Genomic DNA, 56,835 nt, shown 5'->3' with positions numbered 1-56,835 from the left:
CCTGAAGGGTCCGGGCTGGCGCCGGCGCGCCGCGAACCTCATCATCAGCGAACTCGACCGCATCTTCCCCGGCCACGGCATCCGGCCCGGCGATCTCGTCGGCGACCTGACCCTGGGGCGGCGGCAGATGGTGGAAATCGCCTCCACCTTCGCGGTTTCCTCCGGCCATCTCGATCTCATCATTCTCGACGAGCCGACCTCTTCCCTCGATCAGGTCGTCGCCCGCCAGCTTCTCGATCATGTCCGCCGCGCCACCGCCGGCGGGTGCAGCGTGATCCTGATCTCGCACATCCTCGGGGAGATCCTCTCCACCGCCGACCGCATGGTGGTGATGAAGGACGGCGGCGTGGTGGAGGCGAAGCCGGCGAGCGCCTACACGCGCGACTCGCTCGTGGCCGCGATGGGCACCATCGCCCACGACACCAGCCATCGCGCCGGCGATGCCCACGCGCCCGCCCCGGCCGCGGCCGGCAAGGCGGAGCGCAGCGGACCCGTCGTCGTCGAGGCTCGCCCGCCCCGCCAGCGCGGCGACCGCAAGCTCGTCGCCCGCAAGGGCGAGATCATCGGCCTCGGCGGCCTCGCCGGCCATGGCCAGACTTCGATGCTCGTTCTGGTGCACGATGCCGCCGGCCGCAGCGGCCGGGTCGCGACCGTCACCGGCAAGGTCGCCTTCGTGGCCGGCGACCGCCAGACCGACGGCGTGTTCCCGCTGTGGTCCATCGGCCGCAACGTCACCATCCGCTCGCTCGGCGCCATGCGCCGCTTCGGCCTGATCGATCCGCGCAAGGAACGCGAGATGGAGCAGCGCTGGAAGGACCGCATGGCGATCCGCACGCCGGACATGGACAACGGCATCCTCACGCTTTCCGGCGGCAACCAGCAGAAGGCGCTGTTCGCCCGCGCGCTCGCCTCCGACGCCGACATCATCCTGATGGACGATCCGATGCGCGGCGTCGACATCGGCACCAAGGAAGAAGTCTACCGCACCATCAAGGAGGAGGCGGCGCGCGGCCGCACCTTCCTCTGGTACACGACCGAATTCGAGGAACTGGAACACTGCGACCACGTCTACGTGTTCCGTACCGGCACCCTGGTCGCCGACCTGCCGCGCAGCGAGCTCAGCGAGGAACGGGTGCTGCAATCGTCGTTCGAGGAGGACGCGGCATGAGCACGCAGACCGGCGGGCACATCTCTTCCCCGGCCATCCGCATGCCGGCGCCCCGCGCGCTGCTGCCGATCGCCTCTCTCCTGATCCTGATCGCCGCCATCGCCTTCGTGCAGCCGAACGCCATCAGCTATTTCGGCTTCAACCTGATGCTGAACCTGGCGCTGCCGATCGCGTTCGCGACCATCGCGCAGCTCTGCGTCATCACGGTCAACGATCTCGATCTGTCCATCGGCAGCTTCGTCAGCTTCGTCGCCTGCATCGCGGCCACGGTGCTGAAGGACGAGCCGGCCCTCGGCGTCCTGATCCTCGCCGGCTGCATCGCCGTCTATGCGGCGGTCGGCGCGCTGGTGCACCTGCGCAACCTGCCCTCCATCGTCGTCACGCTGGGCATGTCGTTCGTGTGGCTAGGCGCTTCCGTGATGGTGCTGCCGATGCCCGGCGGCAGCGCGCCGGACTGGCTGCGCTTCATCATGAAGCTCAAGACCCCGGTGGTGCCGTTCGCCATCATCGCCGGCATCGTGCTCGCCCTCGTCGTGCATGTGGTGCTGATGCGCTCGGCCGCCGGCGCGGTGCTGCGCGGCACCGGCGGCAATCCGGCCGCCATCGCCCGGGCCGGCTGGTCGCTGCTGAAGGCCAAGATGACCATGTTCGCGCTCGCCGGCTTCTTCGGCGTGCTGAGCGGGCTGTCGCTGGTCGGCCTCACAACCTCGGCCGACGCCAACATCGCCCTGCGCTACACCCTGCTTTCCATCGCCGGCGTCATCCTCGGCGGCGGCGAGTTCGTCGGCGGCCGCGTCTCGCCCATCGGTGCCGTGATCGGCGCGATGACGCTGACGCTCGCCGGTTCGCTGCTTTCGTTCCTTCGCATCTCCCCGGACTGGCAGATCGGCGCCCAGGGCGCGATCCTGATCGTGGTACTGGCGCTGCGCGCCGTCGCCAACCGGCTCGAAGGAGCGCGCTGATGACGACCCATCCCACCGAAGCCCGGCAGACCGGCCTCCGGCCGGCGGGCTTCGCTCGCCAGGCCCCGGACCTGCCCCCCGACATGCGCACCCGTCTCGCCGCTTTCGCCCAACGCTCGCCGTGGGCGCTGTCGTTCGTCGCCGCGTTCCTGATCTTCGTGGCGACGACCACCTTCACCGCCGGCGTCGGTGCCGGCCAGATCGCGGCCACCGCCGCGACCTTCGCCGCCTTCTACGTGATCGCCGGCATCGGCCAGATGTTCGTGATCACGATGGGGCCGGGCAATGTCGATCTGTCGATCCCCTCGACCATCGCGCTCGCCGGCGCGGTCGCCATGAAGGTGATGGCGGGTTCCGACGCCATGATCCCGGTCGGCCTCGCCGCGGCGCTCGGAACCGGCATCGCGGTCGGCTGCTTCAACTACGCGCTGATACGCCTGCTCTCGATCCCGCCGATCATCGCCACGCTCTCCGGCAGCTTCATCGTCCAGTCGACGGCGATCTCCTACGGCCGCGGGCTCAACATCAAGCCGCCCCCGGCGTTCGCGAACTTCGCCACCGGCAACATCGCCGGCGTGCCGCTCATCGCCATCGCCACCGTTCTCGTCTGCCTCGTGATGACCGTGGTGCTGCATCGCACGGTGTTCGGCCGCTCGGTCACGGCCATCGGCCAGAACACCCGCGCCGCCAAGCTCGCGGGAATCCGGGTCGATTTCGTGCGCTTCGCGACCTACGTGCTCTCGGCGACACTCGCCGCGCTGTGCGGCGCCCTGCTCGCGGGCTTCTCCGGCGGCGCGTCGCTCAATATGGGCGAGGAATATCTGCTCGCCTCCATCGCGGTGGTGGTGATCGGCGGCACCTCGGTCTCCGGCGGGTTCTCGAACGTCGCCGGCCTGTGGGGCGCCGCGCTGTTCCTCTACCTGCTGGTGACGATGCTGAACACGTTCGGCGTCGGGTCTGGGCCGCGCCTGATCCTCACCGGCCTCATCATCATCGCCGCCATCACCCTCGCCGGAAATCGCAAAGCCGGCCGCGGCTGATCGCCGGCCGCGCATCCTCCGGCGGGACAGCCGCCGCGCAACCGCGCGGCCGGCACCGCTGCGTCCCCTCCCCGCGCCAGACACGAAGTGCCGCCATGCAAGCGTCCCCCATGCAAGCGTTTCCGTCTTCCACGCCCGCCCTGAAGGATCCGTTCGAGGTCATCGACCCGCGCTTCAGGCCGCTCACGCTGCTGCACACCCATCTCGACCTGCTGCACACCGGATGCCGGTGGGCCGAGGGGCCGGTGTGGTTCGGCGACCACAACTGCCTCGTCTGGAGCGACATTCCCGAGAACCGGATGCTGCGCTGGCATCCTGAAACCGGCGTCAGCGTGTTCCGCGCCGATTCCAACCACTCGAACGGCAACACCCGCGACCGGCAGGGCCGGCTCGTGACCTGCGAGCATGGCAAGCGCCGCGTCACCCGCACCGAACACGACGGCAGCATCACCGTCATCGCCGATTCCTATGGCGGGCGGCCGCTGAACGCCCCGAACGACGTCATCGTCCATTCCGACGGCGGCATCTGGTTCTCTGATCCGACCTACGGGATCATGGGCCACTACGAGGGCTTCCCGGCCGCGCAGGAACAGCCGACCCGCAACGTCTACCGCGTCGATCCGGCGACCGGCGAGATCGCGATCGTGGTCGACGATTTCACCCAGCCGAACGGGCTCGCCTTCTCCCCCGACGAGCGCACGCTCTATGTCGCGGATTCGAGCCGCAGCCACGATCCCGATGCCGGCCACCACATCCGCGCCTTCGACGTGGTCGACGGTCGCCGGCTCACCAACGGCCGCGTGTTCGCCGCCATCGAGCCTGGCCAGCCGGACGGAATGCGCGTCGACGTCGAGGGCAATGTCTGGACGAGCGCGCTCGACGGCGTTCACGTCTACGCGCCCGACGGAACGCTCCTCGGCAAGGTGCGCGTGCCGGAGACGGTCGCGAACCTCACCTTCGGCGGCCGCAAGCGCAACCGCCTGTTCATCGCCGCGACCACGTCGCTCTACGCCGTCTATGTTGGGACGCAGGGCGCCGTCTGACCGGCTGCCCACCGTCCACGCGGTCTCTCCGCGCCCGCCCTGCGGCGGGCCTTCGCGAGAGGTGAGGCCTGTTGCGAAAAAAAAGCAACAGAGATGGGAACCGGGCCGCTGGCCGCGCGTTTTGGCGTGTTGGCGGATGTGGGGAACGCACGCGATTCCAGCGGTCGAATGCGGCCGGCGGTGCCTGAGGCAGCGCCGCCGTTCCCGACACTCGCCTTTGAGTTGGCTGGCTGGCGCGGGGCGAGATGCACGACAACGCGAACGAGAGTAGAGAGTTCGCCCTCTACGTGGTTTTGATCGCCCTGACGGGCGCGATCTTCGTCGTCGATCTTCTGGTGCCGTTCGGAACGGCGGTTTGGATCGTCTATCTGCTGCCGCCGGTGCTCGCCTATCTGGCGTGGCGGCCGATCGTGCCGCCGCTGGCGGCCCTGGTGTCGACCATCGCGATCGCCATCGGCTTCCTCGCCGACCTGCCCTCGATCAGCAATGTCGGCATGGCGCAGATCAACCGGGCGATGGGCGTCTCGACGGTCTGGATTCTGGCGCTCATCGGCTATCACTTCGTGCGCAACAAGGTCGCGGTGCGCCGGGAGGAGTGGCTCCAGACTGCCCAGTCGGATCTTGCCCGCCGCATGATGGGCGACGTGCCGCCGGAAGTCCTGGCGGAGCGCATCTGCGCCTTTCTCGCGGAGCGGCTGGGTGCCCAGGCCGTGGCGTTCTTCGCCCGCGAGGACGACAGCTTCGTGCGGATCGCCGGCTACGGCATCCCCTCGGCGGCCCCCGTCCCGGTGCAGATCCGCCGTGGCGACGGCCTGATCGGCCAGGCCGCGATCGACAACCGCATCCTCACGCTCAGGAATGTGCCGGACAACTATCTCTATTTCGGCTCCTCGTTCGGCTTCGCCAAACCCGCCTCGCTGCTGATCGCGCCGACGCGCAAGGACAACGAGGCGAACGCCGTGATCGAACTCGGCTTCCCGAGACCCGTGTCGAAGGACGCGGCCGAGTTGCTGGAGCGGGTCGCCGGCAAGATGGGCATCGCGCTGCGCTCGGCGCAATACCGAACCCGCCTCGAAGACCTGCTGGAGGAGACCCGGCGGCAGTCGGAAGAGCTGCGCCGGCACGGCGAGGAACTCGCCGCCACCAACGAGGAACTGCAGGAGCAGAGCCGCGCGCTTCAGGATTCGCAGCAGCGGCTGGAGCGGCAGCAGGCCGAACTCGAGGAAGTGAACGCGCATCTGGAAGAGCAGACCCAGTTGCTCGAAGCCCAGCGCGACGACCTGACCCGCGCCCAGACCGCCCTTCGCGAGCACGCCCGGGACCTCGCGTCGGCAAGCCGGTACAAGTCCGAATTCCTCGCCAACATGTCCCACGAACTCAGGACCCCGCTCAACGCCCTCCTGATCATGGCGCGGCTTCTGGCGGAGAACCGCGGTGGCAACCTCAACGACGAACAGGTCGGTTACGCCCAGTTGATCGAGTCTTCAGGCAACGACCTGCTGACGCTGATCAACGATATCCTCGACCTGTCGAAGATCGAGGCGGGCAAGCTCGATCTCCAGCCGGGCGACGTCGCGCTGGGGCCGCTCGCCGAGAAGCTCGTCAGGGCGTTCCAGCCGCTCGGCGACGAGAAGGGGGTCGCCGTCAGGCTTGAACTCGCGCCGGACCTGCCGCCGACGCTCGAAAGCGACGGGCAGCGGCTCGAACAGGTGCTGAAGAACTTCCTGTCTAACGCGGTGAAGTTCACCGAGCGCGGCGAGGTGGTGCTGCGCATCGGCCAGGAGAACGACGGCCGCATCGCCTTCGCCGTCGAGGATTCCGGCATCGGCATCGCCGAGGAGGAACAGGCGGCGATCTTCGACGCCTTCCATCAGGCCGACGGCACCATCGACCGTCGTTATGGCGGCACCGGCCTCGGCCTGTCGATTTCCCGCGAACTCGCCAACCTGCTCGGAGGCGAGATCCGTCTGCGCAGCGCGCCGGGCGAAGGCAGCACCTTCACGATCGTGCTGCCGCGCCGGTTCGCCGGCCAGTCCGGCGGCGGCGGGCAGAGCACCGTCGTGGTGCAACCCCGCCCCGCCCGGACGCGCGAGGGCGGCGACCGGGGCGTCCCGGCCGGCGATCTGGCGGCCCAGCCGCCGCGGCCCGGCGTCGAGGACGACCGCCTGCAGCTCACCGCCGGCCGCCGCGTCATTCTCGTGGTGGAAGACGATCTCGCCTTCGCGCGCATCCTGCTCGACCTCGCCCACGAACTCGGTTTCCAGTGCATCGTCACCTCGACGGCCGATGACGGCGTGCTGGCCGCGCGGCAATATCTGCCGGATGCCGTCATCCTGGACATGGCGCTGCCCGACCACAGCGGTATGACCGTGCTGGAGCGGATGAAGCGCGACCTGCGCACGCGCCACATCCCGGTCCACGTCGTCTCCGTCGACGATTATACCGATACCGCCATGTCGCTCGGCGCGGTCGGCTACATGCTGAAGCCGGTCAAGCGGGAGGAACTGGCGCAGGCGCTTGAGCGGCTCGAAAGCCGGCTGACGCAGCCGTTGCGGCGCGTGCTGATCGTGGAGGACGACCCGGCGCAGCGGCAGGGCCTCGGCGAACTCCTGGCCGCCAAGGACGTCGAGACCATCGGCTCGGCGACCGCCGCCGAGGCGCTGGACCGGCTGCGGCGCGAGACCTTCGACTGCATGGTGCTCGACATGACGCTGCCCGATGCATCGGGCTTCGACCTGCTGGACCGGCTGAACGAGGACGAGGAAGCCGCCTTCCCGCCGGTGATCGTCTACACCGCCCGCGAGCTTTCGCCGGACGAGGAGCTGCGGCTGCGCCGCTATTCGAAATCGATCATCATCAAGGGCGCAAAGTCGCCCGAGCGGCTGATCGACGAGGTCACGCTGTTCCTGCACCAGGTCGTCGCCGACCTGCCGGAGCGCCAGCGGCGGATGCTGGCGACCTCCCTCAACCGCGACGCCCTGCTCGACGGCCGCCGCATCCTCGTGGTGGAGGACGACGTGCGCAACGTCTTCGCGATCACCAGCATCTTCGAGCCCCACGGCGCCAGGGTGCAGATCGCGCGCAACGGCCGCGAGGCGCTGGAGGCGCTGGACCGCGCCGGCAGCGGCGTCGCGCCGGCCATCGACCTCGTGCTGATGGACGTGATGATGCCGGAGATGGACGGGCTGACCGCCGTGCGGGAGATCCGCGCGCGCCCGGCGTGGAAGTCGCTTCCCGTGATCATGCTCACCGCCAAGGCCATGGCCGACGATCACGAGCGGTGCCTCGCGGCGGGCGCGAACGACTATCTCGCCAAGCCGCTCGACGTCGACAAGCTGCTGTCGCTCACCCGCGTGTGGATGCCGCGATGACCGTCCCCCTGCCGATGTCCTCCCCCAGGCCGAACGCCCCCGACCCGGTCGAAGCCATCGAACTCGACCTGCTGCTGGAGGCGATCCACCGGCGTTATCATTATGATTTCCGCTCCTATTCCCGCCCGTCCTTGCGCCGCCGTGCCGACCTGCTGCGGCGCAGGCTCGATTGCGCGACCCTGTCGGACGTGCAGTCGCGGCTCTTGCGCGAGCCCGAGCTGCTGCCGGTCATGACCGATTGCATGACCGTGCAGGTGAGCGAGATGTTCCGCGATCCCCGCTATTTCCGTACCCTGCGGGAGAAGGTCATCCCGCATCTGCGCACCTTTCCGTCCCTGAAGGTCTGGGTCGCCGGGTGCAGCGCCGGAGAGGAACTCTATTCGCTGGCGATCCTGTTCCGCGAGGAGGGCCTGGAGTCCCGCACCCTGTTCTACGCGACCGAGATCAACCCGTCGGCGCTCGCCCGCGCCGAAGCCGGCATCTTCGACCTCGACCGCATTCCCCTGTTCACGTCCAACCACCAGAAGTCCGGCGGGCGCTCCTCCCTCTCCGACTATTACACCGCCGCCTACGGCGCCGCCGTGTTCGACAAGTCGCTCAGGGCGCGCACCGTGTTCGCCGAGCACAGCCTTGCCTGCGACGCGGTGTTCTCCGAGGTGCACCTCGTCTCCTGCCGCAACGTGCTGATCTATTTCGACCAGCCGCTTCAGGATCGCGCCGTCGCGCTGTTCAGGGAATCGCTCGCCCACGGCGGTTTCCTCGGGCTCGGCATGAACGAGAGCCTGCGCTTCTCCGGTCATGCCGATGCCTTCACCCCCTTCGCCAGCGAGGATCGCATCTATCGCCGCTCAGCGATGGTGCCGAACCGGGAGGCCCGCCATGTCGCCGCCTGACCCCATCAAGTTCCTGCTGGTCGACGACATCGAGGAAAATCTCCGCGCCCTCGAAGCCCTGCTGCGGCGCGACGGCCTCATCCTCATCAAGGCGCGTTCGGGCATGGAAGCCCTTGAGCTGCTGCTCGAGCACGAGTTCGCGCTGGCGCTGCTCGACGTGCAGATGCCGGGGATGGACGGCTTCGAACTCGCCGAGCTGATGCGCGGCACGGAGCGCACGCGGGGCGTGCCGATCATCTTCGTCACCGCCGCGGCGACCGACGAGGGCCGGCGTTTCCGCGGCTACGAGGCGGGCGCGGTCGATTTCATCTACAAGCCGATCGATCCGCTGATCCTCAAGACGAAGGCGCAGGTTTTCTTCGACATCGCCCGCCAGCATCGCCTGCTGGCGCGGCAGAAGGAGGAGATCGCCCGAGGCGCGGCTGAGTTGCGCACGGCGCTCGACCGCCTTCAGGCCCACACCGACAATTCCCCCCTCGCCATCGTGGAATTCGACGACGGGCTGCGCCTGACGGCGTGGTCCAAGGGCGCGGAGCGGATGTTCGGTTGGACATCGGCGAACATGATCGGGCACCGGCTCGACGAACTGGGCTGGGTGCCCGAAGCCTGCGTCGGCCGGCTGACGGAGATGTTCCGCGCCACCTTGGCCGATGCCTCGCACAGCCGTGGCCACGACGAGGTCCGCTGCCGCACCCGCGACGGCGCGATGCTGGACTGCGAGTGGTACAGCTCCGTGCTGCGCCGTCCGGACGGTTCGGCGATCTCGCTCAGCGTGCAGATCCTCGACGTCACCGCCCGCCACAAGGCGGAGGCGACGCAGAAGCTGCTGATCGGCGAACTGAACCACCGCGTGAAGAACACGCTCGCCAACGTTCAGGCCATCGCGACGCAGACGCTGCGCTACACCCGCAGCCCGGAGCAGTTCTCGGCCACCTTCACCGGCCGCATCCAGGCGCTGTCGCGCGTGCACTCCATGTTGAGCAGCACCACGTGGCAGGGCGCCAGCCTGGCCGAACTCGTGCACGACCAGCTCGACCTCGGCGTCATCGATGCCGACCGGCTCTCGGTCTCCGGGCCGGAGGTCAAGCTCTCGCCGCAGACGGCGCTGCGGCTGGCGCTCATCCTGCACGAGCTGTTCACCAACGCCGTCAAGTACGGCGCGTTCTCCACCGCCGCCGGCAATGTCGCGCTCCTCTGGACGGTGGAGGGCGACAGGCTCGCGCTGCGCTGGCAGGAGACCGGGGGGCCGCGTGTGCAGGCGCCGACCAAGCGGGGCTTCGGCTCCACCCTGATCGAGAACAGCCTGAAGTCGGACGGCGGCGCGGCCACGGCGAGCTATCGCGGCGACGGCGTGGTCTGGGATCTCACCATGCCGCTCGATTCCCCGGAGGCCATCAACATGCGTGACCCTGACAATGCCTCCGACAGCACCCGCCACGGAGCGCCCGCCCAGACGGCGGCGACGGGCATCGAGGGCCGCTCCTTTCTCGTGGTGGAGGACGAGCCCCTGGTCGCGCTCGACCTCGTCTGCGTCCTGGAGGATGCCGGCGCTTCCGTCTGCGGCCCGGCCGGCACGGTCGCCGAGGCGCTGGAGCTGATCGAGAGCGCGACCTTCGATGCCGCCTTCCTCGACGGCAACCTGCACGGCGCGGCGGTCGACGAGGTGGCCGCGGCGCTGACGCGGCGCGGCATCCGCTTCGCCTTCGTCAGCGGCTACGGCCGGCAGAACCTGCCCCAGGCGTTCGCCAGCGCCCCGGTGGTCGGCAAGCCGTTTACGCCGCGGCAGATCATGGAGGAAGCCGCGCGGCTGACCGCGGCGCCGGGCAACGTGGTGCGGCTGCGCGCGGGCGAGCAGGGCTGAGGAACTTCTCGCCCCTCCCCTTCCCTTGCCCCTCCCCTTGCCCCTCCCCGTCCGCCGCGCGGGATCAGCCCGGCCGGCCGACGAAGCGCCGGATCGCCGCGAAGGCCTCCTCGCCTTCGGGCAGGAGCCGGGGGAAGAAATAGAAGCCGTGCGGCATGCGCGGGCCGACCGTCAGGTGCACCTCGCGCCCCGCCGCGGCCAGTTTGTCGGCGAAGGCCCTGTTGTCGTCGATGACGGGATCGACCTCGCCGGCGACGATCAGCGTGCGCGGATAGGCGCCGAGGTCGCCGAGCGCGGGACTCACGTGCGGATGCGACCACAGGGCGTGGCGCACCACATAGGCGCCGCGGATGTACCCGACGAACGCGGTGTCGTAGACGATGCCGAGCGGCGCCAGCCGTTCGAACGAGGCGTAGCGCTCGACGTTGAAATCCGTGATCGGGCACAGCAGGATCACGCCTTCCGGCGGTGCCGCGCCTTCGTCCCGGGCCTTGTGCGGCAGGGCCGCGGCGAGATTGGCGCCTGCGGAATCGCCCCCTGCCAGGATGCGGGATGCATCGCCGCCGATCTCGTTTGCGTTGGCCCGAAGCCACGAGAATACGGCGAAGACATCCTCCAGCCCGCTCGGGAACGGCCATTCCGGTGCCAGCCGGTAATTGACGCTGACGACGATAAGGCCGGTCTCGTCGGCGATGCGGCTGGTGATGTAGGCCGTGTCCTCCGAGGCACCGACCGTGAAGCCGCCGCCGTGCAGATAGACCAGCACCGGCCGGTCGCGGCGTGGGCCGGGCGCGGCGAACAGCTGGCAGCGGATGGGGCCGGCCGGCGACGGCACCACCAGCGGCTCGACGGCGACATGCGGGTAAAGCTCCGCCGCGCCGGGCGGCGGCAGGTCCGGATCGAGCGGCTCGCCCTGACCGATATAGCCGCTGCGGACCGAGCCGATCATCAGCTGGCGCAAGGTCAGCGGCGAGCGCAGGTGCGACAGCAGGCGGAAATAGGGCGCCGCCGGGTCGGCGCCGTCGATGGTCGAGAGGCCCGGTCCGCCGGGCAGCTGGTCGACGAAGGGCACGTCGGCAGTCGGTTCGTCGGTCAAGGCGTCTCTCCCCGTGAGATTTTTCCGCCATCGAACGCCGCCAAAGCAGGGTCCGGGCGCCTTTGCTCGTGCGCCGCCGACCGCCCCCGGCCGGGAAAATCAGTTCAGCATGAAGCTGATGGTGATGGCGTTGGCGATGTCGATGAAGAAGGCCGATACCAGCGGCAGAATGATGAACGCCGTCGGCGCCGGCCCGTTGGCCTTCGTCACGGCGGTCATGTTGGCGATGGCGGTCGGCGTCGCGCCGAGGCTGATGCCGGTGAAGCCGGCCGAGAGCACGGCGGCCTGATAATTGCGACCCATCAGCGGGAACACCACCAGCAGGATGAAGGCGACCGCCCCCACCGTCTGGATCGCCAGCACCGCGACGAGCGCGGGGCCGAGGCCGCCCAGCGTCCAGAGCTGCATGCTCATCAGCGACATCGCCAGGAACACGTTCAGCGACAGGTCCGAGATCAGCGCCAGCGCGCGGGTCCGCGTCGGCCAGGCGAGGCGCGGAAAGATCCGCGGCAGGGTGTTGGTGAGCACGATCGCCACCAGCAGGCAGACCACGAACAGCGGCAGCTTGATGCTGGTCTCCGCGAGCACCAGCGTGTCGAGCGCGTAGCCGATCAGGATCGCGACATTGAGCACGAGCACCGTGCTGAGAATGTCGACGTGGGTGACCTTGTCGTTGCGCGACGTGCCGTCCTGCGCGTCGAGGCCGATGACGGGTTCCGGGTCAGTGGCAGGCCCGGTCAGCCTGAAGCGCTTCAGCAGGAAGCCGGCGATGGGGCCGCCGGCAAGGCTCGCCAGCACGAGGCCCAGGGTGGCGGAGGCGATGCCGATCTCCAGCGCATTGGGCAGGCCGAAGCGCTCGGCGATCAGCGGCGCCCAGGCGATGGTGGTGCCGTGGCCGCCGACGAGCGACACCGAGCCGAGCAGCGGCGCCACGCCCTCCGGCAGGCCGAGCAGCGCCGAGGAGCCGATCGCGATGACGTTCTGCAGCACGAGATAGACCAGCGTCAGCAGCAGCAGCGTCACCAGCGGCCACCCTCCCGCGACGAGATCGCCGAGCCGCGCATTGAGGCCGATGCCGGTGAAGAAATAGAGCAGCAGCACGTCGCGGGCGCCGAGGTCGAACGACACTGCGCGGCCGAACGCCTCATAGATCACAAGCGTCGCGACCGCGGCGATCAGGCCGCCGGTCACCGCCTCGGGAATGTTCCAGCGCCGCAGTGGCGCGAAGGCGCGGTTGAGGCCGGAGCCCAGAAAGAACACCACGATCGAGATGGTGAAGGTGAGAAAGCCCGGAACGGCGAGGGCGGCCGGTATCATGCGCGTCTTTCTTCAAGGCAGGGAACCCGGCGCCAGCATGACGGCACACGGCTGCGGTCGCAAGGCCGCGCGCCGTGCGTCCGCTCCCCGTCGCGAAGAGGCGGTCAGAAAGCAGCCGGCAGCGACACGCCCCAGGTCCGGATCCGCTCATACACGTCGTTGTAGCGCCGTGCCGACTGAAGCCAGTTGATCTGCCTGCTCATGGCGTTGCGCCGCATCGCGAGCAGCGTCTTCTTGACCGAGAAGCTGTCGAAGGCGCGCGACACCGCCTCCATCAGGCCGCTGCAGGACAGCTCGGAAAACAGGAACCCGGTCACGCCGTCCTCGATGGTGTCCACGAGCCCGCCGGTGCGATAGGCGATGGGAAGCGAGCCGTAGCGCTGCGCGAACATCTGGCTGAGACCGCAGGGTTCGAAGCGCGACGGCATCAGCAGGAAGTCGCTGCCGGCGAACAGCCGCCGCGCCTCCGCCTCGTCGAAGCCGATCCTGACGCCGACCTGCCCGGGATGGCGCTCGGCGAGCCGCCTGAGCGCGTCTTCCAGCAACGGCTCTCCCTGCCCGGTCACGGCGATCTGGCCGCCCTGCTCGACGATCTTCTCGGCGGCCTCGATCGCGAGATCGATGCCCTTCTGCTGCACGAGCCGGGAGATGATCGCGAACAGGGGCCCCTGGGACACGCCGAGGCGGAAGGCCTCGCGGGTTTCCACCGCATTGAGCCTCCTGCCCTGGAGGTTGCGGCGGTCGAAATGCCCGGCGAGCGAGGGATCCCGGCTGGCATCCCAGCTCTCGTCGACGCCGTTGAGGATGCCGCTCAGGCGGTTCTGGCTTTCCCGCACGCGCAACAGACCCTCGAAGCCGCAGCCGAACTCGGGCGTGGTGATCTCCCGGGCATAGGTCGCGCTGACGGTGGTGACGTGCGAGGCATAGTAGATGCCGGCCTTGAGGAACGACATCTTGCCGTAGAACTCGATGCCCTCCATCCGGAAGGCCTGTTCCGGCACGCCGATGGAGGCCATGCGCGCGGCGTCGAACAGCCCCTGATAGGCCAGATTGTGGACGGTGAACACGGTCGGCACCGGCGTCCGGTGCCATGCGAGGTAGCCCGCGGTGAGGCCCGCCGGCCAGTCGTTCAGGTGCAGAACGTCCGGCCGCCAGCCGATATCGGCCACACCGCGGGCGATCTCGGCCGCCGCCAGACTGAGCCGTGCGAAGCGGATGTGGTTGTCGTCCCAGTCGGTGCCCCGGCCGTCGCCGTAGGGCGTTCCGTCCCGCTCGAAGAGTTCCGAGCACAGCACGACATAGACCACCAGGCCGTCCGCCATGTCCATCCGGCCGATCGTGCAGCCGGGCAGATCCCAGGCCGGCGGGAGGCGTGCGACCTCGGTGATCCGGCGTCCGGCGACGACCTGGCGATAGCCGGGGATGAGGACGCGGATGTCGTTGGTCTGGCGCAGTGCGCGGGGAAGCGCCGTCGAGACCTCGCCGAGGCCCCCGACCTTCACGAAGTCCGCCATCTCGGGCGTGACGAAAAGGAGCTTCGGAACGCGCTCCTCGAGATCGATGCGGCGCGCGCTCGCGGCGGGAACGGCGGTCGACTTCCAGTAATGCGGGCGCGAGGCGCCCGCGTCCGCGACTTGGGACGGCAAAGCCTGGGGCTGCAGAGCCTGTGGGCGCAAGGCCTGGTGCCGCAAGGCTTGGGGCTGCAAGGCCTCAGATTGCAAGGCTTGGGGCTGCAAGGCATGGGGGCGCAAGTGCAACACGGGATCCGCGAGCCTCCGGACGATCGATGCGAGGATACGACTTGCGTTCCGCAAGCTGCCGGAACCGGCCCGCTGCGCGAGATGCGTGTGGCCGAAGGTTCATGCGGCTGAGGATGCTGCGCCCTACCAACAAGGCGGGGCATCCCAGGTTCCCCGTTCGTCTTCCGTCGACCGAATTCGTCCTCGCTCCGGCGACGGGGTGAGCGCGCAACGGCCGCGCCTGATCTCGTCCCGAGACTACCGCCCGTTGAAGGCAGCATTCGGACCGTCGCGGAACAATCGCAGCAAAGCGCCCGTTCGTCGGTCGGGTCCCCGATCCGCCGTCAGCAGACGGTTCTGACCATCACAACGGCACGTCCGTCGCGACACGTCGGCCGGCGTCTGCCGCATGGGAGGTTTTGATGTTCTACACCGACGGAAAACTGCAATATCCGGTCCGCGTCGACAAGCCGAACGCCGTCTTTGCCCGGGCCCTGCAACAGGCGATCGGTGGCGTCGAGGGTGAAATTCGCGTCGCCATGCAATACATGTTTCAGGCATTCGGCGCGCGCGGGCCGGCAAAATACCGCGACATGCTGCTGAATACCGCGACGGAAGAGCTCGGCCACATCGAAATGCTGGCCACGGCCGTCGCGCTCAATCTGGAGACCGCGCCGCTGTCCCTGCAGGAGGAGGTCGCCGCCGATCCCATGGGCGGCGCCGTGCTGAACGGCATGGACTTCCGCCACCTGCTGTCGACCGGCCTCGCAGCGCTTCCCGCCGATGCGAACGGCGTGCCGTTCAACGCCTCTCATGTCTATGCGTCGGGCAACATCGCCGCCGACATGTATGCCAACGTCACGGCGGAAGCGTCCGGCCGCGTTCTTGCGGTGCGGCTCTACAACATGACGGACGATCCCGGCATGAAGGACATGCTGTCGTTCCTGATCGCTCGCGATACCATGCACCAGCAGCAATGGCTTGCGGCCATCGAGGAACTCGGCGGTTCGGCGGCGCTGCCGATCCCGGACAGTTTTCCGCAGGAGAAGGAGAACGGCGAGTTCTCCTATGTCTATCTCGGCCACATGGCCGATGGATCGATCCCTGAGGGCCGCTGGTCGTCGGGCTCCACCATCGACGGCCGCGCGGAGTTCACGAGCGAGGTCTCGAAGCCCCTCGGCGGCAAGCCCGACCTCGCGCCGCCCCGGCCGGACAGCGGCGCCCAGTCCGACCAGATCGCCAAGGGCTGACGAGATCGCGAAGGGCTGACCAGATCGTCAGGAACTGACGGAACCGGCAGGATCCGCGTGGAACGTAAAGCGTCGAGGCCCGGGCTCCGGCCCGGGCCTCTTTTTTTAAGTCCCGTCGGAAGATCATCAGCCGCAATCTGGCTTGGCGGCCTCTTCATTCGTGAGCCTGTCGGTTCTATGCGTTTAGTTCTGGGCGCGCCGGCTTATCTTTCCGCACGCCGTCTTGACAGTTTCGATGACATCGCCCCGACTTTGTATTTAAAGTAATTACAATATATTCTGATTGACAGTCTTTTTAATCGCGCCCAATCATCCTGAATTGAAGAGATGGGGCTCTTTTACAGAGATTAATGTATGTCCAGCAATGATTATTCGCCTTCCTCCGGCGGAACGGCCTCCGTGCGTCTGACCCGCCGGTCCGCCCTGATGGCCTATCTCGCCATCATGGGACCGGGCCTCGTGGTCATGCTCGCCGACACCGACGCCGGCAGCCTGATCACGGCGGCGCAGAGCGGCGCGCAGTGGGGCTACACGCTGCTGTCGGCGCAGGTTATCCTGATTCCGATCGTCTTCATGGTGCAGGAGCTGACGATCCGGCTCGGCGTCGTCACCGGCAAGGGCCACGGCGAACTCATCGAATCCCATTTCGGCCGCGGCTGGGCGTGGCTGTCGGTCTCGACGCTGGTCGTCGCGTGCGCCGGCGCCATCGTCTGCGAGATGAGCGGCATCGCCGGGGTCGGGTTGATGTGGGGCATCCCGATGTGGGCCTCGACCGGGGCCGTCACGCTGTTTCTCGTCATCATGGTGCTGACGGGGTCCTATCTCCGCGTGGAGCGCATCGCCATCGGCGTCGGGCTGTTCGAGCTCGTGTTCCTCGTCACCATGTTCATGTCGAGCCCGGATCCGAGCCAGGTGATGGCGGGGCTGAAGAACTTCCCCGTGTCGGATTCCAACTATCTTTTCCTGGTCGCCGCCAATATCGGCGCGGTCGTCATGCCCTGGATGATCTTCTACCAGCAGTCGGCGGTGGTGGACAAAGGTCTCACGGTCGAACATCTGCGCCACTCCCGCATCGATACCGCGGTGGGCTCCGTCATCACCCAGCTCGTGATGATCGCGATGCTGGTCACCACCGCGGCCACGCTCTGGGCGAACCAGGAGGGTGGCGTCGACCTCAACACCGTCGAGCAGATCAGCGACGCCATCACGCCCCATCTCGGCTACGATGCCGGGCGCATCCTGTTCTCGCTCGGTATCGTCGGGGCGTCGCTGGTCGCCGCCATCGTCGTCAGCCTGACCGCCGCGTGGGGCATGGGCGAGATCACCGGCTACCGCCGCAGCCTCGGCGACGGGGTGAAGCAGGCGCCCTGGTTCTACGTGGTCTATGCCGTGGTGCTGGTGATCGGCGTCTCGGTCGTGCTGTCCGGCGCCAACCTGATCGACGTCAACATCTTCGTCCAGGTGCTGAATGCGCTGCTGCTGCCGGTGGTGCTCGGCTTCCTCGTGCTGCTGTCGCAGCGCGCGCTGCCGGAGCCCTATCGCCTGAAGGGACGCTATGCGGTCGTCGTCTGGAGCGTGACGGGCGTGATGTGCGCGCTCGGCGTCTATTCCGGCATCGCCGGCCTGTTCCAGTCCTGAACGGCATCCGCCTGAATCCGGCGTAAAGGCAATGGCGGGGAGCGGTCCCCGCCGTTTCCAGCGGATCGGAACGCTCTATCGCACGAGGGCGTCCGGACCCGTGAGCACGCGCTCGACCCAGGCCGGAACCGCCTCGGTCGCGGCGCCGTAATAGCGCTCGTCGAACAGGCCGGCATTGTCCGAGGGCTCCAGGTTGATCTCGCAGGTGCGGATGCCCATGTGGCGCGCCTGCCCCACGAAGCCCGCCGCCGGATAGACCGAGCCCGACGTTCCGATGGCGACGAACAGGTCCGCCTCCTCGAGCGCGTCCTGGATTTCGGCCATGTAGAGCGGCATCTCGCCGAACCAGACGATGTGCGGGCGCAGGCCGCCGGTCTCCCCGCAGGCGGGGCATGTGTCGTTCCGGCCGAGATCGTCGTCCCACGCCGTCACCGCGCCGCAGGCGAGGCAGCGCGCCTTGCGCAGCTCGCCATGCATGTGGGCGACGCTCCGCGACCCCGCGCGCTCGTGGAGGTCGTCGATGTTCTGGGTGCAGAGAAACAGCGCGCCGCCGCGGGCCGCGAGCTCGGCCTCCAGCCGCGCCAGTGCCCTGTGCGCCTCGTTCGGCATGGCCGTCAGCAGGTTGCCGCGGCGGGCATTGTAGAACGCGTGCACCAGATCGGGATCGTCTGCGAACCCCTCCGGCGTCGCGAGCTTCATCGGGTCGAACCGCGCCCATGCGCCTTCCTTGTCGCGGAAGGTGCCGAGCCCGCTTTCGGCCGAGCAGCCGGCGCCCGTCAGAACGAACAGTTTCATCGCGTCGTGCCCTTTCGCGGCGAGGTCCGGTCCGCGCCCAATGAACCACGCCCGCCCGCGCCGTTCCACCCGCCGCCCGGCGTTCGTCCGCGCCGTCATCCCGCTCTCCCCATCGAAAATTCTTGACGTGGGAATTTTTCCCACGCTATGTAGAAGCCACGATGCAAGCCGTGGCCGCTGCCGCCGCCGTCGGCACGGCCCCGGTCGGAGACGAGCTTCTCCCGCTCCTCTCCGCCGCGCCGGGAGAAGACGACGGACCAACCTTTGCGCCTGTTCCCCCCGGGAACCGGAAGCCCGCAGGACGCTTCTACGATGATGACAGCGATCTTCCTCTTCATCGGCAGCTGGGCCGGGCTTGTGGCGATGTCCGCCATGGCGCTGAACCGGCCGGCCGCGCGGACCGCCGGATCCCGCACCCCGGCGGGCGCAAAGCAGAAGGCCGTTTCATGAGCACTCCATTCGCCGGCGCCGCCAAGTCCTCCTTCCAAGGGGTGTCCCCCTTCCGACGGGTGTCTCTCCTCCGACCGGGGCCCCTCCTCCGATCGGCACGGACGGCGCTTCCCGGCGCGGCGCTGATCCTGGCGCTGGCGAGCTGCGTCGCCGCGCCCGTGCTCGCCGAAGACGGTCTCGTCCGCGTCGCCTCGAATGCGCGCGATGTCGCGTCCGGCCCCGTCGTGCACGCCATGGAGTGGTTCGGTGCGTGGTCGGCCCCCCCGGTGCCGCCCCAGCCGGTCGTCGAAAAGGGCCGTCTCGAAAAGCTCAAGACCCTCCTGATCGGCGAGCACGAGGCCCTGCCGGAGGACTCGACGGTCCGCTCCATCGTCACGCTGACCGCGGGCGGCAATGTCCTGCGCGTCCGTCTCACCAACTATTACGGCACGGTTCCCCTCGAGATCGGTGGCGCCAGCGTCGCGCCGGGCGCGAACCCGATGAAGCTCGCACCCGGATCGCTGCGGCGGATCACGTTCGGCGGCTCCCCCAGCGTCACCATTCCGCCGGGGGCGAGCATCCTCAGCGATCCCGTGGCGATGACGCTCGGCGCGGATGCGCCGGTCGCGATCTCGCTCTATCTGCCCGGCAAGCTGCCGCCGGTTCCCAGCCGCCACAGCCCCACCACCAAGCCGAGTGTCGTCGTCCCCGGCAACGCCATCGGCATGACGGAGATCGCCGACGTCGAGACGCGGCCCTGGGTGTTCTTCATCAGCGGCGTCGACGTCGCCGGCGGCTCGACGCATCAGTCCATCGCCGTGCTCGGCGATTCCCTCACCGACGGCGGCGATGGCCGCTGGCCTTTCCTGCTGGCGCGGCGCCTCGAGGCAGCGGGCATCCCGACCGGGGTGCTCAATCAGGGCATCGCCGGCAACCGCATCGCCAGCGACGGCGGTGCCATCTTCCCGGCGAGCGGCCCGCCCGCGCTGTCGCGCTTCGACCGCGATGTGCTCGGCCAGTCCGGCGTCCGCCACCTGATCGTGTTCGAGGGCATCAACGACCTCGGCGGTTCGCAGGACGGGGACATGACGGCGGCCGAGTTGATCTCCTATTACGAGCAGATCATCGCGCGGGCCCACGAGAACAACATCAAGGTCCACTTCATGACCATCACGCCGTTCCTGAACGCGGCCTATCCGGGCTACGGCTCGCCCGCCAAGGAGAAGGTGCGTCAGGACGTCAACGCCTGGATCCGCTCCGATCCGCGCATCGACAGCGTGATCGACACCGCGCGCATCGTCGCCGATCCGTCCGATCCGACCCGGCTCAATCCGGTCTATGACGTCGGGGACCACCTCCACCTGAACGGCGACGGCCAGGCGGCCGTGGCCGACGCCATCCCGCTCGCGCCCTTCGAGGGCGGCGGGCAGAGCAACGTGGTGCGCTCCGACGGCGAATGACGCGGCGTCCCCGCGCCCATCGCGGCGGCCTCAGGCCAGATGCTGCCTGAACCACGCCATGGTCCGATCCCACGCGAGGATGGCGGCGGCCTCGTCGTAGCGCGGTGTGGTGTCGTTGTGGAAGCCGTGGTTCACGCCCGGATAGATGAACGCCTCGTAGGTCTTGCCCGCGCCCTTCAGGGCCGCTTCGTAGGCCGGCCAGCCCTGGTTGATGTTGGGGTCGTTCTCCGCGTAGTGCAGCAGCAGCGGCGCCTCGATGCGGGCGACGTCGTCCGCCTTCGGCTGCCGGCCGTAGAACGGCACGGCGGCGCCGAGCTGCGGAAAGGCGACAGCCGCCGCGTTGGCGACCCCGCCCCCATAGCAGAAGCCGGTGATGCCGACCTTGGTCACCATGTCGTCGCGCGCCATCAGGTAGTCGACCGCCGCCAGGAAGTCGTTCATCAGCTTGACCGGATCGACCGTCTGCTGGAGTTCGCGGCCCTTGTCGTCGTTGCCCGGATAGCCGCCGACCGAGGTCAGCCCGTCCGGCGCGAGCGCCACCATGCCCGCCTTCGCCACGCGGCGGGCGACATCCTCGATATAGGGATTGAGGCCGCGATTCTCGTGCACGACCACCACGCCGGGTACCGGCCCGGTCACGCCCGCCGGCCGGACGAGATAGGCGCGCACCTCGCCATTTCCCTCCGGCGAGGAATAGGTGATGTCGTCGGCGACGATGCCGGGATCGCTCGCTTCCACCTGCGCGGCAAGCGCGTAGTTCGGGCTCATAGAGGCGAGGATCGCACCCGCGGTCAGCCCGCCGACCGCAAACGCGGCCGCACGGTCCAGAAACTCCCGCTTCGTAATCCTGCCATGGGCGTAATAGTCGTAGAGTTCGATGAGCTCAGGCGGAAAATCCTTCGCCGTCAGACGGGTCATGGCCGTCGTCTCCCTCGCTTCGGTGCTCCACCCGCCAGCCGCGTTCGAGCATAGGCCAGGCCGGGCCGTCCCCTGCCTCACGATTTCGCAAGCGGCGATAGCGTGCCCCGGCAGGGAACTCGACGATCGGCAGGCCGTTGAATGCGCAGGCTGGTCTACCCGGCCGGGTGCGTTGTCAGCGACCGCAGGGAGGTGCGCCATGAAAGCGGGAGAGATCACCGCCATCCTCGGCCCGGTCGACGAAGACCTGATCGCCGAGATCATCCGCATCGGAGCCACACCCGAGGAACTCGCCGAGGCCTGGACCTGGGCGAACGCGGACGAGGCCATGATCAACGAGGGCCGGGCCATGGCATCCGGCCGGGTTCTCGCCCTGATCGCCCTGCTCGAACCTGCCGCGGACGACGAGGCCTGAGCGGGAGCGCTTTGGTGTCGGCCCGTTCCGTCGGATACGGACCCAGCGCGGCCGATGCCGGCCGCCTGCCGCTTCGCGGCGTTCTCTCCGGAACAGTGGAACGGAACCGGCGTTCGGAGACGAGCCGATCCACTTCACGCAAAGGAGATCCGCCATGGACACCCAGTCCATGCTCATGTCCCACCCGTCCGTTCAGGGCCGGCCCAGCGACGCGATCGTGAACTGCATCGAGCAATGCGCCGATTGCGCCGCGACCTGCATCCAGTGCGCCGATGCGTGCCTCGCCGAGGACATGGTGGCCGACCTGCGCCGCTGCATCAGCCTCGATCTCGACTGCGCCGACATCTGCACGGCGACCGGCCGCATCGCCAGCCGGCATGCCGGGGCGGATGCGCGCGTGCTGCATCTCGCGCTGCAGGCCTGCGCCGAAATCTGCCGCTCCTGCGCGGAGGAATGCGAACGCCACGCCGGGATGCACGAGCACTGCCGCATCTGCGCCGAAGCCTGCCGTGCGTGCCTGCGAAGCTGCGAGGAGGCGATGGAGCGGCTGCCGGGCCTGCAGTGACCGGAAGCGGCGGCCACTGACCCGAAGCGAAGGGTTGCGGGCCGCCCCGTCAACATCCGCTCCAATGGAGGAGAGATCCGATGCCAGGCAGACTCGAAGGAAAGGTCGCCGTCGTGACCGGTGCCGGAACGGGAATCGGCGAAGCCATCGCCCACAAGTTCGCCGCCGAGGGCGCCCGGCTTCTGCTGGCCGGCCTGCCGGACGATCCGGTCGATCAGGTCGCGCGCACGCTGGCCGCGAAGGGCTGCGACGCCGACTCGTTCCTCGGCAATCTCGCCGAGGAACAATCCGCCCGCGCCTGCATCGAGCAGGCGGTCGACCGGTTCGGCCGCCTCGATATCCTGATCAACAATGCCGGCGTGTTTCTCGAAGTCGCCGAGTGCCAGGACTATTCCGTCGAAAATTTCGATCTCACCATTCTCAACAACGTGCGCTCGGTGTTCCTGATGACGAAGTTCGCCCTGCCCCACCTGCAGAAGACGCGCGGGGTCGTGCTCTCTGCCGGTTCCGAGGCCGGCGAGATGGGCGAGCCGAACAACGCGCCCTATGGCGGCACCAAGGCGTTCGTCCATGCCTTCATGCGCGGCGTCGCCTACGAGCAGGGCAAGTACGGCGTGCGGGCGAACTGCGTCTGCCCAGGCCCCATCGATACCGCCTGGACCCACAAGGAAACCGGGCCGATGAACGAGATGATGGAAGAGACCACCCTTGCCGGCACCGTGCTCGGCCGCCGGGGCACGCCGGAGGAAATGGCGAACGTCTATGCCTTTCTCGCCTCGGACGAGGCGAGCTTCGTCACCGGCGCGCTGTGGTTCGCCGACGGCGGCACGACCATCGCCAAGGGCGGGCCCGGCAAGCTTGTGCCGGCCGAATTCAAGATCCAGCCGCAGCCGACACTCGAACTGGCGCATGGCCACGACGGGCTGAAGAACAAGCAGCCGGCGAACCGGCTGAACTGACCGCGACAGCGGGATCGCGGCGCGACGGGGCGGCGCCCGCGAGGTGCCGGCTTCTCCCCGTTCCGCAGCGATGATCGGGAGGGAGATGCCATGAAGACGAAGCTGTTGGCCGAGAACGGCGGGCTGAGGACCTTCGCCGTCATTCTGGAGACCGGCGAAGAGGCCATGGCCACGCTTCAGTCGTTCGCCGAGGCCGAGCGCCTCACCGCCGCGCACTTCACCGCGATCGGTGCGTTCAGCCGCGCCGTGATCAGCTATTTCGACTGGGAGCGGAAAGCCTATCTCGGCATCCCGGTGGAGGAACAGGTCGAAGTGGCCGCCTTCACCGGCGACGTCGCGATCGATCCGGAGGGCCGTCCGGCGCTCCATGCCCATGTGGTGCTCGGCCGCCGCAGCGGCTCAGCATTGGCGGGTCACCTCGCGGAGGCTCACGTTCGCCCCACGCTGGAGGTGATTCTGACCGAGACGCCGGCCCATCTCCACAAGCAGCTCGACCCGGCAAGCGGCCTCGCGCTGATCCGCCCTTGAACCCGGCAGCCGGCATCGCCGGTGTCGGCCCCGGGCCGGCGTTCCGCCGGATATCCGAAACGGCGAGATATTCGAAACGAATGACTTCGCCGTTGCGGGCGTCGCAGCGTCTCCCCACCCTCGGGCGATGGACGGCATCGAACGACCGTCGGGCCGAGAGCATATCCCGTTCAGATCGAACCGATCTGAACGACAAGGATATGCTCAAGATTTTGAATCTGGAGCGATTTCGATCTGATGAGTCCATCAGATCGGAAAGCGCTCTGGGAGGAGACGCATCATGATCATCGACAGGTTTCGGCTGGACGGCCGCACGGCCCTCGTCACCGGCGGCGGCAGGGGCATCGGCCTTGCCATCGCCAAGGCGTTCGCCGAGGCGGGCGCCACGGTCCTGATCGCCGAACTGGACACGGAGACGGGCGCGGCCGCCACCGCCGAGATCGCCGGCAGCGGCGGCAGGGCTGTCTTCGTGCCGCTCGACGTGGCGGATCCCGTCGTGGTGCGGGCCGCCGCGGCGGGCGTGCTCGCCCAGCACGGCGCGGTCGACATCCTCGTCAACAATGCCGGCATCTGCCTCAATGCCACCGCGCTCGACACCACCGACGAGATCTGGCGCCGGCAGATGGCCGTCAATCTCGACGGGCTGTTCTTCTGCTGCCGCGAGTTCGGCCGCGCCATGGTCGAACGCGGGCGGGGCGCCATTGTCAATCTGGCCTCGATCGCCGGCGTCGTCGATATCAGGCCGCAGCATCACATCGCCTATTCCGCCTCCAAGGCGGCGGTCGCCCAGGTGTCGCGGGTGCTCGCGGCGGAATGGGCGCGCTCCGGCGTCCGGGTGAACGCCATCGCGCCTGGCTATGTCGCCACCGACATGCCGCTCGCCGCAACCCGCAGCGATCCGGGAATGGTCGAGGCGTGGATGTCGATGGTGCCGCGCGGGGATTTCATCCAGCCGGACGAGATCGCGGCCGCCGTGCTGTTCCTCGCCAGCGATGCCGCCAGCGCCGTGACCGGCCACCTGATGATGGCGGATGCGGGCTATACCGTCTGGTAGCGCATGAGAAGACGGCGCGGCCGCGGTCACACCACGGTCGCGAACCGTTCGGCGCACACCGCGAGGGTTTCCTCCACCGGGCGGAGCCACCAGTCGGCGGCGGAGAAGATCTCGACCTCCACCGCGCCGTCGTAGCCCGCCCCCTCCACCGCGGCGCGGATCGCGGGGATGTCGATCACCCCGTCGCCCATCATGCCGCGGTCGTTCAGCATGTCGCGGGTCTCCCGCCGCCAGTCGCAGACATGGAAGGCGAGCAGCCGGCGGTCCGCGCCGGCCCGGGCGATGTCGCGGAAGAGGTTCGGATCCCACCACACATGGTAGACGTCGACCGCCACGCCGAGTGTCGGCGCGCCGTCGTGCGCGGGCTCCAGCGCCGTGCAGAGGTCGAGCGCCTGTTCCAGGGTGTTCAGGCAGGCGCGGTCGGCGGCATACATCGGATGCAAGGGTTCGAGAGCAAGTCGCACGCCCGCGCCCCGGGCGTGTTCGGCGAGGACGGCAATCCCCTCACGCACCTGCTCCCGCGCGCCCGGAAGATCCCGGCTGCCCTCCGGCATGCCGCCCACCACCATCACGAAGCAGGCCGCGCCGAGGGTCGCCGCTTCGTCGATCGCCCACCGGTTGAGGTCGAGCCCGGCGCGGAAGGCGTCCGGCGTCGCCGCCGGGATGTCGGTGCTGCGGCAATAGCCGGAGACGCCGAGGCCGGCATCGCGGATGGCGCGGGCGACCGCCGTCACGTCCTCGCCGGCGAGTTCCCGCCGCCAGGGGGCGATGGCGCCGAAGCCGGCGCGGGCGATTGCCTCGATGCTGTCGCGGATGGGGGCGCGGAAGCCGAGCGTCGCGGTGTTCATTGCGCGCTCACGAGGGTCGGATAGAGCGCGCATCACCGCGCATCCACGCCGTGGAGAGCGAGCAAAGCGCGCATGCGCGTCGCCGCAAGATCGGGATCGCGCAAGAGGCCGGCGCCATCGGCGAGACGGAACACCTCGGCGAAGTAGCCGATGGAGCGTTGCGCCTGCGCACCCCCGAGCATGGTGAAATGCGATTGGAAGCCGTTGAGCCAGGCGAGGAACACGATGCCGGTCTTGTAGGCGTAGGTGGGCGCGCGGAAGATGCAGCGCGACAGCGGTACGGTCGGCGCCATCAGGCGGTCATAGCCGGCCTCGTCGCCGCGGGCGAGCGCCGAAAGCGCCAGCGACGCCGCCGGCGCGATGGCATCGAAGATGCCGAGCAGCGCATGGCTGTGGCCCCGCTCGTCGCCCTTGATGAGGGCGGGATAGTTGAAATCGTCGCCGGTATACATCTTCACGCCGTCCGGCAGGCGGCGGCGCAGGGCGATCTCGGCCTGATCATCAAGCAGCGAGATCTTGATGCCGTCGACCTTTGCGACCGAGGCGCCGATGATGCCGACGACGGTTTCGAGCGCGTCCTCGAACGTCGCCGCACCCCAGTAGCCGGCGAGCGCCGGGTCGAACGCCTCGCCGAGCCAGTGCAGGATGACCGGCGCATCCGCGGCTGCGAGCACGCGGCGATAGACCGTCTCGTAGTCGCCGGCGCCGCTGGCAATGCGGGCGAGCGCGCGGCTCGCCATCAGGATCACCCGGCCACCGAGCTTCTGCACTGCTTCGAGTTGGTGGAGATAGGCCGCGACGACACCGTCGATGTCGCGGATGTCGGCGGGGTCGACATGGTCGGTGCCGACGCCGGAGAAGACGGAGGCGCCGGGGACACCGCGCAGTTCGGCGACGCTGCGGCCGATCAGTTCCAGCGCCGCCGGCCATGGCAGCCCCATGCCGCGCTGGGCGGTATCCATCGCCTCGGCGATGCCGAGCCCGAGCCTGGCGAGATGACGGCGATAGGCGAGGGTCGCCTCCCAGTCGATGGCGACGGCCTTCGCCGGCTCCACCGTCGCCAGCGGGTCGGCGACGACGTGGGCCGCGGAAAACACCACGCGGGTGAAGGGCGCCGCGGGCGCCTCGAACGGCAGCGCCTTGCCGCTCAAGCGGTAGGGGGCGAGCGAGCCGTCGGCCTGGGGCAGGCTGAGGACCGATGTCGAGAGGGTGGCGTCGAGGAGCGTCATGATCAAGCCTTTCGGCGGAACGCGTCAGAAGCGGGGGATTGTGAGGCCGCCGTCGGCCTGGATCGTCTGGCCGGTGGCGAAGGCGAGCCGCCCGGTCGCGAGCGCGACGACGATCTCCGCGATGTCTTCCGGCTGGCCCATGCGCGGCGCCGGCGTCAGCCCCTCGGCGATGCGCCGGGTGTAGTCGTCCCGCACCACCGCGGTCATCGGCGTGTCGATGATGCCGGGCTGCACGTCGTAGGCGCCGATGCCTTCCGGCGCGAGCCGCACGGCGAACAGCTGCGAGGCCATCGCGAGGCCGGCCTTGGAGACGCAATATTCGCCGCGGGCGACCGAAACGGCCCGGGCGTTCGACGACGAGACGGTCACGATGGCGTGGTGCAGCGCGGCGGGACGCGGGCGGGCGACGAGCCGCCGGGCGAAGGCCTGCGTCAGGAAGAACGTGCCGCGGGTGTTGATGGCGTGGCAGCGATCGAAGCTTTCCGGCGTGACCGCGAGCAGATCGCCACGGCTCAGCACCGAGACCCCGGCATTGTTGACGAGGGTGGTGAGCGGGCCGACGGCCAGCTCCGCCGCATCGAGCAACCGTTCATGGCCGCCGATCGCGGCGATGTCGCCGCGCACGGCAATCGCCGGGACGCCGGTTTCGGCGACGGCTGCGACGGCGTCGTCCAGGCCATCGTCGCCATCGAGGCCGTTCAGCGCGAGCGCGAAGCCGGCCTCGGCAAGGGCGAGCGCGACGGCGCGGCCGATGCCGCCCGCCGCACCCGTGATGAGTGCCGCGGGCCGCGTCGCGCCGCCGGCCGGCGTTGAATCGCGGCCGGTCATGCCGCGACCCCGTTCTTCAGGAGATCGCGGGCGATGATGGTGCGCTGGATCTGGTTGGTGCCTTCGTAGATCTGGGTGATCTTGGCGTCGCGATAGAGCCGCTCCACCTCGACGCCGCGGATATAGCCGCTGCCGCCGAAGATCTGCACCGCGTCGGCGGTGCGGCGCACCGCGATGTCGCCGGCGAAGCACTTGGCCATGGAGCAGGCGGCGCCCGCCGGCTCGCCGTTGTCGAGGCGCACCGCGGCCTGATGGACCAGCGCGCGGGCGGCGGTCACGTCCTTCGCCATGTCGGCCAGCATCCACTGGATGCCCTGGTTCTCCGAGATGGGGGCGCCGAACTGGCGGCGGGTCTGAGCATATTCGAGCGCCGCCTCCAGCCCCGCCCGGGCAATGCCGACCGCGAGCGCCGCAATGCCGACCCGGCCCTTCTCGAGCACGCTCATCATGATGTGGAAGCCGCGCCCGGCCTCGCCCAGGAGTGCGTCAGGGCCGAGGCGCACGTCGTCGAAGGTGAGCCCGCCGACCTGCGAGGCCCGCTGGCCCATCTTGTGTTCCTTCGGGCCGCGCGTGACACCCGGGGCGTTGAGGTCGACGATGAAGATGCTCATGCCGCGCCGGCCGGCGGCGGGATCGGTCCGCGCCAGCACGAAGCCGATATCGGCCACCGGCGCGTTGTGGATCCAGAGCTTGCCGCCGTTGAGCCGCCAGCCGTCGCCGTCAGGGGTTGCCGTGGTGCGGATGCCGGAGACGTCGGAGCCGGCCTCGGCCTCTGTGATGCAGTAGGCGGCGAAGCGCTCGGCCCGGATCAGGGACGGCAGATGCCGCGCCTGCTGCTCGGGCGTGCCGTAGCGCGACAGCAGCGTGCCGGCGAGCTCAATCAGCCCGCACTGGTCGGCGACCGAGGCATAGCCGCGCGAAAGCTCTTCCATCACGATGGCGTAGGCGTAGGTGTCTAGCCCGGCGCCGCCGAGCGTGTCCGGCACGGTGACGCCGAACAGGCCGATGCCGCCCATCTCGCGATAGAGCGCGGCCGGGAAGGATTCGGTGCGGTCGAGCTCTTCCGCCAGCGGCCGGATCGAGCCGTCGGCGAAGCGCCGCGCCAGTGTCTGGATCTCGGCGTAGGTCTCCGCATCCAGCCTTGGAATGGGAAGCATGATCGGTCTCCTCCGGGCGCCGCGCAGTGGGCGTTCGGCGCCCTATCGACACGCGGTCATAAACTAACTATTTAGTTGGTAATGCCGTCCGGCAGAGAGGTCAAGCGGCCTTGCTGCAATCGGTTTTCGCGGCCGGAAGACGGACGGCTTCCAACGAACCACAGACGAGCGGCCACTCGAGAGGCGCCTCAGGAGGAACCCATGGACCGACCGATTTTCCCCGCCGGCTGGCGCGACGTGGCCGCGCTGGTGCCCGACGGGGCCACGCTCGCCATTGCCGGATCGGGCGGCGGACTGATCGAACCGGACGCGGTGCTGGCCGCGCTGGAGACGAGCTTCCTCGAAACCGGCCACCCCCGCGATCTCACGGTGGTCCACGCCCTCGGCATCGGTGACGGCCGCGAGAGCGGTCTGACGCGGCTCGCCCACGCGGGCATGGTGAAGCGGGTGATCGGCGGGCACTGGAGCTGGTCGCCGGCCATGCAGAAACTCGCCCGCGAAAACCTGATCGAGGCCTACAGCCTGCCGGCGGGCATCATCTCCACGCTGTTCCGCGAGAGCGGCGCCGGCCGGCCGGGCGTGATCACCCGCACCGGCCTCGGCACCTTCGTCGATCCGCTGCTAGATGGCGGCCGGTGCAACGAGGCGGCACAGGAGGCGCTGGTCGAGCGCATCCGCCTCGATGGCCGGGATTATCTCCGCTACAAGCCGCTGAAGATCGATGTTGGCATCATCCGCGGCTCGACGGTCGATGCGCGCGGCTCGCTGTCGCTGGCGGAAGAAGCCGCCGATCTCGACGTCTATGCGGTCGCGCTCGCCGCCCACAACAGCGGCGGTATCGTCATCGCTCAGGCACGTGCCCGCCGCGACGAACGCACGACGCCGATCCGTCTCGCGCGCATTCCCGGCGTTCTGGTCGATGCCGTGCTGCTCGCCCCTGAACAGCGCCAGACCGCGCTCGGGGTCCACGATCCGCGCTTGTCCGGCGAGGTCGCGCCGCCGGCGGGCGTCGCCTCATCTCCGCCCGTGCTGCCGGTCGGCCTGCGCCGCATCATCGCCGAGCGCGCGGTGGAAGAGATCGGTGATGCCCGGTCGGTCAATTTCGGTTTCGGCATTCCCGGCGGCATCCCCGCGATCGCCCGCGCCACCGGACGCCCCGTGCGCTGGTGCACCGTGGAACAGGGCATCCACAACGGCGAACTGCTGGACGGCCCGCTGTTCGGCACGGCGCGCGATGCCGACGCCATCGTCTCGTCGGTGGATCAGTTCGATTTCTACGGCGGCGGCGGCATCGACGTCGCCTTCCTCGGCATGGGCGAGATGGACGCGGCGGGGAACGTCAACGTTTCGCGGCTCGGCGGCGACATCGTGGGGCCGGGCGGCTTCATCGACATCACCCAGTCCGCGCGCAAGGTGGTGTTCTGCGGCGCGTTCGAGGCGCGCGGCCTCGATGTGGAGATGGTCGACGGCCGCCTTGTCATCCGCACCCCGGGTAGCCAGCCGAAGCTGGTGGAGCGCGTCCGCCACGTCACCTTCTCCGGTGGGCAGGCGATCGAGAACGGACAGGAGGTGCTCTACGTCACCGAGCGCGCGGTCTTCCGCCTCACGCCTCAGGGCGTGGCGCTTGCCGAGGTCGCGCCGGGGATCGACCTTCGCCGCGACGTGCTCGACCGGATGCAGTTCGCGCCGATCCTGCCGCAGGCGCTCGATAACGCGGATGTCCTGAAGAAGGCCGTCTGAGCCGCGTCATGGTGGCCGGCGGGATCAGCCCGTCGGCGCCGTCATTTCCGCACCAGCCTGAGGATGGTGTCGATATTGAAGGCGAGCCGTTCCTGCAGGCGTTCCTTGCTGGTCAGGTCCGTCTCGAAGATGACCGAACCGGTGAAGCGGTTGGTCAGATAATAGTAGCCGATCGCCGCGATGGTGATGTTGAGGTTGATGGCGTCGATGCCGGGGCGGAACACGCCGGCCTCCACCCCGCGGTCGAGGATCAACTGCACGAGGCCGACGAACGGACGGTGCATTTCGCGGATCGATTCGGACGCAGCGATGTGGCGGCCCTTGTGCAGGTTCTCGCTGTTGACGAGCGTCAGGAATTCGGGGTTCGCGAGGTAATATTTCCAGGTGAATTCCACGAGGCGCGTCATCGCTTCCTCGGGGTCGAGCTTGTCGAGGTCGAGCTTGCGTTCGGCGTTGCGGATGTCGGCGTAGGCTTCCTCCAGCACGATCCGGAACAAGTCCTCCTTGTTTCCGAAATAGTGGTAGATCATGCCCTTGTTGGCCTTCGCCTTGGCGGCGATGGTGTCGATGCGCGCGCCGCCAAGGCCGCGGCGGGCGAATTCGTCCTTCGCCGCCTTGAGGATGCGCTTGCGGGTGGCATCCGGATTGCGGGTGCGCCCCTCCTTGGCCGGCGTCTCCAGCGCGAGGTCCGTCGTCATCGCGTTCCTCCCGCGGCCCGCTCCGGGCCGGTGAGCCGGCGCCGCCGGTGGAAATGCTCTCGCCGCAACTCGCGTTCTCCTGTTCCGGCTCCGCCGGTTCCGCTCGCCCCGCTTCGCTCCGGACGCCGCCGCCACATCCGGTTCGGGTGTTTCCGGGGCGTACGGAAAGCCACGCGAAGGTCCGGGCGGGACCGCCTTCCGGCCGGTGTTCCGAGCAAGGCGGGAGGGAGCCTGAAGCCGCTCCAGCCTCTCACGGCAGGCAGGGTGAAACAAGACTTTTAACGATCTGGTTAATTGCGGTCTGGCTGGCCGAGGCCCCGCCTCGGCCTTGGGCCGCCGAGTGAACCGCCCCTCGGGAGAATGGGTTGTCAAACCGGATCGCGAAAGTTATAACCAACTAGTCAGTTAATAAAACGGCGAACGAGAGGCCCCGTGGGCGCCCTCACCGGCATGGTGACCGGCGCAGGCGGCCCCGGTGAACCCGCCGCGTCGGCCAATGGAGGAACCATGGCAATCCCCATGAAGATCGTCGTGCCCGTCAAGCGGGTGGTCGATCCCAACGTCTCGATCCGCGTGAAGGCGGACGGCTCGGGCGTGGAACTCGCCAATCTCAAGATGGCGATGAACCCGTTCGACGAGATCGCGATCGAGGAAGCTCTGCGGTTGCGCGAGGCCGGCCGGGCCGGCGAAATCGTCGCGGTCTCGGTCGGTCCGGCCCAGGCGCAGGAGACGCTGCGCTCGGCGCTGGCCATGGGTGCCGATCGCGCGGTGCTGGTGGAGACAGGCGAGGCGGTCGAGCCGCTCGGCGTGGCGCGGCTGCTTGCGCGGATCGCCACCGACGAGGCCGCGGATCTCGTGCTGCTCGGCAAGCAGGCCATCGACGACGACTGTAACCAGACCGGCCAGATGCTGGCGGCGCTGCTCGATTGGCCACAGGCGACGTTCGCCTCCCGGGTCGTGCCCGAGGAGGGTGGGCTTCTGGTGACCTGCGAGGTCGACGGCGGGCTGGAGACGGTGCGCCTCGGTCTGCCGGCGGTCGTGACCACCGACCTGCGGCTCAACACGCCCCGCTACGCCGCGCTGCCGGCGATCATGAAGGCCAAGAAGAAGCCGCTCCAGATCGTCACCCCGGCCGATCTCGGCGTCGACGTCCGCCCGCGCCTCGCGGTCGTCGAAACCCGCGCGCCGGCCGGACGCAGCGCCGGCATCCGCCTCGCTTCGGTGGACGAACTCGCGTCCCGCCTCGCGGCGGACGGCCTGGTGCGCTGAGGAGGACCGAAATGACAACGCTCATCGTTGCCGAACACGACAATAGCCGCCTGAACGAGGCGACCGGCCGGGCGCTGACGGCCGCGCTGGCCCTCGGCGCGCCGGTCGACGTTCTCGTCGCGGGCGAAGGCGTCGCGGCGGTGGCGGCCGAGGCGGCCGCGCTCGCGGGTGTCCGTGAGGTGCTCGTCGCCGACGACCCGGCGCTCGCCGGCGGACTGGCCGAGCCGCTGGCCGCGCTCGTGCTGGCGCTCGCCGGTGATTATCAGGCCATCGTCGCGCCCGCGACATCGCGCGGCAAGGCGGCGCTGCCCCGGGTGGCGGCCAGGCTCGACGTGATGCAGGTGTCCGACGTCGTCGCGGTGATCGCGCCGGACACCTTCGAGCGCACCATCCATGCCGGCGGCGCGGTTCAGCGCGTGCGCAGCGAACAGGCCCATCTGGTGCTGACGGTGCGCCCCGCCGCCTTCGCCCCCGCCGCCCGCGGCGACGGGCAGGCGCCCGTCCGCAGCGTGGCGATGCCGGCTTTGCCCGGCCGGGCCGCGGAACTGGTTGGCCGGGAGGTCGCCGCGAGCGACCGGCCGGACCTCGCCGCCGCCCGGGTGGTCGTCTCCGGCGGCCGCGGCCTCGGCTCTTCGGAGGCCTTCGAGAGCGTGGTGATGCCGCTGGCCGATACGCTCGGCGCGGCGGTGGGCGCCTCTCGCGCGGCGGTCGATTCGGGCTTCGCGCCGAACGACTGGCAGGTCGGCCAGACCGGCCGCATCGTCGCGCCCGAACTCTATGTCGCGCTCGGCATTTCCGGTGCGATCCAGCATCTCGCCGGCATGAAGGATTCGAAGGTTATCGTCGCCATCAACAAGGACGAGGAGGCCCCGATCTTCCAGGTCGCCGATTACGGGCTCGTCGCCGACCTGTTCGAGGCCGCACCGGCGCTGACGCGCGCGCTCGCGGCAAACGCGGGACCGGAGGCATGACGCCGGCGCGCGGCTTCCGGCGCGATGGCGGAAGATCGGATATCGTGGCGCCGGCACCGGGCGGTGCCGACGCCCACGTTCTTCACGCGGCGAAGCGTGCCGCTGCAACGGAGCCCTTCCGATGACCGATCTCTCCCCCCGCCCCGCCGGCCTCCGGCACATCGTTCTCCTCGGCTTTCAGGCCGATATTCCGGCCGAGACGGTTCGGGAGATCGAACGGCGGTTCGCCGCGCTCGAAACCCTGGTGCCCTCCGTGGCGTGGTTCGAGTTCGGGCCGAACGTGAGCCCGGAAGGACTTAACGCCGGGCACACGCACGCCTTCGTGCTCGGGTTCGCCACCGACGCCGACCGCGACGCCTATCTCGTCCACCCCGATCACGTCGCCTTCGCCGACTGGGTGAAGCCCCACGTCGCGGCCCTCACCGTGTTCGATTACCGGCCCCAAGGGGCATGACGCGGAAAGCCCGAGGAACAGAATGAACGCACTTGCCCCCTCCGCCGGTGCCGACCGCCATGTCGTGGCGCGCGCGACCGTGACCTCGGCGGCCGCCGCCGCGCTCGGGGGCCTCGCCCTCGATCATGCGCAAGCCATGGGCGTCGCCGTCTGCGTCGCGGTGGTCGATGCGGCCGGAACGCCCCTGTTCCTGCGGCGGATGGATGGCGTCGCGGCGCCCATCGTGGAGTTCGCCCTCGACAAGGCCTTCACCGCCGCCACGATGGCAAAGTCCACCCGCGATTTCGGCGTGCGCATGACCGGCGACGCAGCGCTCGGCGTGGCGCTCGCCGGGCGGCGGCGGATGATCACCTGGCAGGGCGGGCTGCCGATCGTGGCCGGCGGCGAGATCGTCGGCGGCATCGGCGTCTCCGGCGCGACCGGCGAGGAGGACGAGGCCTGTGCCGCCGCCGCGCTCGCCGCACTCGGGCTCGGCGGCGTCCCGCCCGCGTCCGGAGGCTGAACATGGCGGGCCGCGTCCTTTCCGAGCGCCGTGGGGCGACGCTGGTGCTGACGCTGGACAATCCGGCGCGTGGCAATGCGCTCGACGGCGACATGCTCGCCGCGCTCGCCACGGCGGCCGACGACGTGGCTGGTGACCGCGACCTGCGCGCCGTGGTGCTGACGGCCGGGGGTGAGCGCGCGTTCTGCACCGGCGCCGACATCGGCGCGTGGGGCTCCCTCGATCCGGTGGCGTTCGGCCGGCAGTGGATCGGCGACGGCCACCGCCTGTTCGACCGGCTGGCGGCCCTGCCCGTGCCGCTGATCGGCGCCCTGAACGGGGCCACGTTCGGCGGCGGGCTGGAGCTTGCCGCGGTCTGCGATGTGCGCATCGCCGCGCCCCACGCGCTGTTCGCGCTGCCTGAAACCGGGCTCGGGGTGACCGCAGGCTGGTCCGGCCTGCAGCGGCTCGGCCGGCTGGTGCCGCAGGCGCTGTTGCGGGAAATGGCCCTGACCGGCGCGCGCCTCACCGCCGCGCGCCTCGAAGCCGTCGGCTTCCTCAACGCGGTCGCAGAGGATCCGCTCGCCCACGCGCTCGCCATCGCCCAGCGCTGCGCCGGGCTGGCTCCCCGTGCGGTGGAGGCGACGCGGCTCGTGCTCAATGCTGCCGCCGGGGAAGGCCGCGAGGCCGCGATCGACGGTCTCGCCGGCATGATGGTGGCGATGACTGAGGACAGCCGCGCCGGCCGGGAAGCCTTCGCCGCGAAGCGGCCGCCGCGCTTCACCGGAGACTGAACGGACGGTCCGCACGGCCGCAAGGGCGCCGCCGAACGCGCTTGATGAATACCAACTGGTTAGTTAGCTTCGCAAAAAACGATCTGGGAGGATCGCATGACACTCCATTTCCGCGACATCGTCGCGCCCGCGGTCGATGCGCGCCGCTTCCGCATGTTCATCGACGGCGCGTGGGTGAATGCGTCCGACGGGGCGGTGAACGAGCGCCGCTCTCCCGCCCACGACGTGCCGGTGACGCTGGTGCCGCGCGGCACGGCCGCCGATGCCGACCGCGCGGTGGCCGCCGCCCGTGCCGCGTTCGACGACGGCCGCTGGAGCGGGCTCTCCGGCGAGGCCCGCGCCCGCGTGCTGCTCGATGCCGCCCGCATCGTTCGCGAACGCCTCGAGGAGATAGCACTCGTCGAGACGCTGGAGACCGGCAAGCCGATCACGCAGTCGCGCGGCGAGGTCGGCGGCGCGGCGGGCATCTTCGAATATGCCGCCGGGCAGGCGCGCGCCCTCCACGGCGACAGCTTCAACAATCTCGGCGACGAGATGCTCGGCCTCGTCACGCGCGAGCCCATTGGTGTCGTCGGCGTCATCACGCCGTGGAATTTTCCGTTCTTCATCCTGTGCGAGCGGGTGCCGTTCATCCTGGCGGCCGGCTGCACCGTCGTGGTGAAGCCGAGCGAACTCACCTCCGCCAGCACGCTGCTGCTCGCCGACGTGCTGGCCGCCGCCGGGCTGCCGGCCGGGGTGTTCAACGTCGTCACCGGTCCGGGCGCGGTCGTCGGCCGCCGGCTCGCCGAGCACGACGATGTCGATATGATCTCCTTCACGGGCTCGACCGATGTCGGCCGCGGCACGCTGGCGGCGTCCGCCGGCAACATGAAGAAGGTCGGGCTCGAACTCGGCGGCAAGAACCCGCAGGTGGTGTTCGCCGATGCTGACCTCGACGCCGCCGCCGACGGCGTTGTGTTCGGCCTCGTCTTCAACGCCGGCCAGTGCTGCGTCTCCGGCAGCCGGCTCGTGGTCGAGCGGTCGATCGCCGACGCGTTTGCGGCCCGGGTGGTGGAGAAGATCGGCCGCCTGCGCATCGGCGACCCGCTGGACGAGGCGACCCAGGTGGGCGCGATCGTCGACGAGCGCCAGCACACCCGCATCCTCGCGCTGATCGACGAGGGCAAGCGCGACGGCGCGCGGCTGCTGTGCGGCGGCGAAGCGTTCGAGACGAGCCGGGGCCGGTTCATCCAGCCGACGGTGTTCGCCGGTGCCGACCGCGGCATGTCGATCGCCCAGGAAGAGATCTTCGGCCCGGTGCTGACCATTCTGCCGTTCGACGGCCTTGCCGATGCCATCCGCATCGCCAACGACACCTGCTTCGGCCTCGCCGGCAGCATCTGGACCAGCGATCTCAACAAGGCGCTGAAGACCATGCGCGGCCTGAAGGCCGGGCGCGTCTGGATCAACTGCACCATCGCCGGCGGGCCGGAGCTTCCGATCGGCGGCTTCAAGCAGTCCGGCACCGGGCGGGAGACCGGCGCTTACGGCGTCGAGGAATATACCGAGATCAAATCGACCCACATTGCGCTCGGCGAACGCACGCGCTGGGTGGCGCCATGAGCGGGCGGGCGAGCGACGCGGCGGGGACCGCGGACTATATCGTCGTCGGCGGCGGTTCGGCCGGCTGCGCGCTTGCCGCGCGGCTGAGCGAGGACCCGGATGTGCGCGTGCTGCTTCTCGAAGCCGGGCCGCGCGACACCAATCCCTACATCCACATGCCGGTCGGCTTCTCGAAGATGACCTCCGGCCGGCTGACCTGGGGCCTGCGCACGGCGCCCCAGCGCCACGCCAACAACCGCGAGATCCTCTATGCGCAGGCGCGCGTGCTCGGCGGCGGCGGCTCGATCAATGCCGAGATCTTCACCCGCGGCGTGCCCTCCGACTATGACGCCTGGGTCAGCGAGTTCGGCTGCGACGGCTGGTCGTTCGACGATCTGCTGCCCCTCTTCCTGCGCATGGAGGACAACGACACCCTCAGCGGCCACTGGCACGGCATCGGCGGTCCGCTCGGGGTCTCCACCATGGCCGCCCACCCTCTCACCCGGGCATTCGTGCAGGCGTGCCAGCAGATCGGCATGCCCTACAATCCCGATTTCAACGGGCCGCGCCAGGAAGGCACCGGCCCCTACCAGACCACCATCCGCAACGGCCGCCGCTGCTCGGCCGCTGTCGGCTATCTCGGCCCGGCCGCCGGCAGGCGGAACCTCACCGTCCGCACCGGCGTCCAGGTCAATCGCGTGGTGGTGGAGCGCGGCATCGCGACCGGCGTGGAGATCGTGGAGCACGGCCGCGCCGTCGTGCTGCGCGCCGAGCGCGAGGTGATCGTCACCTCCGGCGCCATCGGCAGCCCGAAGCTGCTCCTGCTCTCGGGCATTGGCTCGGCCGACGAGCTGAAGGCGGCCGGCGTCAGTGCCGTGCACGATCTGCCCGGCGTCGGGAGGAACCTGCACGATCATTTCGGCATCGACCTCGTCTACGAACTCAACGGGCCGCACAGCCTCGACAAGTACAACAAGCCGCACTGGATGCTGTGGGCGGGGCTCGAATACGCGCTGTTCCGCAAGGGGCCGGTTGCCTCCAACATCGTCGAGGGCGGCGCGTTCTGGTATGCGGACGAGGCGGCGCCGACGCCCGATCTCCAGTTCCACTTCCTCATCGGCGCGGGCGTCGAGGCGGGCGTGCCGAAGATCCCGTCGGGCTCGGGCGTCACGCTCAATTCCTATACGCTGCGGCCGAAGGCGCGCGGCAGCGTCCGCCTCGCGAGCGCCGATCCTCGGGCGATGCCGATCGTCGACCCGAACTTCCTCGGCGATCCCGACGATCTGCGCACCTCGGTCGAAGGCGTGAAGATGAGCCGGGAGATCATGAACCAGCAGGCCTTCGCCCGCTATATCCGCAAGGAGCACTTCCCCGGAGACGGCGTGCGCACCGATGCCGACTTCGCCGAGTATGCCCGCAGCTACGGCCGCACCTCGTACCACCCCGTCGGCACCTGCCGGATGGGCGTGGATTCCGAGGCCGTGGTCGACCCGCAACTGCGCGTGCGCGGCATCGAGCGGCTTCGTGTGTGCGATTCCTCGGTGATGCCAAGCCTGATCGGCTCCAACACCAATGCGCCCTCGATCGTGATCGCCGAGAAGGCGTCGGATCTGATCGCCGGCAATCGGGCGCGGGGCCGTGCGGCCTCGTTCACGGCCGTCGCCGCCCAGTGACGCCGCCGAACCGCGACAGGCGGCACCGCGAACACGGGAAGCGCCCTCAAAGGGCGCTTTCGACGTCCGTGCGGGCGAAGTCGTCGCCGACAAAGAGCAGCGGGCAGCCGTGCGCCTTCGCCACCTCGTAGGCGAAGCAGTCGCCGAAGTTCAGGCCAGCCGGATGGATGCCCTTTCCCCAGCGCTCGTAGGCCTCCGCGATGCGCACGGCGGACGCAGCGGTCACGCTGACGACCTCGCAGCCGAGCCCGTCGAGCAGCCGCGCCATCTCCGCCCCGATATTGCGGCGCCCGGCGACGATCAGCGCTTCGGCGGCCGTGCCGGCGGACACCACCAGGCGGTCGGCCGCGGCAAGCGCGGCGGCGCAGGCGTCCGCGCCGGGTTCGTTCAGGACGATGGCCATCAGGGCCGAGGTATCGACCGCGATCATCCGGGAAGGCCGTCCTCGCCATAGAGGACATCCTGGCTGCGGGCCGCATCCGGCCCGGCCGTCGCCTTGGCGGCCGCCGCGGCGCGCACGGCCTCGATCACCGCCTTGCGGGTCTTTGCGTCCGCAGCCGCGTGCACCGGCACCAGCCGCACGGCCGCATGGCCATGGCGGGTGAGGATGACCTCGTCGCCGGCCTCGGCGCGCCGCACCAGTTCCGTAAGTTGGCCCTTCGCTTCTGAGACGGAAATCCGCATGGTTCGATATCCCGGATCGTTCGATCCCGGATATTAGACCAATCTATGGTCCATCTCAAAGGCCAAGTTGGTTCTGCGGCGCAGTCCGTTGTGGGCGTGGTTCAGGCCGCGATCTGCACCTTGAAGGCGGTGCGGTCGCCGGCGAAGGCGCGGATCGCCGCATCGAGGTCCGTGAGCGGATAGGTCACGCGGGTAAACGGCGCTGTTCGGATGCGGCCGAGGGCGAGCAGGTGGAGCGCGGTGTGCATGTCCTCGCCCATGCCGGCGACGGAGCCCTGCACGCCGATCTCGCGCAGCACGATATCGAGCGGCGGCACGGACCAGACGGCATCGGCGGGCGTGAGCCCGAAGGCGGCGATGCGGCCTCCCGGGCGAACGAGCGACAGCGCCTCGCCATAGAGCCGGGCGGAGCCGACGCTCTCGATCACCACGTCGGCGCCGCGTCCGCCGGTCAGGCCGCGCACGGTGTCGGCGAGCGCGGCGGGGTCGCTCACCACGGCATCGGCGCCGCACTCCTTCGCGAGCGCGGCGCGGGCGCGGTCGAGATCGGCGGCGATCACCGGGCCGGCGCCCATCAACCGGGCGAGCTGGACGTGGAGGTTGCCGATCGGCCCGGCTCCGAGCACCAGTACGCTTTCGGCGAGCTGCAGCCGGCTGCGCCGCGCGGTGCGCACCACGCAGGAGAGCGGTTCGGTCAGGGCTGCGATCTCGAACGGCATGTCGTCCGGCAGCGGGATCACCAGCCGGGCGGGCACGCGGACATAGTCGGCGAACGCGCCGTCGCGGTGGATGCCGAGCTGCTCGACCGCGGCGCAGCTCAGGATCTCGTTGCGGCGGCAATAGAAGCAGTGGCCGCAGCCGATATTGATGTCGGCGATGACCTTCTGGCCCTCCGCCAGACCGGCGACGCCGGCGCCGAGGGAGGCGATGCGGCCGGCGAACTCGTGGCCGGGCACCAGAGGCAGCCTGTCGGCCGAATAGTGCCCATTATAGATGTGAAGGTCGGTGCCGCAGATGCCGCAGCGCTCGACGCGGATCACCACCTCTCCGGGGCCGGGCGCCGGGATCGGGCGTTGCTCGATCTCGATGCGATGCGGCGCGACGAGCACGGCCGCGCGCATGGTGGGCATCGTGGCGACCATCGGGTCGTCTCCTCTCTCGGCGTGCGGGGTCGTCGAAGGGGCAGCTATTTGATGATCCGCACCTGGGAGCGGTCGATGGTGGCGGCGATGGCCACGATCAGCATCAGGCCGAAGAAGATCTGCTGGGCCGCGGCCGGCACTTCCAGGTAGACCATCGAGGTGCGGATGACGGCGACGATGAGCGCGCCAACGAGCGTGTTGAGCACGCCGCCGACCCCGCCGGTGAGCGGCGTGCCGCCGACCAGCACGGCGACGATCGCCGGCAGCAGGAACTGGTTCGCCGCCGTGGGCGAGCCGCCGGAGAGCCGGGCCGCCAGGATGAGGCCGGAAGCGGCCGACAGCGTGCCGGCGATGGCGAAGGCGGCGACCTTGTAGCGCTCCACGCGGATGCCGGAACCGATGGCTGCCGCCTCCCCTGCCCCGATCGCCTTCAGCACGCGGCCGAGCACGGTGCGTCGCTCGACGAACAGCGCGGCGAGCAGCAGACCGCCGGCGACGAACAGTTCGCGCGGGATGCCCCAGGCATAGCCGATCATCCACCCCATCACGCTCGCGCGCTGGGCCGCATCCATGGCGAGTGACTTCTCGCCGGAGACGTACTGGGCGACGGAATAGGCGATGCCGCCGACCGCAAGCGTGGTGATGAAGCTCGGGATGCGCAGCCGCACCGAGACGATGCCGGAGAGCGCGCCGCCGGCGGCGCCCGCCGCCAGCACCGCCACGAGCGCGAGCGGCCCGAGCGAGGGCATCAGCGCGGTGACGAGCACGGTCGTCATGCTCGCGATCGACTGCGCCGAGAGGTCGATGCTGCCGATATAGATGACGAAGGTGATGCCGAGCGCCATGACGAACAGCGCCGAGACGTCGGCGGCGAGTTCCAGAAGGCTCGCCGGCCGCAGGAAGGAACTGTCGAGCAGCCCGACCAGCCCGACGAGAACGGCGAGCGTGATCAGCGGGAAGAACGCCTTGTAGGCCATCAGGCCGCGCGGCGCGCCTGAGAACTGCGACGCGGCGGATCCCTTCGCCACCTGTCCGGGCGCCATTTCCTTGGAGGCCATCTCCTTGGAGGCCGTTGCCTTGAGCGAGACCATGGACTGACCCTCAAACCATGTGGTGGACGAGATCGTAGAGCCCCGGCTTGCTGCCGGGCGCGCAGTCGAAGCGCTTGCGCACGTCGCCGTCCTTGATGACGAGGATGGTGTGGGAGAGGCCGATGGCTTCCTCCAGCGTGTCGGCGATCAGCACGATGCCGCAGCCGTCGGCGCACATCGCCCGCACCATGTCGTAGACGTCTTCCTTGGCGCCGATGTCGAGGCCCCGGGTCGGGTGGTCGAGCAGGATGATGTCCGAGCCGGCGCTGCGCCATTTGGCCAGCACCACCTTCTGCTGGTTGCCGCCGGAGAGGTTGCCGCAATCGGCGTTCTCCGAGGGCGTCTTGATCGAGAGGGTGCCGATCCAGTCGCGGGCAAGCCTGCGTTCGTCCGCGCTCTTCAGCACGCCGCCGCGGCTGTAGCGGGCGAGCTGCGGCAGCGTCATGTTCTCCGACACCGACATGCCGGCGACGATGCCCTCGATCTTGCGCTCGCGCGGCACATAGGCGAGCCCGCGGGCGACGCTGTCCGGGGCGCTGTGGCGGTCGACCGGCTTGCCCTTCACGGTGATGTGGCCGAGGTGGGGGCGCTCCAGGCCGAACAGCGTGCGCATGATCGCCTCGCGGCCGGAGCCTTCCGTGCCGACCAGCGTCAGCACCTCGCCGGGATGCAGCGCGAACGACACGTTGCGGTAGTGCCCGGCGCGCGATAGCCCCTCGACCTCGATCAGGGTGCGGCTGTCGTCGTAGGGCTTCTGCAGATGCTCGCGGTAATATTCCTTGTTGATGTCGCGGCCGACCATGCGGTGCTGGATGGTCTCGACATCCGCCTCGGCCTTGGTCATCTCGCCGACGACCTCGCCGTCCTTGAAGACGTAGATGCGGTCGGAGATGTCGATCACCTCGTCGAGGCGGTGGGAGACGAAGATGAACGAGGCGCGGGAGCGCAGGTCGCGCACGAGCGCGAACAGCATCTGCACCTCGTCCTTCGACAGCACCGAGGTCGGTTCGTCGAGCAGGATCACGAGGTCGCCGTCGACGCGCTCTTCCAGCGTCAGCACCTTGGCGAGTTCCACGAGCTGGCGCTCGGCGAAGGAGAGCGTTCCGGTGATCGTCGCCGGGTCGATGTCGAGGCGCACCTTGGCGAGCTGGTGGCGGGCGGCGGCGGCCATCGCCTTCCAGTCGATCACGCCGCGCCGCGTGAACTGCTTCTCGAAGCCGAGGAAGATGTTTTCCATCACCGACAGGTTGGAGATGGTCGACTGTTCCTGGAACACCATGCCGATGCCGCGTTCCATGGCCTGGCGCGGGCTTTCGAACCGCACCGGCTCGCCATGGATCAACACTTCGCCCTCGTCGGGACGATAGGCGCCGTAGATGATCTTCATCAGCGTCGACTTGCCGGCGCCGTTCTCGCCGACGAGGCCGACGATCTCGCCGTGGCCCACGTGGAAGTCGATGCCGCGCAGCGCGCGCACCCCGGGAAAGCTCTTCGCCACCTGGCGCAGTTCGAACATGGCGCCCGCCTCACTTCACGAGAAGGTTCGCGGCGCGGTTGGTGGAAAGGCCCACCGCGACGATGACGATGACGCCGAGCACGCCGCTCTGCACGTAGCTCGGCAGGCCGGCCACGATCATGCCGTTGGTGATGGCGGCGACGATCAGCACGCCGACCAGCGTGTTGAGCACGCCGCCGCTGCCGCCCATCAGCGACGTGCCGCCGACCACCACGGCGGTGATCGCGGTGAACATCTGGTTGGAGCCGGAGTCGCCGTCGGCGATGCCGATGCGGGCGACCGAGAGCAGCGCGCCCAGGCCGTAGAACAGGCCGGCGAGGCCGAACGCCGCGATGCGGACGCGCCCGACATTGAGGCCGCTCGCCTTCGCCAGTTCCTCGCCGCCGCCGATGGCGTAGATGTTGCGGCCGAGCACGGTGCGGGTCTCGATGAACCACGCGAACGCGAGCCCGGCGAGCGCCACATAGACCATCAGCGGCATTTCCAGCACGCGCACGGTGAGGAGCGAGCGGAATGTCGGGTCCTGCACGGTGATGCGGTAGCCGCCGGAGAGGATGTAGGTCGCGCCGAGGCCGACGAAGCCGATGCTGAGGCTCGCCATGAACGACGGGATCTTGAGCTTCACGTGGATGAGGCCGTTGACGAGGCCGACCAGGGTGCCGACCACGAGGGCGAGCGGGATCGCGGCCCATCCCGTCGCGAGCGTGCCGCCGAGGGCGAGGAAGGCGGTGGCGAACACCACCGCGCAGAACGCCACCGTGCCCTCCATCGACAGGTCGATGGACCCCATGATGATGATGAAGCTGACGCCGATGGCGATCAGCAGCGAGGGCGCGGCGATGATGCCGATGCGCGCGATGTTGCGCACGGACATGAAGTTCGGGTTGATCAGCGTGAAGACGATGCAGATCGCCAAGAGCACCAGCAGCGGCGCCCATTTTCGCAGGTTCGGTCCGGCAAGCGGACGCCTTTCGGTGAGAATGAACGCCACGGCTGTTTCCCCGGCCTGTACCGGCTTGCGCGAGACTGCGCGCGCCGGCATCGGCTCCGTTGGGCAGACCGGGCCTCGTTTGAGGGCCGGACTGCCGGGTTTCTGCTGGTGTGTGTCGAGTATCCCGAGCGGCGGCCGTCGCAAGCGCGCAACGCAAGCCTACAACGCAAGCCCGCATGGCCCGTGGCCATGCGGATGTGCGGCGCGCCAGCCTCTCCGCCGGCGGACGGATCAGTAGCGGTTGTACTTGATCTCGCCCTTGGTCGGTCCGAAGAAGTCCTTCCAGTCATATTTCGGATTGGACTCGATATACTGGGCGCGGAAGGCCAGCGCGTCCTTGGGCGTGACGAGGATGGTCGGCCCGTAGAACTCGCGATGGCTGTGCGGTTCCTTGCTCGGGTCGAAGGCGCCGATCGCCGCATAATAAGCGAGCGAGAGCGCGATGCCGCCGCCCCAGTAGGGATTGGTGTAGACGGTGGCGAGCAGATCGCCGCTGAGGAGATAGTCGATCGCCTGCGCGGCGCCGTCATAGGCGACAACCGGGATCTTGCCGGCGAGGCCCTCGGCCCGCAGCGCCTCGATGGCGCCGAACGCCATGGTGTCGTTGGCGCAGAACACACCGGTGATCTCGTCGCCGTAGGTCGTGAGATAGCTCGACATGATCTCGTTGGCGCGGGTCGTGTTCCAGTCCGCGGCCTGATAGTCGAGCAGCTTGATGTCCGGGAACTTCTTCAGGGCGTTCATCATGCCCTGGTGGCGCTCGATGGCCGGGATGTTGGCCGCGATGCCGCCGAGCCCGACGATGGCGCCCTTGCCGCCCATCGCCTTGAACAGGATCGTGGCGGTCTCCTCGGCCGGCTCCAGATCAGACCACGACATGTGGCCGACCCAGCTGTTGCCGATGTCCCAGGGGTGCAGGTCGTCGGTCTTGTTCCAGATGGTGAAGATGTGGCCGTTGCCGGCCTTCACCGCTTCCACCACGGGCCGGCAGTTGGGCGAGTCGTTCGGATCGCAGGCGATGGCGCAGTTGCCGCCGGTCTTCGACACGAGCGCCTTGATGTCGGCGAGCGACTTCTCGCTCGAACCTTCGTTGATCAGGTGCACGAGGTCGCTCTTCGGCTTGCCGAGGCTTTCGACGAACGCCTCGCCGCCGGATGCGATCGAATTCCAGTAGGGGTTGGTGCGGTCGCGGTAGCTCCAGGCGAGCGTCGGATCGGAGGCCGCGAGCGCCCGACCGCCGCCGAGCAGCGGGCCGGCGGCCACGGCGCCGAGGCCGAACGCCGACGCCAGCAGGAAGTCGCGGCGACGCAGCTTCTCCTGCTCGATGAAGGTCTTGATGAACGACATGCAGCCTCCTCCCCGGTCGCGGCGCTCGTGCGCGGACCCTTGCGTTTCCTGGCGCTTCCTTGGCGGAAGTCGTCACGTTATCAACTAACCAGTTACCTAATATCGTCGGCTTTTCGCCTTGGCAAGTGGCGTTCGCGTTTTTTGGCGCGGGGGGGTTGATAGGGCGGGAGCCGTCTGGTCAAATCGCCTTGACAGAAAAGGCGTTTTTTCTGCCGGAACGACCGACTTGTAACTAACCATATAGTCGATTAGCGTGCGCCTTAACCCCGGCCGGAGCGACGATCCGGGGACTGGCTGGGCGGCCGGATGTATCCGGCGAGGCGGGAGGAATACGGCAGTGGGCATCTATTTCCGCAACAGCTACGAGCGCGGGTTCGGCACCTATCCCCTGACGGGGACAGTGCTCGCCGAGGCGATCGCAGCGGCGCTCGAGACGGGCTATCGCGCGTTCGACACCGCGCAGATGTATGAGAACGAGGCGGATGTCGGCGCGGCGCTCGCCGCCGGTCCGATTCCGCGCGACGAACTTCTGATCACCACCAAGGTGCATCCGGACAATTTCGACGAGGCGCGGTTCCTGCCGTCGGTCGAGGAGAGCCTGAAGGCGCTGCGCGTCGACCAGGTCGACGTTCTGCTGCTGCACTGGCCGGCGCTCGACGGCGTGGTACCGTCGGTGCGGCTTCTCGAACGCGCCCGGGAGGCGGGCCTGACGCGGGAGATCGGCGTCTCCAACTTCACCGCCCGGCAGATGCGCGAGGCGCGCGATGCCGTGTCGGCGCCGATCGTGACCAATCAGGTCGAGTTTCATCCCCTTCTCGACCAGAGCGTCCTCCTCGCAGCGGCGGCGGAGACCGGTATCCCGCTTTCCTCCTATTGTTCGGTCGCGCGCGGCGAGGTGTTCAAATATCCGCTGTTCGGCGAGATCGGTGCGGCCTACGGCAAAACGGCCGCGCAGGTGGTGCTGCGCTGGATCCTGCAGAAGGGCGTCAGCCTCAACACCATGTCGACCAAACCGGCCAACATCGCCGCCAATTTCGACGTGATGGACTTCACCCTGTCCTCGATCGACATGGCCGCGATCGACCGGTTGCAGGCGACGGGCTACCGCATCGTCGACCGCTCGCTGGTGCCGTGGGCGCCGGAGTGGGATTGAGCGGGACGCTTCCCGCCATACCCTCTGCCTCCGCCTGCGGGCACGCACCGTTACGGACGCGGTCCCAGAGACCGATCCGCTTCACAGAACGAGATCATCGAGAGATCCGGGAGAGAAACAATGAAGCCAGATGAGCGCCGGCCCTTCGGCCGCAGCGGGTTGCCGGTGACGGCCTTCGCCTTCGGCACCGCGCCGGTCGGCAACATCTTCCGCCCCGTGCCGGAGCGCGAATCCGAGGCGATGTTCGACGCCGCCTGGGATGCCGGGGTGCGCCACTACGACACCGCGCCGATGTACGGCCATGGGCTCGCCGAATACCGAACCGGCTACAGCCTGCGCTGGAAGGAGCGCGATTCCTTCGTGCTCTCGACCAAGGTCGGCCGCCGGCTCGCGCCCGCCCCGCGCGCCAGCATCGATTTTACGCCATGGGCGAACGCCGCGCCGTTCAATCTCGTGTTCGACTACAGCTACGACGGCACCATGCGCGCCTTCGAGGATTCGCTGCAGCGCCTCGGGCTGGAGCGGATCGACATCTGCTACATCCACGACATCGACGTGTTCACCCGCGGCGCCGACCAGCCGGAGGTCTTCCGGCAGGCGATGGACGGGTCGTGGCGCGCGCTGGAATCGCTGCGCAGCCAGGGTGTCGTCAAAGCGATCGGCGTCGGCGTCAACGAATGGGAAGTCTGCTACGAGGCGCTGAAGCAACGCGATTTCGACTGCTTCCTGCTCGCCGGCCGCTACACCCTGCTCGAACAGGACGCGCTCGACCACTTCCTGCCGCTCTGTGTCGAGCGCGGCGCGGCGGTCGCCGTCGGCGGCGGCTTCAATTCCGGCATTCTGGCGACCGGCGCGCGCCCGGGCGCCAAATACAACTACGCCCCCGCGCCGCAGCCGATCCTCGACAAGGTCGCGAAGATCGAGGCGGTGTGTCGCGAGCACGGCGTGCCGCTCGCCGCCGCCGCGCTGCAGTTCGTCGTCGCGCACCCCGCGGTGCCCTGCTTCGTTGCCGGAACGCGCACGGTCGAGCAGCTGCAGCAGAACCTCGCCTGGTTCAGCCACCCGATTCCGCCGGCATTCTGGCAGCAGCTGAAGCACGAGGGCCTGCTGCGCGAGGATGCGCCCACGCCGGCATGACGAGGCCGCTCGCCTCCCGTCGAACCGCGCGGCCGGCAGGCGGCCGCGCCTTTACTCCGGACGGACGGAAAGCGCCCGTCCGGTCTGGAGCAGCAGCGCGATGAGTTCCTTCGTGCGCGCTTCGGGCGTCTCCTTCGGAACGACGAAGCAGATGGTCGCCTCCACCTTTCCGCTCGCGCCGTAGATCGGCGCCGCGATGCACATGGTGAAGGCATCGATCAGTCCGACCGTGGTGCAGTAGCCGTTCCGGCGCGCCTCGGCGACGGAGGACAGGAATTCCTCCGTCTCCACCTCGCGGCCGTCCGGCAGCACCCGGTCCTCGTCGCGGATCAGCGTGCGGATCTCGTCGGCGTCGAGATGGGCCAGCAGCAGGCGGCCCGAGGCCGTCCACGGAATCGGAATCTGCAGCCCGATCGCCGAGCTGATGCGGAACGTGCGGTCGCCCTGGCACATGTGGATGATGGTGTAGCGCCCGTTCTGCAGCATGCAGAGCTCGGCCGTCTCCCCGGTCTCGCGCGACAGGCGGTCGACCGCCTCGCGGCCGCGGCGCACCAGCTCGTTCTCCCGCATGTAGTGCGAGCCGTAGAGATAGATCGTCTTGCCGAAGAAGACGCGGCCCTCGTCGTCGACGATCTCCAGAAGACCGCCCTCCACCAGCGCGTTCACCAGATTGTAGATGGTGGAACGGGGCGCATTCAGGCCCTTCGCGAGCGCGCCGATGCGGATCGGCTGGCGGTGGTGGTGCAGATATTCGAACAACTGCAGGACGCGGTCTATGCCGCGCTCGCGCTCACCGGCTTTGGCAGGTGGCGTGCCGGCGGCGTCCTTCGTCATCACTTTCGTCAACGGAATGGTCCCCCGCACCTTGCGAGCCGGTGAATCGGTGCTATCATCTGTCCAACACAAGAAACGAATGTCTCATATAATAGACACTTGTGGGTTTGGATAGCGCTAATTCACGGCGCGGTCCTTCCGGTCGGGAAACAGCCGGTCAACGGGAACGGTTACCAGCACGGGGAACGTCATGGACGAGATCACGGACGAGATTTCCAAAGGCGAGCGAATGAAGGACGGGCGTTCGGATGCGGCGCTCGCCAAGCGGCGCGACTTCCTGAAGTTCGGCGCTGCCGGCCTCGCGACGGCCGGCCTCGTGGCCGGTGCGGCGACGACGCTCACGCCGCAGGAGGCCAAGGCCCAGGCGGCGAGCGACAGCCTGCTGCACACGGTGCTCGACCGCGGCAAGCTTCTCGTCGGCACCGGCAGCACCAATGCGCCGTGGCACTTCGAGAACGAGGCGGGCCAGCTCGTCGGCATGGACATCACCATGGGGCGCATCCTGGCCAAGGGGCTGTTCGACGACGAGAACAAGGTCGAATTCGTCCTCCAGGATCCGGCCCAGCGTATTCCGAACGTCGTGACCGGAAAAGTCGATATTTCGATCCAGTTCATGACGATCACCGCCCAGCGGGCGCAGCTCATCAACTTCTCCCGCCCCTATTATGTCGAGGGCGTCGCGCTGCTGACGCGGCCGGATGCGGAGAACCGCACCTTCGACAAACTGCTCGCCGGCGGCTCGTCGACCCGGGTCTCGATCCTGCAGAACGTCGACGCCGAGCAGTCGGTCCACACCGTGCTGCCCCAGGCCGAGGTGATGCAGCTCGATACCCAGGCGAACGTGCTCCAGGCGCTCGATTCCAAGCGCGTGGACGCGGCGGCGGTCGACCTGTCCACCGTGCGCTGGCTCGCCTCGCGCAATCCGGACCGCTATTTCGACGCGGGCAAGAGCTGGTACAGCATGCTCTACGGTGCGGCGCTGCGTCAGGACGATCTCGACTGGCTGCAGTTCGTCAACACCACCTTCATGGTGGCGATGTTCGGTCACGAGACCGGGCTCTACGACAAGGCCTTCAAGGACTATTTCGGCCTGGACGCGCCCGTCCGGAAGCCGGGCTTCCCGACCATCTGATCCGCCGGTCTCGGCGCCCTGCCCTGCCGCAACGGCCGCCTTGCCGGCGCCCGTTGTGGCTCCCCGCGGATGGAGGGCGGTCTGCCTTCCGTCCGTTCCGGCGGCTTGCCCGGCTGATGGACGGACTTGATGTATCGCCTTAATTTCACGCTGATCTGGCGTCACTTCGACCGCCTGTGGGACGGCCTCCTGCTCAGCCTGGAGCTCGCCGTGCTCGCGATCGCCATCGGCGTCGTGATCGGCCTCACGCTCGCGGTCTGGTATGTTTCCGGCGGACGCGCGGTCAGAACCGCGATCTCGGCCTATGTCGAGTTCATCCGCAACGTGCCGTTGATCCTGCTCGTCTACCTCGTGTTCTATGGCCTGCCGACCGTGGTCGACATCCGCTACAGCGCGACGACGTCGTTCGTCGCGACGCTCGCGGTCTATGCCGGCGCCCACCTCGTGGAGGTGTTCCGGGCCGGGCTCGATGCCGTCCCCCGGGGGCAGCTCGACGCGGCCAAGGCGATCGGGCTCACGCCATGGCAACGGCTCGTCGATGTCCGGCTGCCGACGATGTTCCGCATATCCCTGCCCTCTCTTTCGAACACGTTCATCTCGCTGTTCAAGGACACGTCCGTCGCGTCCGTCATCTCCGTGCCGGAACTTACTTTCGGGGCGCAGTGGATTAACCTTAACACTTTCAGAATCGTCGAGGTCTACCTCGTGACGGCCGGGATGTATCTCGTCACGGGCTACGTTCTTCTGTTCGGCCTGCGGCTTCTCGAGCGGCACTTCAAGGTGGAGCGCTGACATGATCGATGCGATCGTCTACGCCGCGCCGTTCCTGGTCCAGGGCTTCCTGGTCACGCTCTATGTCTCGCTGGTGGTCGTCGTGGTGTCGCTGGCGCTCGGGCTGGTGCTCGGCATCGGCCTCGTCTACGGGCCGTGGCCGGTGCGCTGGGCGGTGCGGATCATGAGCGACACCATCCGGGGCATCCCGGTGCTGGTGCTGATCTTCTTCGTCTATTACGGCCTGCCGGCGCTGCACATCAACCTGCCGGCGCTGACGGCGGCCATCATCGCGCTCGTGCTGTTCAAGGTGGCGCAGGTGGTGGAGAACGTCCGCGGCGCGGTGCGTTCGATCCCGCGCGGTCAGGACGAGGCGGCCAAGGCCATCGGCCTCACCTTCGTCGACCGTCTGCGATATGTGATCCTGCCCCAGGCGGTGCGGCGGTTCCTGCCGCCGTGGATCAACGGCGTGACCGATGCCGTCAAGGGCAGCGCGCTGATCTCCCTGCTCGGCGTCACCGACCTGATGCACGCCATCAACCAGGTGATCGGTCGGACCTACGAGGCGCTGCCGCTCTATGTGTTCGGGGCGCTGATCTATTTCGTCGTCAACTATTCCCTGTCGCTGGCGAGCCGCCGCCTCGAAGCGCATTTCTCCTATGTCCGGGAGTGAGACCGCAATGTCCGTGTCCGTCACCGAGGCCGGTCCGCCGCCTTTGCTCGCCATCCGGGGACTGTCGAAGTCGTTCGGTTCCCACCATGTCCTGCGTTCGGTCGATCTCGACGTGAGCCGGGGCGAGGTTGTCACCGTCATCGGGCCGTCCGGCTCGGGCAAGACCACGCTGCTGCGCTGCGTCAACTTCCTGGAGACCTACGACGGCGGCTCGATCCGCATCGACGGCGCCGAGGTCGGCTTCTCCGACGGAGAGGGGCGGCGGCGGCGCGGCGAGCGCGACCTTGCCCGCATGCGCGCCGAGACCGGCATGGTGTTCCAGCAGTTCAACCTGTTCCCGCACCTGACGGCGGCCGAGAACGTGATGCTGGGCCTGCGGCGGGTGCGCGGCAAGGGCAAGGCCGAGGCCCGCTCTATCGCCGAGCACTGGCTCGGCCGCGTCGGCCTCGGCCACAAGGCCGACAGTCTGCCCGGCGAGCTTTCCGGCGGCCAGCAGCAGCGCGTCGGCATCGCCCGCGCGGTGGCGATGGACCCGAAGATCCTGCTGCTCGACGAAATCACCTCCGCGCTAGACCCCGAACTCGTCGGCGAGGTGCTCGACGTGGTGCGCAGCCTCGCGGGTGACGGCATGACCATGCTGATGGTCACCCACGAGATCGCCTTCGCTCGCGACGCCAGCCATCGCATCGTGTTCATGGCCGATGGCGCTGTCGCGGCCGAGGGTCCGCCCGCCGAACTGGTGGCGAACACCGCCGGCAACGAGCGCCTCGGCGCCTTTCTGGCGCGCTTCCGCGCCAGCCACATCTGACGCCCGACCGGACTCCTCCCGGTCGGGCGGAATGCCCTTCGCCTCCATAATATTGTTATATATCAATAGTTTATGCGCAATCTCTCGTCCTGATCGCTGCGATCCGTGCGGGGTGCGTGCAAGGCCCGGCCTCCCCCGTGAGATGAGTCGGGCGATGGCCTCCTCGCGTCGACGTGCAGAACGGAGCTTTATCCGATGTCCCCTTATGACCGGCTCGCCGCGATCGGCCTCGCCTTGCCGTCTCCGCCGGAACCGATCGGCAATTTCATGACGCACGTGCGCTGCGGACCGCTGATGTTCCTGTCCGGCCAGGGCCCGCGCGAGCACGACGGCTTCATGCACACCGGCAAGGTGGGCATCGACGTCGCGACCGAGGCGGCCTACGCCCATGCCAGACTGACGGGGCTCAACCTTCTCGCGGTGATGCACGACGCGCTCGGCGATCTCACCCGCGTGCGCCGCATCGTCAAGCTGCTCGGCTTCGTCAACGCGGCCGCCGATTTCGGCGCCCATCCGGCCGTCGTCAACGGCTGCTCGGACCTCTTCATCGACGTCTTCGGCGAGCGCGGGCGTCATGCCCGCTCCGCCATCGGCGTCGGCTCGCTGCCCGGCAATATCAGCGTCGAGATCGAGGCCGTCATCGAAGTCGACGACTGATCCGCCGCAACGCCTCCCCTGCCCTCTTTCGCGTCCTCAGGAACAACCGTGATGTCTCATCCCGACCGCTCCAACCTTCCGATCCGCGAACGCCTCGGTCTTCGCCCGATCATCAACGTGTCCGGCACCATGACGGCGCTCGGCGCGTCCATCATCGTGCCGGAGGCCATCCAGGCGATGGCGGAGATGGCGCCGCAATGGGTCGAGATGGACGACCTGCAGCGCAAGGCCTCCGCCACCATCGCGCGGCTGACCGGTGCCGAGGCCGGTTTCGTCACCGCGTCCTGCGCCAGCGGCATCGCGATGGCGATCGCCGGCGCGATGACCGGAACCCGCCTGCTCGCCATCGAGCGGCTGCCGGACGACACCACGGGCCTCAAGAACGAGGTGATCATCCAGCTCGGCCACATCGTGAACTACGGCGCGGCCGTCGATCAGTCGATCCGGCTCGCCGGTGCCAAGGTCATTCCCGCCGGCACCGTCAGTGTCGCCCAGTCCTATCACGTCGACGAGGCGATCACGCCCGCGACAGCCGCCGTGCTCTATGTCGTCGCCCACCACACGGTGCAGTACGGGATGCTGTCGCTGGAGGAGGTCTGCGAGATCGCCCACGCCAAGGGCGTTCCCGTCATCGTCGACGCGGCATCGGAATACGATCTGCGCGGCTTCCTCGCCCGCGGCGCCGACATCGTCATCTATAGCGGTCACAAGTTCCTGAGCGGGCCGACCAGCGGCCTCGTCGCCGGCCGGAAGGATCTGGTCCGTGCCGCCTATCTCCAGAATCGCGGCATCGGACGCGGCATGAAGGTGGGTAAGGAGACGGTGGCGGGCGTGATGGCGGCCCTCGACGTGTGGGAGCGCCGCGACCATGCCGGCATCCGCGCGCGCGAGACCGCCGCGCTGCACCTCTGGCTCAAGGCGCTCGAAGGGCTGCCGGGGATCGAAGCCCACATCATTCCCGACCCGACCGACAATCCCCTCGACCGCATCGAGGTGAACGTGCTGCCGGAAAGCGGCTTCAGCGCCGCGGGGCTGGCGGCGACGCTGGCGGCTGGCTCGCCGCCCATCATCGTGCGCAATCACGAGGTCGAGCGGGGACACTTCTTCCTCGACCCCTGCAATCTGCATCCCGGTGAGGCGGAGATCGTCGCAAAAGCGCTGCGCGACGTTCTGACGAGCAAAGACCGCCCGGAAGGTGCGATGCAGCCGGCGCGCAAGCCTGTGAGCGGAGCGCTGCGCTGGCCCGACTGAGCGCCAGACGTTTTCGGAAAAGGGGCCTCTTCCTTGCGGCGTCGGTGCCGGCGGGGAAGGGGCCTTTTTTATGCCCGCTCGGTGGGGGCGAGCCTGCGCCGCGATCTGTCCTGCCGCGCCGGGGCGTGGCGCTAGCCTCCGCGGATCTCGTCCGCTAAGATCCGATGCGAGGCCTTTGAGTGATTCGCCCGCCTGCCGTTCTCAGCTGAGAACAAGACAGCGCCGCAGCCGGAACGTTACCGGCCGTGCCCGGATCTCGGGATTCGCACAGCCGCGGGCATCGTTCAGCTTTCATTAACGCATAATCGCTTGACCGACTCAGGCATTGGCCTGAATTTACGCTGAGAAAGCGAAATTCCGGCGTCGAGCGTTAATATGCATCCGATGGAAATCGACGCGCCTCGGCGCGAGGCTCAAGGTGGCGAGGGTCCGGGCGGCGAGGCTCCGGGCAGCGAGACCCGGCGCGGAAAGTCGTTGACGCGGCTGATCGAAGCCGATGCCGAGATTCTGAGCGCGCAGCTCAAGGAACTGCGCGCCCGGGCGTTCCCGCCGACCTCCGCGAAGGAACTGCGGAAGTTCACCTCCGGCGAAGCCGCAAAGCTGATCGGGGTGTCCGACGCCTATATCCGCCATCTCTCGCTGGCCGGCGAGGCGCCCGAGGCGGAGAAGACGAGCCGCGGCCGGCGGCTGTTCTCCCTCGACCAGATCCATGAACTCCGCCGCACGCTGGCGCGCTCCAAGCCGGCCTATTCGCCGGTGCGCCGGGCGGGCGAGCATCTCCAGGTCATCGCGGTCACCAACTTCAAGGGCGGATCCGGCAAGACCACGACGGCCGCGCACGTCGCGCAATATTTCGCGCTCCGCGGCTATCGCACCCTCGCCATAGACCTCGATCCCCAGGCGTCGCTTTCGGCCCTGTTCGGTCTCCAGCCCGAATTCGATCTCGAAGAGAACGAGACGCTCTACGGCGCGATCCGCTACGACGAGGCCCGCCGTCCGCTGTCGGAGGTGATCCGCAGCACCTATTTCCCGGGGCTCGACATCGTGCCGGGGAATCTGGAGCTGCAGGACTTCGAGCACGATACGCCGCGCGTGCTCGCCCAGAGCGCCAGCGCGTCCGACCGCATGTTCTTCTCTCGCGTCGCCACGGCGCTGCAGACGGTCGAAGCGGACTATGACGTCGTCATCCTCGATTGCCCGCCGTCGCTCGGCTTCCTGACGCTTTCGGCGCTCTGCGCCGCGCGCAGCGTGCTCGTCACCGTGCATCCGCAGATGCTCGACGTGGCGTCGATGAGCCAGTTCCTGCATATGACGGCGGATCTGCTCGACGTGGTCGAGCAGGCGGGCGGCGACGCCGATTACGACTTCTTCCGCTATGTCATCACCCGCTTCGAGCCGACGGACGGCCCGCAGGCCCAGATCGTGGGGCTGATGCGCAGCCTGTTCGGGTCCCGCGTCCTGACGACGCCGATGCTGAAATCGACCGCGATCTCCGACGCCGGTCTCACCAAGCAGACGCTCTACGAGATCGCGCGCGAGAATTTCATCCGCGCGACCTACGACAGGGCGATCGAATCCCTCGACGGCCTGAACGGTGAGATCGAGGCCCTGGTCCGGGAAGCCTGGGGGAGGGCGGGATGAGCAAGAGACGCGACGCGCTGCGCGCGATGATGGCCCCCATCGTGATGCCTCCGGCCGAAGACAAGACGGGCGGGGCAGGGGAGGGGGCTTCCGCAACGTCCGGTCCGGCCGGTGTTGCCCAACCCGGTGTTGCGCAGGCCACGCCCGCGTCCGCCACGCCCGCGTCCGCCAGGTCCGCGCCGGCGAAGTCCGGTTCGCTGAAGGCGATGGGCCTTTCGCTGCAAGGGCTGACGCAGGAAGTGGACGAGGCCCGTGCCCTGCGGGCGCAACTCGCAGCCGGCGGGCAGGTGATCGATCTCGATCCCGGCGTGGTCGATCCCTCGTTCATTCGCGACCGCATCGCCGACGAGCGCGGCGACGATGACGAACTGCAGGCGAGCATCGCCGAGCACGGCCAGCTGGTGCCGATTCTCGTGCGTCCGCACCCCGCCGAGGCGGGGCGCTATCAGGTCGCCTACGGTCACCGGCGTCTGGAGGCGGTGCGCCGTCTCGGCCGGCCGGTCAGGGCCGTGGTGCGTTCCCTCAGCGACGAGGAGCTGGCGGTCGCCCAGGGCAAGGAAAATATCGAGCGCCGTGACCTGTCCTTCATCGAGCGGGCGCTGTTCGCGGCACGCCTCGAAGATCGCGGCTTCTCGCGGACGGCGCTGATGGCGGCGCTCGGCCAGCACAAGGGCAATCTCTCCACCATGATCGCGGTGGCCCGCTCGGTGCCGGAGCCGCTGATTCTGGCGATCGGGCCCGCGCCCAAGGTCGGCCGGCCGCGCTGGGAGGAACTGGCGGGAAAGGTGCGCGACAGCGCCGATGCGTGGCGCTCCGTCATCGCGTCGGACGGTTTCGTCGGGCTCGACAGCGACGCCCGTTTCCTGCGTCTCCTGAAGGCGCTGACGCCGAAGGCGCCGAAATCCGCGCCGGCGCGTGTCGTCACCGACGATCGCGGCCGCCGGCTCGCCCAGGTGGAGGAAGGCCGTGCCGGCCTGCGCCTGACCCTCGATCCCCAGGCTGCCCCCGATTTCGGCGCCTATCTGGTCGAGAATCTGCCCGAGATCTATGCCGCGTTCTTGCGCCGGCAGGATGTGTGAACCCGCGTAACCCGCAACCGAACAAGGAGAGACGCGGCAAAGAAAAAGGCCCCCGAAACGTTCCCGTCCCGGAAGCCCTCTTCACGTTTGGCGACTGACAGAGAATCACTTCCGCGAATCGCAGTCAAGGCCCGTTGGGCACTGCGCCGTTTAGGCGAGCCGATTTCTTTTGCCTGGCGATAGGTGAAAGAGATGGAGAGGCATATTGCGACGACGCCGTTCGGGCGGCGGTCGCTGACGCTCGCCCATGTGGCAGCGCAGATGGCCGCGCGCGAACGCGCCCCGGACCTCGCGGTCAACAAGTGGAAGGTGTTCGACACCGTGCGTGTCGCCCGCCATCGCATCGGCGTGTCCGACAGGGCCCTCAGCGTCCTCAACGCCCTGCTCAGCTTCTTTCCGGAGGCCGAACTCTCAGGCGACGCGCTCGTCGTGTTCCCCTCGAACCGCGAGCTCATCCTGCGTGCCAACGGCATGGCGCCGGCAACGCTGCGCCGGCACCTGGCCCAGCTGGTCGATTGCGGCCTCGTCATCCGCCGCGACAGCCCAAACGGCAAGCGTTACGCCCGCAAGGCCGCCGGCGGCGCCATCGCCGAGGCCTTCGGCTTCGATCTCGCCCCCCTCGTCGTGAGGGCAGGGGAGTTCGCCGGGTGGGCCGCCGAGGTCCGCGCCCACGAACAGGCCGTCAGGCGCCAGCGCGAGCGCGT

The 56,835-nt window shown here is 68.7% G+C and carries 52 protein-coding genes (1 of these 52 only partly in view); 34 read left to right on the top strand and 18 right to left on the bottom strand.

Annotated elements, in window-relative coordinates; genetic code table 11:
* From BUF17_RS15100 to BUF17_RS15070, 7 genes are all read left to right on the top strand, one after another.
* A protein-coding gene (locus BUF17_RS15100; RefSeq protein WP_073630176.1) for a sugar ABC transporter ATP-binding protein crosses the window boundary here: on the top strand, positions 1-1,168 show its 3' portion. 332 nt of this gene lie to the left of the window's left edge; 1,168 of the gene's 1,500 nt are visible here — the last part of the coding sequence; its start codon lies beyond the left edge, outside the window; the stop codon is at positions 1,166-1,168.
* Positions 1,165-2,130, top strand: coding sequence for an ABC transporter permease (locus BUF17_RS15095; RefSeq protein ID WP_073630174.1), 966 nt, complete (start codon positions 1,165-1,167; stop codon positions 2,128-2,130). Before BUF17_RS15100 ends, BUF17_RS15095 begins: the two co-directional genes overlap by 4 nt.
* An 83-nt stretch (positions 2,131-2,213) precedes the next feature.
* Positions 2,214-3,170 (top strand): ABC transporter permease, encoded by a 957-nt coding sequence (locus BUF17_RS15090; protein ID WP_073630626.1) that lies wholly within the window; start codon positions 2,214-2,216, stop codon positions 3,168-3,170.
* A gap of 110 nt (positions 3,171-3,280) precedes the next feature.
* The gene (locus tag BUF17_RS15085; RefSeq protein WP_073630172.1) at positions 3,281-4,213 is read left to right on the top strand and encodes an SMP-30/gluconolactonase/LRE family protein; all 933 of its coding nucleotides are present in this window, start codon (positions 3,281-3,283) and stop codon (positions 4,211-4,213) included.
* 245 nt (positions 4,214-4,458) lie between these two features.
* A complete protein-coding gene (locus BUF17_RS15080; protein WP_073630170.1) occupies positions 4,459-7,584 on the top strand; it encodes a response regulator in 3,126 nt (1,041 codons plus the stop codon).
* Complete coding sequence (locus tag BUF17_RS15075) at positions 7,581-8,477, top strand: CheR family methyltransferase (RefSeq protein WP_244530904.1); 897 nt, start codon at positions 7,581-7,583, stop codon at positions 8,475-8,477. The genes BUF17_RS15080 and BUF17_RS15075 overlap by 4 nt, the downstream gene beginning before the upstream one ends.
* Positions 8,464-10,338: a response regulator gene (locus BUF17_RS15070; protein WP_073630168.1), complete on the top strand. Its 1,875-nt coding sequence runs from the start codon at positions 8,464-8,466 to the stop codon at positions 10,336-10,338. Before BUF17_RS15075 ends, BUF17_RS15070 begins: the two co-directional genes overlap by 14 nt.
* 64 nt (positions 10,339-10,402) lie before the next feature.
* On the opposite strand, the gene BUF17_RS15065 is transcribed toward BUF17_RS15070, so the two are convergent.
* From BUF17_RS15065 to glgA, 3 genes are all read right to left on the bottom strand, one after another.
* A complete protein-coding gene (locus BUF17_RS15065; RefSeq protein WP_073630166.1) occupies positions 10,403-11,434 on the bottom strand; it encodes an alpha/beta hydrolase in 1,032 nt (343 codons plus the stop codon).
* Positions 11,435-11,533: 99 nt separating this feature from the next.
* On the bottom strand, positions 11,534-12,751 hold the full coding sequence (gene gltS / locus BUF17_RS15060; protein ID WP_073630164.1) for a sodium/glutamate symporter: 1,218 nt from the start codon (positions 12,749-12,751) through the stop codon (positions 11,534-11,536).
* 104 nt (positions 12,752-12,855) lie between these two features.
* The gene (glgA, locus tag BUF17_RS15055) at positions 12,856-14,265 is read right to left on the bottom strand and encodes a glycogen synthase GlgA (protein ID WP_244530918.1); all 1,410 of its coding nucleotides are present in this window, start codon (positions 14,263-14,265) and stop codon (positions 12,856-12,858) included.
* A gap of 647 nt (positions 14,266-14,912) precedes the next feature.
* Here glgA and BUF17_RS15050 point away from each other — a divergent pair.
* Together BUF17_RS15050 and BUF17_RS15045 are read left to right on the top strand one after the other, a co-directional pair.
* A complete protein-coding gene (locus BUF17_RS15050; protein WP_073630160.1) occupies positions 14,913-15,740 on the top strand; it encodes a manganese catalase family protein in 828 nt (275 codons plus the stop codon).
* A gap of 354 nt (positions 15,741-16,094) precedes the next feature.
* Complete coding sequence (locus tag BUF17_RS15045) at positions 16,095-17,378, top strand: NRAMP family divalent metal transporter (protein WP_073630158.1); 1,284 nt, start codon at positions 16,095-16,097, stop codon at positions 17,376-17,378.
* Positions 17,379-17,453: 75 nt separating this feature from the next.
* On the opposite strand, the gene BUF17_RS15040 is transcribed toward BUF17_RS15045, so the two are convergent.
* A complete protein-coding gene (locus BUF17_RS15040; protein WP_073630622.1) occupies positions 17,454-18,173 on the bottom strand; it encodes an NAD-dependent deacylase in 720 nt (239 codons plus the stop codon).
* A gap of 446 nt (positions 18,174-18,619) precedes the next feature.
* On the opposite strand from BUF17_RS15040, the gene BUF17_RS15035 reads away from it, so the two are divergent.
* Positions 18,620-20,062 carry an SGNH/GDSL hydrolase family protein gene (locus tag BUF17_RS15035; RefSeq protein WP_175563714.1) on the top strand — a complete coding sequence of 481 codons (1,443 nt, stop codon included), beginning with the start codon at positions 18,620-18,622 and terminating at the stop codon, positions 20,060-20,062.
* Between the two features lie 30 nt (positions 20,063-20,092).
* Here the strand turns inward: BUF17_RS15035 and yghX are convergent, their stop codons facing one another.
* Positions 20,093-20,980, bottom strand: coding sequence for a YghX family hydrolase (gene yghX, locus BUF17_RS15030; RefSeq protein ID WP_073630156.1), 888 nt, complete (start codon positions 20,978-20,980; stop codon positions 20,093-20,095).
* A 199-nt stretch (positions 20,981-21,179) separates the two neighbouring features.
* On the opposite strand from yghX, the gene BUF17_RS15025 reads away from it, so the two are divergent.
* The 5 genes from BUF17_RS15025 to BUF17_RS15005 all read left to right on the top strand — a co-directional run bounded on the left by BUF17_RS15025 (position 21,180) and on the right by BUF17_RS15005 (position 24,501).
* Complete coding sequence (locus BUF17_RS15025) at positions 21,180-21,395, top strand: hypothetical protein (protein ID WP_073630154.1); 216 nt, start codon at positions 21,180-21,182, stop codon at positions 21,393-21,395.
* A gap of 154 nt (positions 21,396-21,549) precedes the next feature.
* Positions 21,550-21,960, top strand: coding sequence for a four-helix bundle copper-binding protein (locus BUF17_RS15020; RefSeq protein ID WP_073630152.1), 411 nt, complete (start codon positions 21,550-21,552; stop codon positions 21,958-21,960).
* A gap of 80 nt (positions 21,961-22,040) precedes the next feature.
* A complete protein-coding gene (locus BUF17_RS15015; RefSeq protein ID WP_073630150.1) occupies positions 22,041-22,919 on the top strand; it encodes an SDR family NAD(P)-dependent oxidoreductase in 879 nt (292 codons plus the stop codon).
* Between the two features lie 90 nt (positions 22,920-23,009).
* Positions 23,010-23,447 (top strand): PPC domain-containing DNA-binding protein, encoded by a 438-nt coding sequence (locus BUF17_RS15010; RefSeq protein ID WP_073630148.1) that lies wholly within the window; start codon positions 23,010-23,012, stop codon positions 23,445-23,447.
* Positions 23,448-23,727: 280 nt separating this feature from the next.
* Positions 23,728-24,501: an SDR family NAD(P)-dependent oxidoreductase gene (locus BUF17_RS15005; protein ID WP_073630146.1), complete on the top strand. Its 774-nt coding sequence runs from the start codon at positions 23,728-23,730 to the stop codon at positions 24,499-24,501.
* Between the two features lie 26 nt (positions 24,502-24,527).
* On the opposite strand, the gene BUF17_RS15000 is transcribed toward BUF17_RS15005, so the two are convergent.
* From BUF17_RS15000 to BUF17_RS14985, 4 genes are read right to left on the bottom strand one after another with little or no spacing between them, the layout of a single operon-like run.
* Entirely contained in the window at positions 24,528-25,349 is an 822-nt protein-coding gene (locus BUF17_RS15000) for a sugar phosphate isomerase/epimerase family protein (protein ID WP_244530903.1), read from the bottom strand.
* A 32-nt stretch (positions 25,350-25,381) separates the two neighbouring features.
* Positions 25,382-26,578 (bottom strand): dihydrodipicolinate synthase family protein, encoded by a 1,197-nt coding sequence (locus tag BUF17_RS14995; protein WP_073630142.1) that lies wholly within the window; start codon positions 26,576-26,578, stop codon positions 25,382-25,384.
* 24 nt (positions 26,579-26,602) lie between these two features.
* Positions 26,603-27,406, bottom strand: a complete 804-nt coding sequence (locus tag BUF17_RS14990; protein ID WP_073630140.1) for a 3-ketoacyl-ACP reductase — start codon at positions 27,404-27,406, stop codon at positions 26,603-26,605.
* The gene (locus BUF17_RS14985; RefSeq protein ID WP_073630138.1) at positions 27,403-28,563 is read right to left on the bottom strand and encodes an acyl-CoA dehydrogenase family protein; all 1,161 of its coding nucleotides are present in this window, start codon (positions 28,561-28,563) and stop codon (positions 27,403-27,405) included. The genes BUF17_RS14990 and BUF17_RS14985 overlap by 4 nt, the downstream gene beginning before the upstream one ends.
* Positions 28,564-28,764: 201 nt before the next feature.
* Between BUF17_RS14985 and BUF17_RS14980 the strand changes: the two genes are divergently transcribed.
* The gene (locus BUF17_RS14980; protein WP_073630136.1) at positions 28,765-30,303 is read left to right on the top strand and encodes an acyl CoA:acetate/3-ketoacid CoA transferase; all 1,539 of its coding nucleotides are present in this window, start codon (positions 28,765-28,767) and stop codon (positions 30,301-30,303) included.
* Positions 30,304-30,344: 41 nt separating this feature from the next.
* Here the strand turns inward: BUF17_RS14980 and BUF17_RS14975 are convergent, their stop codons facing one another.
* Complete coding sequence (locus BUF17_RS14975) at positions 30,345-31,001, bottom strand: TetR/AcrR family transcriptional regulator (RefSeq protein ID WP_073630134.1); 657 nt, start codon at positions 30,999-31,001, stop codon at positions 30,345-30,347.
* A gap of 519 nt (positions 31,002-31,520) precedes the next feature.
* Here BUF17_RS14975 and BUF17_RS14970 point away from each other — a divergent pair.
* The 7 genes from BUF17_RS14970 (at position 31,521) to BUF17_RS14940 (ending at position 38,224) form a co-directional block, all read left to right on the top strand.
* Positions 31,521-32,270 carry an electron transfer flavoprotein subunit beta/FixA family protein gene (locus BUF17_RS14970; RefSeq protein WP_073630132.1) on the top strand — a complete coding sequence of 250 codons (750 nt, stop codon included), beginning with the start codon at positions 31,521-31,523 and terminating at the stop codon, positions 32,268-32,270.
* An 11-nt stretch (positions 32,271-32,281) separates the two neighbouring features.
* Positions 32,282-33,241, top strand: a complete 960-nt coding sequence (locus BUF17_RS14965; protein ID WP_073630130.1) for an electron transfer flavoprotein subunit alpha/FixB family protein — start codon at positions 32,282-32,284, stop codon at positions 33,239-33,241.
* A 121-nt stretch (positions 33,242-33,362) separates the two neighbouring features.
* Positions 33,363-33,695 (top strand): Dabb family protein, encoded by a 333-nt coding sequence (locus tag BUF17_RS14960; protein ID WP_073630128.1) that lies wholly within the window; start codon positions 33,363-33,365, stop codon positions 33,693-33,695.
* A gap of 22 nt (positions 33,696-33,717) precedes the next feature.
* Positions 33,718-34,197 (top strand): heme-binding protein, encoded by a 480-nt coding sequence (locus BUF17_RS14955; RefSeq protein WP_073630126.1) that lies wholly within the window; start codon positions 33,718-33,720, stop codon positions 34,195-34,197.
* Between the two features lie 2 nt (positions 34,198-34,199).
* Positions 34,200-34,970 carry an enoyl-CoA hydratase/isomerase family protein gene (locus BUF17_RS14950; RefSeq protein WP_073630124.1) on the top strand — a complete coding sequence of 257 codons (771 nt, stop codon included), beginning with the start codon at positions 34,200-34,202 and terminating at the stop codon, positions 34,968-34,970.
* A gap of 96 nt (positions 34,971-35,066) precedes the next feature.
* Entirely contained in the window at positions 35,067-36,572 is a 1,506-nt protein-coding gene (locus BUF17_RS14945; RefSeq protein WP_073630121.1) for an aldehyde dehydrogenase family protein, read from the top strand.
* On the top strand, positions 36,569-38,224 hold the full coding sequence (locus tag BUF17_RS14940; RefSeq protein WP_073630119.1) for a GMC family oxidoreductase: 1,656 nt from the start codon (positions 36,569-36,571) through the stop codon (positions 38,222-38,224). The genes BUF17_RS14945 and BUF17_RS14940 overlap by 4 nt, the downstream gene beginning before the upstream one ends.
* Positions 38,225-38,270: 46 nt before the next feature.
* On the opposite strand, the gene BUF17_RS14935 is transcribed toward BUF17_RS14940, so the two are convergent.
* From BUF17_RS14935 to BUF17_RS14905, 7 genes are all read right to left on the bottom strand, one after another.
* Entirely contained in the window at positions 38,271-38,654 is a 384-nt protein-coding gene (locus tag BUF17_RS14935; RefSeq protein ID WP_073630117.1) for a type II toxin-antitoxin system VapC family toxin, read from the bottom strand.
* A complete protein-coding gene (locus BUF17_RS14930) occupies positions 38,651-38,908 on the bottom strand; it encodes a type II toxin-antitoxin system Phd/YefM family antitoxin (protein ID WP_073630115.1) in 258 nt (85 codons plus the stop codon). The genes BUF17_RS14935 and BUF17_RS14930 overlap by 4 nt, the downstream gene beginning before the upstream one ends.
* A 101-nt stretch (positions 38,909-39,009) precedes the next feature.
* Positions 39,010-40,050, bottom strand: a complete 1,041-nt coding sequence (locus tag BUF17_RS14925) for a zinc-dependent alcohol dehydrogenase (protein ID WP_175563713.1) — start codon at positions 40,048-40,050, stop codon at positions 39,010-39,012.
* A 44-nt stretch (positions 40,051-40,094) separates the two neighbouring features.
* Positions 40,095-41,141 (bottom strand): ABC transporter permease, encoded by a 1,047-nt coding sequence (locus BUF17_RS14920; protein WP_244530902.1) that lies wholly within the window; start codon positions 41,139-41,141, stop codon positions 40,095-40,097.
* Between the two features lie 10 nt (positions 41,142-41,151).
* Positions 41,152-42,657, bottom strand: coding sequence for a sugar ABC transporter ATP-binding protein (locus tag BUF17_RS14915; protein WP_073630113.1), 1,506 nt, complete (start codon positions 42,655-42,657; stop codon positions 41,152-41,154).
* Between the two features lie 10 nt (positions 42,658-42,667).
* Positions 42,668-43,648, bottom strand: coding sequence for an ABC transporter permease (locus BUF17_RS14910; protein WP_244530901.1), 981 nt, complete (start codon positions 43,646-43,648; stop codon positions 42,668-42,670).
* A 231-nt stretch (positions 43,649-43,879) separates the two neighbouring features.
* Entirely contained in the window at positions 43,880-44,995 is a 1,116-nt protein-coding gene (locus BUF17_RS14905; RefSeq protein WP_073630111.1) for a sugar ABC transporter substrate-binding protein, read from the bottom strand.
* A gap of 337 nt (positions 44,996-45,332) precedes the next feature.
* Between BUF17_RS14905 and BUF17_RS14900 the strand changes: the two genes are divergently transcribed.
* Together BUF17_RS14900 and BUF17_RS14895 are read left to right on the top strand one after the other, a co-directional pair.
* Positions 45,333-46,148: an aldo/keto reductase gene (locus BUF17_RS14900; protein ID WP_073630109.1), complete on the top strand. Its 816-nt coding sequence runs from the start codon at positions 45,333-45,335 to the stop codon at positions 46,146-46,148.
* A gap of 120 nt (positions 46,149-46,268) precedes the next feature.
* On the top strand, positions 46,269-47,285 hold the full coding sequence (locus BUF17_RS14895) for an aldo/keto reductase (protein WP_073630107.1): 1,017 nt from the start codon (positions 46,269-46,271) through the stop codon (positions 47,283-47,285).
* Positions 47,286-47,336: 51 nt separating this feature from the next.
* On the opposite strand, the gene BUF17_RS14890 is transcribed toward BUF17_RS14895, so the two are convergent.
* On the bottom strand, positions 47,337-48,119 hold the full coding sequence (locus BUF17_RS14890; protein ID WP_073630105.1) for an IclR family transcriptional regulator: 783 nt from the start codon (positions 48,117-48,119) through the stop codon (positions 47,337-47,339).
* A gap of 229 nt (positions 48,120-48,348) precedes the next feature.
* On the opposite strand from BUF17_RS14890, the gene BUF17_RS14885 reads away from it, so the two are divergent.
* From BUF17_RS14885 to repC, 9 genes are all read left to right on the top strand, one after another.
* Positions 48,349-49,251 (top strand): transporter substrate-binding domain-containing protein, encoded by a 903-nt coding sequence (locus BUF17_RS14885; RefSeq protein ID WP_073630611.1) that lies wholly within the window; start codon positions 48,349-48,351, stop codon positions 49,249-49,251.
* Between the two features lie 126 nt (positions 49,252-49,377).
* Complete coding sequence (locus BUF17_RS14880; protein ID WP_073630103.1) at positions 49,378-50,043, top strand: ABC transporter permease subunit; 666 nt, start codon at positions 49,378-49,380, stop codon at positions 50,041-50,043.
* A gap of 1 nt (position 50,044) precedes the next feature.
* Positions 50,045-50,695, top strand: coding sequence for an amino acid ABC transporter permease (locus BUF17_RS14875; RefSeq protein ID WP_073630101.1), 651 nt, complete (start codon positions 50,045-50,047; stop codon positions 50,693-50,695).
* 7 nt (positions 50,696-50,702) lie between these two features.
* Positions 50,703-51,503 (top strand): amino acid ABC transporter ATP-binding protein, encoded by an 801-nt coding sequence (locus BUF17_RS14870; RefSeq protein WP_073630099.1) that lies wholly within the window; start codon positions 50,703-50,705, stop codon positions 51,501-51,503.
* A gap of 195 nt (positions 51,504-51,698) precedes the next feature.
* A complete protein-coding gene (locus tag BUF17_RS14865; RefSeq protein WP_073630097.1) occupies positions 51,699-52,160 on the top strand; it encodes a RidA family protein in 462 nt (153 codons plus the stop codon).
* A gap of 51 nt (positions 52,161-52,211) precedes the next feature.
* Entirely contained in the window at positions 52,212-53,411 is a 1,200-nt protein-coding gene (locus tag BUF17_RS14860) for an aminotransferase class V-fold PLP-dependent enzyme (protein ID WP_073630095.1), read from the top strand.
* 384 nt (positions 53,412-53,795) lie between these two features.
* The gene (gene repA, locus BUF17_RS14855) at positions 53,796-55,052 is read left to right on the top strand and encodes a plasmid partitioning protein RepA (RefSeq protein ID WP_084564785.1); all 1,257 of its coding nucleotides are present in this window, start codon (positions 53,796-53,798) and stop codon (positions 55,050-55,052) included.
* Positions 55,049-56,131, top strand: coding sequence for a plasmid partitioning protein RepB (gene repB / locus BUF17_RS14850; RefSeq protein WP_073630093.1), 1,083 nt, complete (start codon positions 55,049-55,051; stop codon positions 56,129-56,131). Before repA ends, repB begins: the two co-directional genes overlap by 4 nt.
* A 192-nt stretch (positions 56,132-56,323) precedes the next feature.
* On the top strand, positions 56,324-56,835 hold a 512-nt coding region (gene repC, locus BUF17_RS14845; RefSeq protein WP_280163246.1), incomplete at its 3' end, for a plasmid replication protein RepC.

Origin of the sequence: Pseudoxanthobacter soli DSM 19599 (assembly GCF_900148505.1) — a bacterium.
In the GTDB taxonomy this organism is placed as follows: domain Bacteria; phylum Pseudomonadota; class Alphaproteobacteria; order Rhizobiales; family Segnochrobactraceae; genus Pseudoxanthobacter; species Pseudoxanthobacter soli.
This window is presented reverse-complemented; position numbering and strand designations above follow the sequence as displayed.

Coding starts and splice junctions, on each gene's coding strand:
- BUF17_RS15095 (WP_073630174.1), top strand. CDS start 1,165: ATGAGCACGCAGACCGGCGGGCACATCTCTTCCCCGGCCATCCGCATG.
- BUF17_RS15090 (WP_073630626.1), top strand. CDS start 2,214: ATGCGCACCCGTCTCGCCGCTTTCGCCCAACGCTCGCCGTGGGCGCTG.
- BUF17_RS15085 (WP_073630172.1), top strand. CDS start 3,281: ATGCAAGCGTTTCCGTCTTCCACGCCCGCCCTGAAGGATCCGTTCGAG.
- BUF17_RS15080 (WP_073630170.1), top strand. CDS start 4,459: ATGCACGACAACGCGAACGAGAGTAGAGAGTTCGCCCTCTACGTGGTT.
- BUF17_RS15075 (WP_244530904.1), top strand. CDS start 7,581: ATGACCGTCCCCCTGCCGATGTCCTCCCCCAGGCCGAACGCCCCCGAC.
- BUF17_RS15070 (WP_073630168.1), top strand. CDS start 8,464: ATGTCGCCGCCTGACCCCATCAAGTTCCTGCTGGTCGACGACATCGAG.
- gltS (WP_073630164.1), bottom strand. CDS start 12,751: ATGATACCGGCCGCCCTCGCCGTTCCGGGCTTTCTCACCTTCACCATC.
- glgA (WP_244530918.1), bottom strand. CDS start 14,265: ATGGCGGACTTCGTGAAGGTCGGGGGCCTCGGCGAGGTCTCGACGGCG.
- BUF17_RS15050 (WP_073630160.1), top strand. CDS start 14,913: ATGTTCTACACCGACGGAAAACTGCAATATCCGGTCCGCGTCGACAAG.
- BUF17_RS15045 (WP_073630158.1), top strand. CDS start 16,095: ATGTCCAGCAATGATTATTCGCCTTCCTCCGGCGGAACGGCCTCCGTG.
- BUF17_RS15040 (WP_073630622.1), bottom strand. CDS start 18,173: ATGAAACTGTTCGTTCTGACGGGCGCCGGCTGCTCGGCCGAAAGCGGG.
- BUF17_RS15035 (WP_175563714.1), top strand. CDS start 18,620: ATGAGCACTCCATTCGCCGGCGCCGCCAAGTCCTCCTTCCAAGGGGTG.
- yghX (WP_073630156.1), bottom strand. CDS start 20,980: ATGACCCGTCTGACGGCGAAGGATTTTCCGCCTGAGCTCATCGAACTC.
- BUF17_RS15025 (WP_073630154.1), top strand. CDS start 21,180: ATGAAAGCGGGAGAGATCACCGCCATCCTCGGCCCGGTCGACGAAGAC.
- BUF17_RS15020 (WP_073630152.1), top strand. CDS start 21,550: ATGGACACCCAGTCCATGCTCATGTCCCACCCGTCCGTTCAGGGCCGG.
- BUF17_RS15015 (WP_073630150.1), top strand. CDS start 22,041: ATGCCAGGCAGACTCGAAGGAAAGGTCGCCGTCGTGACCGGTGCCGGA.
- BUF17_RS15010 (WP_073630148.1), top strand. CDS start 23,010: ATGAAGACGAAGCTGTTGGCCGAGAACGGCGGGCTGAGGACCTTCGCC.
- BUF17_RS15005 (WP_073630146.1), top strand. CDS start 23,728: ATGATCATCGACAGGTTTCGGCTGGACGGCCGCACGGCCCTCGTCACC.
- BUF17_RS15000 (WP_244530903.1), bottom strand. CDS start 25,349: ATGAACACCGCGACGCTCGGCTTCCGCGCCCCCATCCGCGACAGCATC.
- BUF17_RS14995 (WP_073630142.1), bottom strand. CDS start 26,578: ATGACGCTCCTCGACGCCACCCTCTCGACATCGGTCCTCAGCCTGCCC.
- BUF17_RS14990 (WP_073630140.1), bottom strand. CDS start 27,406: ATGACCGGCCGCGATTCAACGCCGGCCGGCGGCGCGACGCGGCCCGCG.
- BUF17_RS14985 (WP_073630138.1), bottom strand. CDS start 28,563: ATGCTTCCCATTCCAAGGCTGGATGCGGAGACCTACGCCGAGATCCAG.
- BUF17_RS14980 (WP_073630136.1), top strand. CDS start 28,765: ATGGACCGACCGATTTTCCCCGCCGGCTGGCGCGACGTGGCCGCGCTG.
- BUF17_RS14975 (WP_073630134.1), bottom strand. CDS start 31,001: ATGACGACGGACCTCGCGCTGGAGACGCCGGCCAAGGAGGGGCGCACC.
- BUF17_RS14970 (WP_073630132.1), top strand. CDS start 31,521: ATGAAGATCGTCGTGCCCGTCAAGCGGGTGGTCGATCCCAACGTCTCG.
- BUF17_RS14965 (WP_073630130.1), top strand. CDS start 32,282: ATGACAACGCTCATCGTTGCCGAACACGACAATAGCCGCCTGAACGAG.
- BUF17_RS14960 (WP_073630128.1), top strand. CDS start 33,363: ATGACCGATCTCTCCCCCCGCCCCGCCGGCCTCCGGCACATCGTTCTC.
- BUF17_RS14955 (WP_073630126.1), top strand. CDS start 33,718: ATGAACGCACTTGCCCCCTCCGCCGGTGCCGACCGCCATGTCGTGGCG.
- BUF17_RS14950 (WP_073630124.1), top strand. CDS start 34,200: ATGGCGGGCCGCGTCCTTTCCGAGCGCCGTGGGGCGACGCTGGTGCTG.
- BUF17_RS14945 (WP_073630121.1), top strand. CDS start 35,067: ATGACACTCCATTTCCGCGACATCGTCGCGCCCGCGGTCGATGCGCGC.
- BUF17_RS14940 (WP_073630119.1), top strand. CDS start 36,569: ATGAGCGGGCGGGCGAGCGACGCGGCGGGGACCGCGGACTATATCGTC.
- BUF17_RS14935 (WP_073630117.1), bottom strand. CDS start 38,654: ATGATCGCGGTCGATACCTCGGCCCTGATGGCCATCGTCCTGAACGAA.
- BUF17_RS14930 (WP_073630115.1), bottom strand. CDS start 38,908: ATGCGGATTTCCGTCTCAGAAGCGAAGGGCCAACTTACGGAACTGGTG.
- BUF17_RS14925 (WP_175563713.1), bottom strand. CDS start 40,050: ATGGTCGCCACGATGCCCACCATGCGCGCGGCCGTGCTCGTCGCGCCG.
- BUF17_RS14920 (WP_244530902.1), bottom strand. CDS start 41,141: ATGGTCTCGCTCAAGGCAACGGCCTCCAAGGAGATGGCCTCCAAGGAA.
- BUF17_RS14915 (WP_073630113.1), bottom strand. CDS start 42,657: ATGTTCGAACTGCGCCAGGTGGCGAAGAGCTTTCCCGGGGTGCGCGCG.
- BUF17_RS14905 (WP_073630111.1), bottom strand. CDS start 44,995: ATGTCGTTCATCAAGACCTTCATCGAGCAGGAGAAGCTGCGTCGCCGC.
- BUF17_RS14895 (WP_073630107.1), top strand. CDS start 46,269: ATGAAGCCAGATGAGCGCCGGCCCTTCGGCCGCAGCGGGTTGCCGGTG.
- BUF17_RS14890 (WP_073630105.1), bottom strand. CDS start 48,119: ATGACGAAGGACGCCGCCGGCACGCCACCTGCCAAAGCCGGTGAGCGC.
- BUF17_RS14885 (WP_073630611.1), top strand. CDS start 48,349: ATGAAGGACGGGCGTTCGGATGCGGCGCTCGCCAAGCGGCGCGACTTC.
- BUF17_RS14875 (WP_073630101.1), top strand. CDS start 50,045: ATGATCGATGCGATCGTCTACGCCGCGCCGTTCCTGGTCCAGGGCTTC.
- BUF17_RS14870 (WP_073630099.1), top strand. CDS start 50,703: ATGTCCGTGTCCGTCACCGAGGCCGGTCCGCCGCCTTTGCTCGCCATC.
- BUF17_RS14865 (WP_073630097.1), top strand. CDS start 51,699: ATGTCCCCTTATGACCGGCTCGCCGCGATCGGCCTCGCCTTGCCGTCT.
- BUF17_RS14860 (WP_073630095.1), top strand. CDS start 52,212: ATGTCTCATCCCGACCGCTCCAACCTTCCGATCCGCGAACGCCTCGGT.
- repA (WP_084564785.1), top strand. CDS start 53,796: ATGGAAATCGACGCGCCTCGGCGCGAGGCTCAAGGTGGCGAGGGTCCG.
- repB (WP_073630093.1), top strand. CDS start 55,049: ATGAGCAAGAGACGCGACGCGCTGCGCGCGATGATGGCCCCCATCGTG.